Genomic DNA, 57,671 nt, shown 5'->3' on the forward strand with positions numbered 1-57,671 from the left:
GTGCGCCTGTCCCCCGCCCCCGCACGTCCTTACGGCGTGCGCACCACCCCGGCGTCCCCCACCACCGCGCACCCTGAGGGCGTGCGCACCACCCCGGCGTCCCCCACCACCGCGCACCCTGAGGGCGTGCGCACCACCCCCGTGTCTCCGGCGGCGCGTCGCCCGGTGCCTCCTTCCTCACCGGGCCTCGCGCCGCCGGAGGCCACCGCCGGTCCCGGGATTCCCGCCGGCCTGGGACCGGCGGCTCCCCCTGAGCCGCTGAACGGGCGGGCCGTGCCGGACGGCGCCGGCCTGGGCAACGTGATCGGCCTGCGGGTCCCGAGCGGTCTCGACGCCGCCACGTCCCTCGCGGCCGTACCCGAGCCGGAGACGATCCGCGAGATCATCCCGCCCGGCCCGACACACCCGGAGACCGCCGGTCACCCGCAGCACGCGGCCACCGCCGCGGACGGGGAGGATCCGGCCGCCGGGGTCACGACCGGGGGCGGGTCCTCGCTCGCCTGGGTCCCCGCCACCATGCCCCCCGCCGCCGGCGGCACAGTCCCCGAGGGGACCAGGGACACGGCACCCGGGAGCACAGACCTCAAGGACACAGGTCCCGGCGACACGGCCCTCGCGAACGCAGACCTCGGCAGCACAGGCCCCGGGAACGCAGACCTCGGGAACACCAGGAACACGGCCTACGGGAACACAGCCGCCGGGAACCTGGCCGCCGAAGACATGGCCGCCGGAGACACGGCCGCCGATGGTCATGCCGTCGCCTACCCGTACGCGGCGCGCGACGGCCGGCGGGACTGGGTGTCCTGGGTGCTGGAGGAGAGCCTGGCCTCGATACCGCTGGCGCGGCGGCTCGTGCGGGGGCGGCTGACGGACTGGGGGCTGGAGGAGGACGGTGACGTGGCCGAGTTGCTGGTCACCGAGCTGGTCGCCAACGCGTTGCGGCACGCCGTCGGCGCTCCCGTCGTCACGCTGATCGCGGACGGCTCCGTGCTGCGGTGCCAGGTGCGGGACGCCAGCACCGAACGTCCCCATCTCCTGGCCACGGAGATCTACGACGAGACCGGCCGCGGGCTGCACCTGGTGGACCTGCTGGCCCGGCACTGGGGCGTCACCGGCCACCCCGGCGGCAAGTCCGTCTGGTTCGACCTCGCCGCCCACCCCCGGGCTCCGGGCGGCACCTGAGCCCCGCCCCGCCGGGCGGGTTACCGTCCCCCGGAAGTCACCGCTGTCCAAACGGGCTTCCAGGGGCGGTGATGGCCTCCGCGGAGAGCATGGGCTCCGCGGAGGCCATCATGACCCGGCCCGCCCTCAGCGGCCGGAGGGCGCCAGGGCGACGGTGTGGGTGGTGGTGTAGAAGTCCTGCGCGGCCTTGCCCTGCTCGCGGGGGCCGTAGCTGGAGTCCTTGACGCCGCCGAACGGCATGTAGAAGTCGACGCCGCTGGTCGGGCTGTTGACCTTGACCAGGCCGGTGTCGAGGCGGGCGGAGACGTCCAGAGCGCGGTCCAGGTCACCGGTGTACACGGCGGAGACCAGGCCGTAGCGGACGCCGTTGGCCAGGGCCACGGCCTCGTCGACCGTGGAGACGTCCTGGACCAGGCAGATGGGGCCGAAGACCTCCTCGCAGGCCAGCAGGTGGTCGTCCGGTGCGCCGTCCACGAGGGTGGGGGCGGCGAACCAGCCGTCCCGGTCCAGCGCCTCGCCGCCGGTGAGCACCCGGGCGCCCGCGGCGGCCGACACGACGCGGTCGCGGGCGGACTCCTCGATCAGCGGGCCGACGGCGGTGCCGGGGTCGGCCGGGTCGCCGACGCCGAGCTTGGCGACGGCCGCGACGAGGGCCTCGCGGACCTCCTCGGCGTTGCCTACGGTGATGATCCGCTTGGTGGCGGTGCACTTCTGCCCGGCGTAGCCGAACGCCGCGGCGGCGATCTGCGCGGCGGCGGCCTCCAGGTTGGCGTCGGCCAGCACGATGGCGGCGTTCTGCCCCCCCATCTCGGCCTGGACGGTCACGCCGCGCCCGGCGGCGGCGACGGAGACCTTGCGGCCCACGGCGGCCGAGCCGGTGAAGGACACCACGTCGGCGGCGTCCACCAGCGCGCCGCCCTCCTCGGCGTCGCCGGGGACCACGTGGAACAGGCCCTCGGGCAGGCCGAGCAGCTCGGCGAGGCGCAGCGCGGTGGCCGTCGCCTGCGGGGCGGGCTTGAGCACGACGGCGTTGCCGAACGCCAGCGCGGGAGCGGCCTTCCACAGCGGGATGGCCAGCGGGAAGTTCCACGGCGTGATCAGCCCCGCCACGCCGTGCGGACGCTTGCGGGTGTAGGCGAGCCCGGCGCCGGAGGGCTCGTACACGGCTCCCGCCGGGTCGAAGACCTGCTGGGCGTAGTACCGCAGGATCGCGACCGACCGCGCGACCTCGCCCTTGGCCTCGGCGATCGGCTTGCCCACCTCACGGACGACCAGAGCGGCCAGCTCCCCCGCCGCCCCCGCGACCGCGTCGGCCGCGGCCGTCAGCGCCGCCGCCCGCTCGGCCGCGTTCGCCCTGGCCCACCCCGCCTGCGCGCCCCGTGCCCGCTCCACCGCCGCGCTCACCCCCGCCGCCCCGGCGGTCTCGACCCGCGCGACGACGTCCGCGGGATCCTGCGGCGACCGGCTCTCGACAACGCTCATCGTCCGTCTCAACCTCTCCAGCGTCGGCCATTTCGAACTCCCCGCACACCGTACGGCACCATTTCCCCCCGGCCCTCGCGGGGTCCCGCCCCATCGGAAAGGGGCAATGGGGCGTATAGCGGTTGTCCACCGGGTGCGGGGTTCGGGGACGGACCGGCGGGGGCGGCGCCTAGCATGTGTGCCGTGACCGCAGCAGACCAGCAGCAAAAGCCCTCGGTGGAACGGCGTCCGGGCGGGGCCGGTGATCGCCTCCGGGGGTACGGGCGTGATCTGGCGCGTTCGGTGTGGGCACCGACGACGCGGAGTGTGCGGCACTGGGCGCTGGCCAGTGTGGTGGTGAACGTCGGGATCACCGTCACGGGGGCGGCGGTGCGGCTCACCGGGTCGGGGCTGGGGTGTCCCACCTGGCCGCGGTGCACGCCGGGGAGCTTCGTGCCGGCGCCGCACGACGATCACTCGCCGCTCAACATGGCGATCGAGTTCGGCAACCGGCTGCTGGCGTTCCTGGTGCTGGCGGTGGCGGTGGGCTGTGTGGTGGCCGTGGTGCGCATGGCGCCGCGGCGTCGGTCCCTGGTCCGGCTGGCGGCGGTGCAGCCGGCAGGGGTGCTGGTGCAGGCGCTGTGGGGAGGCCTGGTGGTGCGCAGCCTGCTCAACCCGGTCACGGTGAGCGTGCACTTCCTGCTGTCCACCGGCATGATCATGGCGGCGTTCGCCCTGTACGCCCGGTCCGGCGAGGGGGACGCGCCGCCGCGGCGGCTGGTGCACCGCGACATCCGCACCCTGGGGTTCGTGCTGGTCGCCGCGGTGTTCGTGCTGCTGGTCGCGGGCGTGGTGGTCACCGGCACCGGGCCCCACTCAGGCGACGTCGCCGCCTCACGGTTCGACTTCGACATCGAGACCATCGCACGCCTGCACGCCGACATCGTGTGGGTCGTGCTCGGCCTCACCTTCGCCCTGTTGTTCGCCCTGCACGTCACCGACTCCCCCGGCCGTGCCCGGCGCGGCGCCCTGGTGCTGCTGGCCGTCGAGCTGGCGCAGGGCGTGATCGGCTACGTGCAGTACTGGCTGGCCGTCCCCGCGCTGCTGGTGGGCCTGCACGTCTTCGGCTCCACCCTGGTCTGGATCGCCGGCCTGCGCGTGGTCTTCCTGATGCGCTCCCGCGGCCCCCTGGGCGCCGTGGCGCCCGCCCGCGACGAGCGGGACGAGGCCCGCGCCTATAGCTGACTATCTCCTCCCCTCCGGCCGTGGCGCGAAAGTTTCACGCGTGCGCATGACCGAATAGGGGGGTGAGCTGCTGTTTCCCGCCCTGCGGCCCGGCCTGCCGCCGACGGGCTTCGGCCCGTCGTCCCCGAAGGGATAGGGTCCGAGGCGCGCATGGGAGCGCTCCCAAAACTTCCCGTGTTCCGTGGGTTGCCCCAGAGGAGGTGGCGCCTCTCGAACTGTGCCCTGGACATTCGCGTATCACGTCCGACATGGACGCTGCACGCCGTGAGGTGGAAGTGCCTGTCCACCTCACGGCCGCGTCATGTCCGGCCCCCCTCCACGGTCAGCCGCAGGAGATCTCGGTGAACTTGGGGGTGCGGGTCTCGGTGGTGGTGGCCAGGAAGCCGGCGGTGGCGGTGTCGCCGGGCTTCAGACGGGGCTTGGACTCGGGGGCGTGGATCATGCCGACGGGGCCGTTCTGCATGAGGGTGCCGTCCCAGGCGGACTTCATCTTGGCGTCCATCTGCATCATCCACTGGACGTACCACTGGTTCATCACGCCCTTGCCGGTGTTCTTGATGGTCACGGTGGCCTGGAAGCCCCCGCGCCACGTCTTGGTGGTCTTCACCGTGGCCTGGCATGAGATCGGAAGGAATGTGGTGGTCGGGGACGGCGCGGCGCTGACGGACGGGGCGGCGGACGGGGCGCTGAAGATGACGTCGGAGCAGCCGTAGAAGGTCTCGGTGCCGCCGGGGCGGGTCCACACCGAGTAGATGATGTGGCGGCCGGACTTGGGGGGCAGCGCGCCGGTGAAGCCGTAGGCGCCGTCGGCACCGGGCTTGGGGTCGGCGGTGAGGAAGGGCTGGTCCTCGAGGTCCGCCCAGGTCAGCGGCTGCGTGGGGTTGAAGCCGTCCTTGGTGACGTACAGCTTGAGCCCGACCGGCTTGGGCGGGCCGGCGCCGTACACGAAGTCGAACGTCGCGCCGCCCTGCAGCACCGTGGCCGGCCAGTCGGCGCGCGGCGCGTCGTAGGCGGCGTACTCGCCGAGGCCGCCGCTGCACAGCTTGCCGTCCGGGATGAACCCGCGGGTGCGGCCCGCCCCGTCGGCGCGAAGCACGCCGGACCAGTCACGCACCGGGCCGGTGCCCCCGGCCTTGACGGCCGCGGCGCAGGCCGGGTTCTTGGGCCGGATGTCGTCCCCGGTGGTCCTGCCGTCGATGTAGCAGGCGTAGGTCCTGCTGGCGGGTGTCTGCAGGGCTCCGCTCGCTCCCGCCGACCGTTGCACGGCCAGTGTGGTGAGCCCGCCGACCACGACCGCGGCCGCCGCCAGTATCGCCACCTTTGCCTTGGGTGTCACAGTGCATCCTCTTCACGTCGCGGTCGCCACCGGAGATAGGGCGGCGGAAGGGCGTGCTCGTACCGCGTGCCGATCGGGGGCATCCGGGCCCACGGCCCGGCGAGGCTCCGGCGCGGCATCGCACGCCGGACCAGGCCACCCGGAAAGATCGTCGAAAGTGGCCACTGACATCCGCGTACCGCGATTGAAACACGCCCGCACGACACCCGGCAAGGATGCGTGAAAACCCCTGCGCAGGCCCGTACGAGCGCCCCACCGCCCCCGCGGGGCACCCGCGCCATCACCCACCGCGGGGCCCGTACGAGCGCACCGCCGCCCCCGCGCCCCGTGCGGGACCGGCCGGCGCCGTGGCGGCTAAGGGCCGCGTTCCCCCGGTGGACGCGGGGGGGTTCCCTGAGGGGGCGGGTAGGCGGGGCCGGGTGGCGGGCCGGGAGGGCGGGGGTCCGCCGGGCGGGCCTGGGAGGCGCCGGGGACCAGGGGGTCGCGGGGGAAGCCGTCGGGGGGCGGGTACGGGGAGGTGGCGCGCCAGGTGTCGTGGCCGGGGGCGTAGCCGGGTGGGGCCATGCCTCTGGCGATGGAGGACTGGTGGGGACGGGGGACGGGGAACTGCGACTTGGCGGCGCTCATGCAGGCCAGCAGGGCCTCGCGGTGCTGTTCGAAGGTGTCGCGGGTGATCACGCCGCGGACGCCCCGCTCGTGCAGCAGCCCGAGCTCGGTCGCGGCGAGCTGGTAGTCGCGCATGGCGTTGCGCCCGTCCGAGCCGCCGTGCGCGCGGGCCCACTGGCGCGCCTGCCGCCGTCCCTGCAGGGACGACAGCATGAACAGGTCGACGTCGGTGACCAGCCCGAGCCCGCCGTAGGGAGGCAGGTAACGCTGGATGAGCCCGATAATGCGCTTGCGGTCCTTGACGATCACGCCGAGCTCGACGAAGAACAGCACCATCAGCAGCAGGTACGCCAGCGCGAGCCCGGCGAACCCCCCGTAGGAGGTGAAGCCGTTCCAGATGCCGTGCAGCGCCATCGCGCCGAACCAGCCGAGCACCACCACCCCGCGCCGGCTTGGCCCCGAGGCCTGCGCCGCGTACGCCACCGCGATGCCGATCATGGACGTGAACAGCGGATGCGCGAACGGCGACAACACCCCGCGCAGCACCACGGTGACCGCGAGCCCCTGCACGCCGTTCTGGTCCAGCGCCATGATGTAGTAGCTGACGTTCTCGCTCATCGCGAAGCCGAGCCCGACCATGCCGGCGTAGATGATGCCGTCGGTCGGCCCGTCCAGCTCCTGACGCCGCCAGCGCAGCAGCCCGAGCAGCACCAGGCCCTTCATGGTCTCCTCGACGAGCGGCGCGCCGAACGTCGCCACGAGGTTGCGTGCGCTCGCCGGGTCGAGCTGGGTGGCCAGGATGACGTAGCGCAGGTTGAAGCTGTTCAGCAGCCCGGCCACCAGCACCGCGATGCCGGCGCCCCACATGAACGCGAAGATCAGGTTGTTGCGCGGCTCGGGTTCCAGCCGGTCCAGCGCGAGCACGCCGGCCAGCAGCAGGGGCACCGGGGCCAGCGCCAGTATGAGCGCGATCACGAAGTGGACCGGCTCGCCGTTGAAGATGTCGAACGAGAAGGACACCAGCGCGCAGATGCCCGCGAGGACGAGCCCGAGGATCAACCCGAACGAGGGGCGCTCGCGCAGCACCCAGCGGGGATCAAGACTCGTCATGGGCGCGAGCGTATTCGACCTGGCACCTAGTGTTCCCTTCGCCCCCACCGCACCCGCACGGCTCGCTCCCCGTGATCAACGCATCACCCCGCACCGACAGCTCCCGGGCAATCATGTCTTCCCCCGGACCAACATCAACACACCCACCCAGCCAACCAACTTGACGACTTTTCCCCCACTCCGCCCACCGGCTGCGGCATTTAGGATGATATGTCAGCGTGTGACGGCTTTGTTATGACGTACGCCCTTGAGGAGCGGCGCCGCCGGGCTATACAGTCCCACGTCGCCGCCCGACGCGGCGTTCCGCAGTGTCCACCACCTGAGACGATCGGACTGTTCGATGGCGCAACCACCCGGGATCGACGGCGGCGCCGGGGACGACGTCCGGTGAGCGGCGCGACGCACGACGTGCCCACGGCCGCCGGCTACGTCAACGGCGAGATCTCCTACTGGTACCGCGAGATCGGCCTGCCCGCCCGCCGCGCCCCCCTGCCCGGGCCGCGCGACTACGACGTGGCGATCGTCGGCGGCGGCTACACGGGCCTGTGGACCGCGTACTACCTGAAGACGGCCCAGCCGGACCTGCGGATCGCCGTGCTCGAGCGGGAGTTCGCCGGGTTCGGCGCCTCCGGCCGCAACGGCGGCTGGTTGTCGGCCGAGTTCGCCGGGTCCCGGGAGCGGCACGCCGCCGCGCGCGGCCGGCAGGCGATGATCGACCTCCAGCACGCCATGTTCGCCGCGGTGGACGAGGTGATCGACTTCACCCGCGCCGAGGGCGTGGACGCCGACGTCCACAAGGGCGGCCTGCTGCACGTGGCGACCAACCCGGCGCAGGACCGGCGGCTGCGCGCCGAGCTGGAGGACCTGCGCACCTGGGGATTCGCCGAGAAGGACATGCGGCTGCTGGACCCGGCCGAGCGCGAGGAGCGCGTCCGCGTCGCCGGAGCGCTGTCGGCCGGCTACAGCCCGCACTGTGCCCGCATCCAGCCCGCCAAGCTGGCGCTCGGCCTCGCCCGGGTGGTCGCCGGCCTCGGCGTGGACGTCTTCGAGGACACCACGGTCACCGAGATCCTCCCCCGGGGCCACGACGGGCGGGCCGCGGCGGTCACCGATCGCGGCACGGTCACCGCGGAGTTCGTGATCCGCGCCACCGAGGGCTTCACCGCGAGCATCAAGGGCCAGCGGCGGCAGTGGCTGCCGATGAACAGCTCCATGATCGTCACAGAGCCGCTGCCGGACGCGGTGTGGCGGGAGATCGGCTGGGACGGCTACGAGCTGCTCGGCGACGAGGCCCACGCCTACTGCTACGCCCAGCGCACCGCCGACGGCCGGATCGCCATCGGCGGACGCGGCGTGCCGTACCGCTACGGCTCCCGCACCGACGCGCGCGGCGTCACCCAGCCGCAGACCGTGGCCGCGCTGCACACGATCCTCGCCACCCTGTTCCCGGCCGCCGCCGAGGCGAAGGTCCACCACTCGTGGTGCGGCGTGCTCGGCGTGCCCCGCGACTGGTGCTCCACCGTGGACCTGGACCACCGCACCGGCCTCGGGTGGGCCGGGGGGTACGTGGGCAGCGGCGTGACGACCACCAACCTGGCCGGGCGCACCCTGCGCGACCTGGTGCTGCGCAGGGACACCGGGCTGACCGCGCTGCCGTGGGTGGGGCGGCGGGTGCGCCGCTGGGAGCCCGAGCCGCTGCGCTGGATCGGCGTGCACGCGATCTACACGCTGTTCCGCGCCGCCGACCGCGCCGAGAAGGCCGGCCCGCCGCGCACCTCGGCGTACGCGCGCCTCGCCGGCCTCATCTCCGGCCGCTGACACGCGGACGGCCCGGCTCGCCGAGCCGGGCCGCGGGTGGGACGCCGCCGGCCGCGGGAGCCGGCGGGGGCGTCACATCAGGAGCGAGTCGATGGCGACGGTCAGGAAGAGCAGCGCCAGGTAGGCGTTGGACCAGTGGAAGAACCGCATGGGGCGCAGCGCCACGCCGGTCTTGCCCGCGTTGACCCGCCCGAGCAGCCGGTAGACCTCCCACAGGCACACGGCGCCGAGCACCGCGGCCACCACGCCGTACACCGGTGTGGTGCCGGCGACCGGCCACAACAGTAGCGAGCAGAGCACGGTGGCCCAGGTGTAGGCGATGGACTCCAGCACGACGCGGCGCTCGGTGGCGACCACCGGCAGCATCGGCACCGCGGCGGCGGCGTAGTCCTCGCGGTAGCGCATGGCGAGCGTCCAGGTGTGCGGCGGCGTCCAGAAGAACACCACGCCGAACAGCACGACCGGGGCCCAGTCGACGCGCCCGGTGATGCCCGCCCAGCCGATCAGCACCGGCATGCAGCCCGCGATGCCGCCCCAGACGACGTTCTGCGAGGTGCGGCGCTTGAGGAGCATCGAGTACACGAAGACGTAGAACAGGATGGCGCCGAGCGACAGGCCGGCGGCCAGCCAGTTCACCGTGACGCCGAGCCCGAGGGTGGCGAGGACGCCGAGCACGACGCCGAACACCAGCGCGTTGCGCGGCGCGACGGTGGCCATCGCGAGGGGCCGGCGCCGGGTGCGCCGCATGGTGGCGTCGATGTCGCGGTCGACGTAGCAGTTGAGCACGTTGGCGCTGCCCGCCGACAGGGTGCCGAAGACCAGCGTGGCGACGGCCGTCCACAGCGGCGGGAACCCCCGGGCCGCGAGGAACATCACCGGGAGTGTCGTGATCAGCAGCAGCTCGATGATCCGCGGCTTGGTCAGCGCGACGTACGCCCGCACCGTGGCGAGCGGCGAACGGCGCTCACCGGCGAGAACCGTCGGCGGCTTGGTCGTGAGCACCGTCAAGGCGCTTCCAGCGGGTGCGGGGTCAACGCGTAACCTCTGATTAGAGCGGGTCCGTGGGTGCGGGCATGAGCCGGCACCGGGAACTCACTGTAGTGCGGGGGTACGCCGGTCCCGGCATCGGGGGCGAAAGCCGCGCGTGGGGAGGCCGTCACGGGGCCGCGCGTCGGCGCTGGTGAGCGGCTCCGGAAGGCAGGAGCCGCCACGTGCGTTCCATACGTTGCCAGGCGGGCAGGTCTCCTGGACACAAGCAGCACATTCCCCGGTCATCCACAGGACGCACCAGGCTTCTACGGTGAGAGGACCGACCCGTTAAGGTCCGGTGTGGGAGGTAACCCGGACCGGACGCCAGGTGTGCCCGGCCGCCACCGAATACTGAGGAGATCGAGCAGTTGAGCAGCGAACTCGTGCCAGACCTTGAGTGGGGCGACCTCGATCGCCGGACGGTCGACGTCGTACGCGCCCTGGCGATGGACGCGGTGGAGAAGGCGGGCTCGGGCCACCCCGGTACCGCGATGAGCCTGGCGCCCGCCGCCTATCTCCTTTTCCAGCGCGTGCTGCGCCACGACCCGTCCGACCCCTCGTGGGTGGGCCGCGACCGTTTCGTCCTTTCGGCCGGGCACTCCAGCCTCACCCTGTACATCCAGCTCTTCCTGTCGGGCTACGGCCTCAGCCTGGACGACCTGAAGGGTCTGCGCCAGTGGCAGAGCCTCACGCCCGGGCATCCCGAGCACGGCCACACGCTCGGCGTGGAGACCACCACCGGCCCGCTCGGGCAGGGCCTCGGCAACGCGGTCGGCATGGCGATGGCCCAGCGGCGCGAGCGGGGCCTGTTCGACCCGGACGCCGAGCCGGGCACCAGCCCGTTCGACCACCGCACCTGGGTGATCGCCTCCGACGGCGACATCGAGGAGGGCATCAGCCACGAGGTCAGCTCCCTGGCCGGCCACCAGAAGCTCGGCTACCTGAACGTCATCTACGACGCCAACCACATCTCCATCGAGGACGACACCGCGATCGCCCTGTCGGAGGACGTCGCCGCGCGGTACGAGGCGTACGGCTGGCACGTGCAGCACGTCGACTGGACCGAGACCGGCGACTACGTGGAGAACGTCGAGGCGTTGTACGCCGCGATGCGCGCCGCCACGGCAGAGACCGAGCGGCCGTCGTTCATCCGGCTGCGCACGATCATCGGCTGGCCGGCGCCCAACAAGCAGAACACCGGCAAGATCCACGGCTCGGCGCTCGGCGCCGACGAGGTGGCCGCCACCAAGCAGATCCTCGGCATGGACCCCGCCAAGAGCTTCGACGTGCCCGACGAGGTGCTGGAGCACGCCCGCGGGGTCGTGGCGCGCGGCCGGGCGGAGCGGGCCGCGTGGGAGGAGTCCTACGAGAGCTGGCGGGCCGCCGACCCCGAGCGGGCCGCGCTGTTCGACCGCATCAGCGCACGCAAGCTGCCGGCCGGGTGGGAGGAGTCGCTGCCGGCCTTCGAGCCCGGCAAGTCGATGGCCACCCGCAAGGCGTCCGGCACGGTGCTGACCGCGCTCGCCCCGGTGCTGCCCGAGCTGTGGGGCGGCTCGGCGGACCTCGCCGAGTCCAACAACACCACCATGGAGGGCGAGCCGTCCTTCATCCCGGAGGAGTACCAGACCAAGGCGTTCCCGGGGAACTTCTACGGCCGCACGCTCCACTTCGGCATCCGCGAGCACGGCATGGGCTCCATCCTCAACGGCATCGCCCTGCACGGCGGCACCCGCCCGTACGGCGGCACGTTCCTCGTGTTCAGCGACTACATGCGCCCCGCGGTGCGGCTCGCCGCCCTGATGGGCCTGCCGGTCACCTACGTCTGGACGCACGACTCGATCGGCCTCGGCGAGGACGGCCCCACCCACCAGCCGGTGGAGCACCTGTGGGCGCTGCGCGCCATCCCGGGCCTGGACGTCGTGCGGCCGGCCGACGCCAACGAGACGGCCGCGGCGTGGCGTGCCGTGCTCGAGCACACCGACCGCCCGGCGGCGCTCGCCCTGACCCGGCAGAACCTCCCGGTGTACGAGGGCACGGCCGACGCCGAGAAGGTCGCCAAGGGCGGCTACGTGCTGGCGGAGGCCTCAAGCGGGCAGCCGGCCGTCGTCCTCATCGGCACCGGCAGCGAGGTCGAGCTGGCCGTCGGGGCCCGTGACCTGCTGGAGGCCGAGGGCATCCCGACCCGGGTGGTGTCCATGCCGTGCGTGGAGTGGTTCGAGGCTCAGGACGACGCCTACAAGCAGTCCGTGCTGCCCCCGTCGGTGCGCGCCCGCGTCGCGGTGGAGGCGGGAATCGCCCTCGGGTGGTGGCGGTTCGTAGGTGAGGAAGGCGAGGTCGTGAGCCTTGAACACTTCGGCGCGTCGGCACCGTACAAGACGCTGTACGAGCAGTTCGGGCTGACCGCCGAGCGTGTGGCGGCCGCCGCCAAGGGCAGCCTGGCCAAGACCGGGGCCGACAAGGGCCAGACGACCGGAAACTGAGGGACTGAGGAAACAGTCATGAGTGAGAACCTGAAGCGCCTGAGCGAGCAGGGTGTGTCGATCTGGCTCGACGACATCAGCCGTGAGCGGCTGCGCACCGGCAATCTCGAGGCGCTGGTGCGCGACAAGCACGTGGTGGGCGTCACGTCCAACCCCACGATCTTCGCCTCGGCGCTGAGCAAGGGCGACGCCTACGACGGGCAGACGCGTGACCTCGCGACCCGCGGGGTGGACGTCGGCGAGGCGGTGCGCGCGATCACCACCTACGACATCCGCTGGGCGGCCGACGTGCTGCGGCCGGTGTTCGACGTGAGCGGCGGCGTGGACGGGCGGGTGTCCATCGAGGTGGACCCGCGCCTGGCCCTCGACACCGAGAAGACCGTCGCCGAGGCGCGGGCGCTGTGGTGGCTGGTGGACCGGCCCAACGTCTTCATCAAGATCCCCGCGACCGTCGAAGGGCTGCCCGCCATCACCCGGGCGCTGGCGGAGGGCATCAGCGTCAACGTGACGCTGATCTTCTCGCTGGAGCGGTACCGCGCGGTGATGGACGCCTGGCTGGCCGGGCTGGAGCAGGCGAAGGCGAACGGGCTGGACCTGTCGAAGATCGAGTCGGTGGCGTCGTTCTTCGTGAGCCGCTTCGACACCGAGATCGACAAGCGCCTGGAGAAGATCGGCAGCCCCGAGGCCCTCGGCCTGCGCGGCAAGGCCGCCGTCGCCAACGCGCGCCTCGCCTTCGCCGCGTACGAGGAGGTCACCGCCGGGGAGCGCTGGCAGGCACTCAAGGCCGCGGGCGCCCGCCCGCAGCGTCCCCTGTGGGCGTCCACCGGCACCAAGAACCCCGAGTACCCGGACACCCTGTACGTCGACCAGCTCGTCACCTCCGGCACGGTCAACACGATGCCCGAGAAGACCCTCGACGCGGCGGCCGATCATGGCAAGATCGACGGCGACACGGTGCGCCCCTACTACGAGGACGCCTGGAACACCATGGCGGCTCTCAAGCAGGCGGGCATCGACTACGACGACGTGGTGAAGGTCCTGGAGGACGAAGGCGTGGACAAGTTCATCGCCTCCTGGAACGAACTGCTCGGCACGGTCGAGTCGGAACTGCGCAAGGCCGTCTGAACCACCCGGAACACCCGCCCACCCAAACAACCGGCCACAACGCCCCCGCGGCCCTCTGGCCCACAGACCACCGGCGACCCACCTGGCGTCCCGGCCGAACACCGCACCCCGGCCTGGAACCTCCCGGCCCGGGGCACGGCGCCGGCCGGGCACCGGCCCGCCCGGCGCCGGCCCGAAATCCCGGGTAACCGGAACCGGACCGGGTACCGGGGCCATCGGGGCCGGGACGGGTCGGTGGTCTGCCGGGGACGGTGGGCGGGGGCCTTCGGGCTTTCGGGGATACGCGTGAGGATGACTACGTAAGGATGGATATGTCGGTAACGTTCGGTGACGAATCGGTGGGTGCGGTGGCTGCCGAGGGCGCGCGGGGGCTTGTGGACGAGGGGGTGCCGGGGGCGCTTGCCGGTGGGGATCCGACGCTCTGGGGGGCGGAGGCCGAGGCGGAGGCCGCGATCCGGCTGGGCTGGCTGAACCTTCCCACCACCTCGCGTGAGCTTCTGCCGGAGATCGGCAAGCTGGTCGAGCGGGCCCGCGCGGAAGGGCTGGAGCACGTCGTGCTGGCCGGCATGGGCGGGTCCTCGCTGGCGCCGGAGGTCATCTGCGCCTCGGCCGACGTGCCGCTGACCGTGCTCGACACCACCGACCCCGGTCAGGTGCGGCGGGCGCTGGCGGACCGGCTGGACCGCACCATCGTGGTGGTGTCCAGCAAGAGCGGCTCCACGGTGGAGACCGACAGCCACCGGCGCATCTACGAGCAGGCGTTCCGCGACGCCGGCATCGACCCGGCCGGCCGCATCGTCGTGGTCACCGACCCCGGGTCGCCGCTGGAGCAGTCCGCCATCGACGCCGGGTACACCGTGATCCTCGCCGACCCCAACGTCGGCGGCCGCTACAGCGCCCTGACCGCCTTCGGCCTGGTGCCGAGCGCCCTCGCGGGTGCCGACGTCGCCCGGCTGCTCGACCAGGCCGCCGAGGCCCGCGAGCGGCTCGGCGAGGACGGCGAGCCGGGCCTGCTGCTCGGCGCCGCGATCGGCGCCGCCGCCGCGGAGGGCCGCGACAAGCTGCTGCTGGACGACAGCCTCTCCGACATCAACGGCCTGCCCGACTGGATCGAGCAGCTCATCGCCGAGTCCACCGGCAAGCAGGGCCGCGGCATCCTGCCCGTGGCCGGGTCCGAGCCCAACGAGGCCGAGGACGAGCTGCTGGCGGGCATCGACACCGAGGGCGACATCGAGGTCCGGGCCCCGCTCGGCGCGCAGTTCCTGGTCTGGGAGTTCGCCACCGCGGTCGCCGGCCGGCTGCTCGGCATCAACCCCTTCGACCAGCCGAACGTCGCCGAGTCCAAGGAGAACACCACCCGCATCCTCCAGGAGGCGGGCGACGGTCCGCTGCCGACCGGCACCCCCGCCCTGGTGGACGGCCCGGTGGAGGTCTACGGAGACCTGCCCGCCCACGTCAAGGACCTCCCCGGCGTGCTGACCGCGCTGCTGAAGGACATCCCCGACCGCGGCTACCTCGCCATCCTCGCCTTCCTCGACCGCGAGGCGGCGTTCGACGTGCCGGTCCCGCCGGAGGCGTCGTTCGAGGCGATCACCGACATCTGGGCGGCGCACGACCCCGCCTCGCTGCAGGGCCTGCTCGCCATCCGCACCGACCGGCCGGTCACCTTCGGCTGGGGCCCCCGCTACCTCCACTCCACCGGGCAGTACCACAAGGGAGGCCCGCAGAACGGCGTCTTCCTGCAGATCACCGGCGCCGTGTCCGACGATCTGGAGGTCCCCGGAAAGCCCTACACCCTGGGCAGGCTCCAGCTCGCCCAGGCCCTCGGCGACCTCGACGCCTTGCGCAAGCGCGGGCGCCCGGCCGTACGCCTGCACCTGACGGATCGCGAGGCGGGGGTCAGGCACCTGCTCGCCGCCGCACGGGAGGTTTGATGATCGACAGTGAGACGCCGGACCCGGGCCCCGAGCCCGGCACGGCGGCGTCCGCGTCCCCGGGCGCCGGCGGCGGGACCGCCGCGGACGGGGCCGCGGGAGGCGGGCCGGCCACACCGCCTCCACCTCCTGGCCCGGCCCGCGACCCCGGCGCGACCGGCGGGGACGCGCCGCAGGCCCCGGACGAGTCGGTGACCGCCGCACAGGCGGTCGCTGGCACCTCGACGACCCACGCGGTCGCCGCGGCCAACCCGCTGCGCGACCCCGGTGACCGCCGGCTGCCCCGCGTGGCCGGCCCGTGCGTGCTGGTGATCTTCGGGGTCACCGGCGACCTGGCCCGCCGCAAACTGCTGCCCGCCATCTACGACCTCGGCAACCGCGGCCTGCTGCCCCCGGGCTTCTCACTGGTGGGCTTCGCGCGCCGCGACTGGGCGCACCAGGACTTCGCCCAGATCACCCACGACGCCGTCAAGGAACACGCCCGCACGCCGTTCCGCGAGGAGGTCTGGAAGCAGATCTGCGAGGGCCTCCACTTCGTGCCCGGCTCGTTCGACGACGACGGCGCCTTCGACGCGTTGACCATGGCCCTCGCCGAGATCGACGAGACCCGCGGCACCGGCGGCAACTACGCCTTCTACCTGTCCACGCCGCCCAAGGCCTTCCCGACGATCATCGAGCAGCTCAAGCGCACCGGGCTCACCAAGCCGCCCGCGGGCGCGTGGCGCCGCGTCGTGATCGAGAAGCCCTTCGGGCACAACCTGCAGACCGCGCGCGAGCTGAACCAGATCGTCGACTCGGCGTTCAAGCCCGACTCGGTGTTCCGCATCGACCACTACCTGGGCAAGGAGACCGTCCAGAACATCCTGGCGCTGCGGTTCGCCAACACGCTGTTCGAGCCGATCTGGAACCGCGGCTACGTCGACCACGTGCAGATCACCATGGCCGAGGACATCGGGGTGGGCGGCCGGGCCGGCTACTACGACGGCATCGGCGCCGCCAGGGACGTCATCCAGAACCACCTGCTGCAGTTGCTGGCCCTGGTGGCGATGGAGGACCCGACGGCCTTCGGCGCGGCGGCGCTGCGCCGCGAGAAGGAGAAGGTCCTGGAGGCCGTCACCCTGCCCGAGGACCTGGGGCTCGCCACGGCGCGCGGCCAGTACCTCGCCGGGTGGCAGGGCGGCCAGCCGGTCCGGGGCTTCCTCGACGAGGACGGCATCCCGCCGACCTCCACGACAGAGACCTACGCCGCGATCAAGCTGGAGATCGCCAACCGCCGCTGGGCGGGGGTGCCGTTCTACCTGCGCACCGGGAAGCGGCTCGGGCGGCGGATGACCGAGGTGGCCGTGGTGTTCCATCGGGCGCCGCACCTGCCCTTCACCAAGACCGACACCGAGATCCTCGGGCAGAACGCCCTGGTGATCCGCATCCAGCCGGACGAGGGCATCACCGTGCGGTTCGGCTCCAAGGTGCCGGGCACCGCGATGGAGGTCCGGGACGTCAACATGGACTTCGCCTACGGCGAGGCGTTCCTCGAGTCCTCCCCCGAGGCGTACGAGCGCCTGCTGCTCGACGTGCTGATCGGCGACCCGCCGCTGTTCCCCCACCAGCGGGAGGTGGAGCTGTCCTGGCGGATCATGGACCCGATCGAGGACTACTGGGCGAGCCTGCCCGAGCAGCCGGAGGGCTACCCGTCCGGCACCGGCGGTCCGGCCGCGGCCGACGAGATGATGGCCAGGGACGGCCGCGCCTGGAGGCGGTTGTGACCGGCACGCACCACAGGGCGGCGGCCCCGCGCCGCGCGCGGGAGGCGACATGACCAGTTTCCTGATGGGGTCCACCACGGCCTCCGACATCTCCTCCCAGCTCACCCGGCTGCGCCACCAGGTCGGCGCGCCCGCGGTGGGCATGGTGCTGACGCTGGTCGTGGTGTGCGACGAGAGCAGGCAGTACGACGCGGTGCGCGCGGCGTCCGAGGCGTCGCGCGAGCACCCGTCGCGCATCCTCGCGGTGATCCCCCGCGAGCGCGAGGAGCCGACCCGCCTGGACGCCGAGATCCGGGTGGGTGAGCTCACCACCGGCGAGGTGGTGCTGCTGCGCATGTACGGCGAGCTGCGCGACCACGCCGACTCGGTGTTGTCGCCGCTGCTGCTGCCGGACATCCCGGTGGTGGTGTGGTGGCCGGGCGAGGCGCCGCAGTCCCCCGCCAAGGACCCGGTGGGGGCGTACGGGCAGCGCCGCATCACCGACGCCCGTTCCTCGCGTGACTCGGTGGCGGCGGTGAAGAGCCGCATCGACGGGTACAGCCCCGGCGACACCGACCTCGCCTGGACGCGCATCACGCCGTGGCGCAGCCTGCTGGCCGCGGCGTTCGACCTGCCGGTCGGGCGGGTCGCGGACGGTTTCGTGGAGGCCGAGCCTGACCACCCGAGCGCGGCGCTGCTGGCCGCGTGGTTGTCGGAGCGGCTCGACGCCCCGATCGCGGTGCACGAGTCCAAGGGCCCGGGCCTGACCGCGGTGCGGCTGCACACCGCCGACGGCGGCGAGGTCCGCATCGAGCGGCACGACTCCCGCACCGCCACCCTGTCCCGCCCGGGTCAGCCCGACCGCCACGTGGCCCTGGCCCGCCGCCCCACCTCGGACCTGCTGGCCGAGGAGCTCCGCCGCCTCGACCCCGACCAGATCTACGAACGCGCCATCAAGCAGGTCACCACCTGCCACGGCGTCTGACCCGCACCCGGCCACCACGGACCACCGCCCCTCCCCCGCCGGGGAAGCACCTCCCGCCGCCCTCCGGCGTAGGCGCCCCCCGGCACCCGGGCGGCCCGGAGGTCCCGGCCCACCCGGGAAGTGACGTTCCCCCACCGGGGAACGTCACTACGTGACGGCCGCGAACAGGTGAAGTCCGCGGACCGCGCGGCCGGGGAACGTCACTCCGTGAGAACCACGAAGTGCGTGAACCACGCGGCTCGGGGAGTCACTCCGCGACCACCATGACCTACGTGAACCACGGTGACCGGGGACTCACTCCGTGACCACCATGACCTACGTGAACCACGCGGCCAGGGACATCACTCCGTGACAACCGCAAAGTACGTGAACCACGCGGCAAGGAACGTCACTTCGCGATCACCATGACCTACGTGAACCACGCGGCAAGGAACGTCACTTCGTGACCACCATGACCTACGTGAACCACGCGGCAAGGAACGTCACTTCGTGACCACCATGAAGTACGTGAACCACGCGGCCAAGGACGTCGCTCCGTGACCACCATGAACTACGTGAACCACGCGGCCAAGGACGTCGCTCCGTGACCACCATGAACTACGTGAACCGTGCGGTCAGGGACGTCGCTCCTTGAGGGCCGTGAAGTTCGCGGACCGCGCCGGGACGTCGTCTCGCGGAGTCCGTGCAGCCATGAGTACCGTGAAATCCGTGACAATCGTCCGTCATCCGCGACCGAGGGGATCCGAGACCGTGACCACGTACCGCCGTCCGATGCGGGAGACCGTGCTGTGAGCGTTCCCTCGGTCCTGGTTCACCGGGACGCCGGAGTGCTGGCCAAGGCCGTGGCGGCGCGGCTGATCGTCGGGCTGGTGGACGCGCAGGCCGCGAAGGGGTCGGCTCATCTGGTGCTGACCGGTGGCGGGGTGGGGATCGCCACGCTGGCCGAGGTGGCCGCCACGGCGGCGCACGCGGCGGTGGAGTGGCCCCGGCTGGACGTGTGGTGGGGCGACGAGCGGTTCCTGCCGAGCGGGGACCCCGAGCGCAACGAGACCGGCGCCCGCGAGGCACTGCTCGACCAGGTGGACGTGGACCCCGCGCGGGTGCACGTCATGCTGGGGCCGGACTCCGGCCTCAGCGCCGGGGAGTCGGCGGAACGCTACGCCGAGGAGCTGCGCCGCGCGGCCCGGCCCGAGGACCACGGGCCCGTCCCGTCGTTCGACATCATGCTGCTCGGCATCGGGCCCGACGGCCACGTGGCGTCGTTGTTCCCCGAGATGCCCGCCCTGTACGACGACCGCCCCGTGGTCGCCGTCCACGGCGCGCCCAAGCCGCCGCCCACCCGGATCACGATGACTCTGCCCGCCGTCACGGCGGCCCGGCAGATCTGGATCATCGCCGCCGGGGAGGAGAAGGCCGGCGCCGTCCGCCTGGCCCTGCAGGACTCCGGCCCGTTCCAGATCCCCGCCGCGGCGGCCCGGGGCCGTTCACGCACGCTGTTCCTGCTGGACCGCGCCGCCGCCTCGAAGCTCCCGCCGAACCTCGGACGTCCCTCGTCCCCTTGAGTTCCCGGCCGCGGTCCCCCGAGGGACCGCGGCCGCACGTCGTGGTCTACAGGTAGCCCCAGGCCTTGGTGATCTCCAGGAGGGGTTCCGGCACCTCGTCGGGCGTGGGCAGCGGCCGGCCCTGCTGGATCTCACCGGTGCGGATCTTGTCGCGCCAGTCGCCGATGCCCTTCACGAACTCGCCGTGGTTGTGGTCGCCGTACTTGAGCATGCCCGGCTCGAACTCCACGCCGAGGTAGGAGCAGACGCGCCGCAGCTCGCCCTCCGGGTCGTCCACCAGGGCCTCGTAGCGCACGTCGATGCCGTCGTAGCGGCCGCGGGCCTCCTGCAGGTCCCGCATGTACTGGTAGGTGTGCCGGACCGCCTCCGGCATCGGGCGGGCCACCGGGTCCGCCTCGTGCCAGGAGGTGGCGATGGACGCCGGGTGGCGCATCAGGTAGATGAAGCGGGCGTCCGGCCAGCACGTGATGATGCGCCGGTGCGCGAACACGTTGCTCGGCGTCTTGTCCACCAGGATCTCCTTGCCGCTGCGCACCAGCTCGCGGTGCAGCATGCGGTCCCACAGGATGTGCTCGATGTCGCTGGTGCTGTGCCCGAGCGCCTCCATCGCCTGCCGGACCGGGTCGGTCGTCATGGTGACGGCGAGCCGTCGTACGTGCATCTCGTGCGGCGCGTGGATCTGCGAATGGCTGTTCAGGATGACGCGGAACAGGGTCGACCCGGAGCGGACCGGCGAGAGGACGAACACCGGCGCGCGCAGCAGCCGGTCGGCCTTCGGGTCCGCGGGGGGGCGGGGCGCCTCGGGCGGGGGCGGCGGTTCGGGCGCCGGCGGCGGGGGGACCGTCCGTACGCGCGTGATGTTGTACCCCGTGATCCCCTCGAGAGCCGCATTGACCTTGCTCTTCCATGCCATGGCCCTACAGGATAGGAAGGCAGGGTGACGTGTGGGTGAACAGAGCCTGGGGATAACCGAAGAAAGTATGGGACTTACCAGGACGGATCGCCCGCTCGGTACATCACCGGGTGACGCATAGTGGAAGCACAACACCGAGCCGGGCACGCGGGACGTCGCGGCCGGCCGATGCGGATCGTACCGGAGGCCCCGTGTTCGAGCGCTTCACCGACCCCGCCCGGCGCGTGGTCGTCGTCGCCCAGGAAGAGGCCAGGCGCCTGCATCACAGCGTCATCGGCACCGAGCACATCCTGCTGGGACTGCTGGGCGAGCCCAACGGACTGGGGGGCGCGGTGCTGAGGGAGGCCGGGCTGACCCTGGACCAGGTGCGGGCGGACGTGCGCGAGCTCGGCGACGCGCCGGCGGACTCCGAGCCCGCGCCGCACATCCCCTTCGGCGCGCGCGCCAAGAAGGTGCTGGAGCTGTCGCTGCGCGAGGCCATGAACCTGCACCACAACTACATCGGCACCGAGCACATCCTGCTCGGGCTGATGCGCGAGGCGGAGGGCACGGCCGCACGCATCCTGGAGCGCCACGAGATCGACTTCAAGCGCACCCGCGAGGCCCTCGTGGAGGAGTCCGGCACCCGCGGCAGGGTGCGCCGTTTCGGCGGCGCGCTGGAGGAGCCGGCGCTCCTCACGCAGTCGCCCCTCGGCGCCCGCCTGGAGCGCATCATGGAGAGCCTGGAGCGCATCGAACGCCGCCTGGACGCCTTCGGCGTCCCGCCCGCTCCGGAACACCCCGCCCCCGGCGGTCCCGCACCGCAGCAGTGGATAGGGCCCACGCAGGCGAAGCCCGAGGGCGGCACGGGCACGGACGACACCTGACGCACCAGGCGGACCCCTGACCGGAGCAGGGCCGGCGCACCGGACGCGTCCCTGACCGGGAGCACGCCCGGCACACGTGGCGCATCCCGCGGGGAGCGGCCCGGCGCCGGGAAAACCACCGCCGGGGTGGTGCCGCGGGGGCTCAGCCCCGGCGCGGGGACGGCACGATCGCACCCGCCGCGATCCTGGCCTCCACCACACCGGGGTCCTCGGTGTCGCACAGGGTGGCGCCGAGGGAGGCCAGCAGGCGGCGCATGCGCACGTTGTCGACGAGCATGGTGGCCTTGACCTCGGCGAACCCGAGATCGCGCGCCTCGGTGAGCAGCATGCCCACGAGCGCCCTGCCGAGGCCGAGGCCCTGCCAGCGGTCCTCCACCAGCACCGCCATCTCGGCGATGCCGGGGTCGGGGCTGAACGTCAGGCTGGCCAGCGCGACCACCTGGCCGTCGTACCCGGCCACCAGCGAGTGCCCGTGGTCGCGGTCGCACAGCCGGTCGAACATGCGCGGCGGCAGCGCGGGCATGGCGGTGAAGTAGCGGAACCGCCGGGAGTCGGGCGAGCAGCGGTCGTGCAGGTCGCGGACCGCCTCGCGGTACAGCGGGGTGAGCGGGCGCACCTGCACCTCGACCCCGTCCGACAGCACCAGGGGCCGCCGCTCCCCCGTGACGCTCTCGGCCGGCGGCTGCGCGAGCCGCACCAGGGCCGCCGCGCGGGCCGCCTCGGTCAGGGTGAACGGCAGGCCGAGGCGGCGCAGCCTGATGGCGCGGCGCGGGGCCACCGGCACGGTGAGCAGCGTCGGGTCCGGCAGGTCGGACATCTCGGTGCCGTACACCCAGCGGGCGTCGTCGGCGCGCAGCAGGTCGGCCAGCACCTCGGGCAGGCGCCACGGCATGTCGCGCAGCCGGACGGCGAGCAGCAGGGCGCGGGTCGGCTCGTCGGTCAGCTCGTGCGCGGTGGCGGGCACCACCTGGACCCTCCGCCCGCCGGCGGCCTCCAGCGCGTGGCGCACGGACTCCGCCGAGGCCGGGATGTCGGCGACGAATTCGTCCACGGTGCCGTCGGTGTCGGGCTGCACGCTGAGCCCGAGGATGTTGCCGCCCTTGGCGGCCAGAGCGGCGGCGAGGGACGCCAGCCGGCCGGGCCGTTCGTCCACCGTGGTGCGGATCCGCAGGAAACCCATTCCTCACCCTCCTCCATCGCCTTCGTCCCGGACTTCAGGATGCGGTCGTCCTGTTACGGGACTGCTACGCAGCGATGAGACGGGGGTTTCGTTCGGTGGTTTTCCGCTCGACACGTGTTCCATCACGTTTGGCATGAATCACTAAACTCACCAGCGCGGACCGGTCACAGGGGCCACCGCGGATGGAGCAGGATGTCCTCGATGACCGATCTGTTGTTCCGGGGCGGCCCGGTCTTCACCGCCACAGCCCCCTCTCCCCCGCGCCCCGGCGGCCCGGACGCCGTGCTCGTGCGGGACGGCCGCGTCGCCGCCGTCGGCGCCGAGGCCGACGTGGCGCGTCTCGCCCGTCCCGGCCACGACACCGTGGACCTCGCCGGCCGCCTGCTCACCCCCGGCTTCACCGACGCGCACGTCCACCCGGTGCAGGCGGGGCTGGAACGGGCGAAATGCGAGCTCACCGAGGTGTTCGGCCTGCCCGCCTACCTGGAGCGGATCGCCGCGTACGCCGCGGCGCACCCGGACCGGCCCTGGATCGACGGCGGCGGCTGGGACATGGCCGCCTTCCCCGGGGGGCTGCCGCACCGCGCGCAGCTCGACTTCCTCGACCGGCCCGCGTACCTCATCCAGCGCGACCACCACGCCGCCTGGGTGAACACCCGGGCCCTGGAGCTCTCCGGCGTCACCGCCGCCACCCCCGACCCGCCCGACGGGCGCATCGAACGCGACGCGGACGGCACGCCGAGCGGTGTGCTGCACGAGGGCGCCATGGATCTGGTGGGCCCGCTCACCCCCCGGCCCACGCCCGCGGACATCGAGGCGGCGCTGCTGGACGCGCAGGACCACCTGTTCTCGCTGGGCGTCACGGGCTGGCAGGACGCCATCGTGGGCTCGTACGCCGGGTCGGAGGACAACCTGCCCACCTACCTGTCCGCGGCGGCCTCAGGGCGCCTCAGGGCCCGCGTGGTGGGTGCCCTGTGGTGGGACCGCACCCGGGGTGCCGAGCAGATCGAGGAGCTGGTGACGCGCCGCGCCATGGCCCGGGGGCTGTTCTCGGCGGGCAGCGTCAAGATCATGCAGGACGGCATCGCGGAGAACTTCACCGCGGCCGTCATCGAGCCGTACTGCGGCTGCGGGCCGGACCAGCGTGGCCTGTCGTACGTGGACCCGGTCCTGCTGCGCGGCCACGTCGCCGAGCTGGACCGGCTGGGGTTCCAGGTGCACTTCCACGCCATCGGCGAGCGGGCCGTGCGGGAGGCGCTGGACGCCCTGGAGGGCACCTCGCCCGGCAACCGGCACCACATCGCGCACGTGCAGATCATCGAGCCGTCCGACGTGCCGCGCTTCGCCCGGCAGGGCGTCACCGCCAACCTGCAGCCGCTGTGGGCCACCCACCACCTGCAGATGGACGAGCTGTGCATCCCCTTCCTCGGGGAGGAGCGCTCGTCGTGGCAGTACCCGTTCGCCGACCTGGTGCGCACCGGCGCGCGGCTGTGCGCGGGCAGCGACTGGCCGGTGTCCTCCGCCGACCCGCTGCAGGGCATGCACGTCGCGGTCAACCGCACCGAGCCCGGCGGGTCGGTGCACGCCGGCTACCCCACCGCGGGCACGCCGTTCCTGCCCGAGCAGTGCCTCGACCTCGCGACGGTCATGGCGGCGTACACCGCGGGCTCGGCGTGGACCAACCACCACGACGAGGCGGGCGTCATCGCCGAGGGCAGGCGCGCCGACCTGGTGGTGCTCGACCGCGACCCGTTCACGCTGCCGCCCGGGGAGATCTGGACCACCCAGGTGGCGCTGACGTTCGCCGGCGGCGAGGCGGTGTACGAGCGGCGCTGAGCCGGGCCGACGCCGGGACGCGCCGGCCGCACCCCCGAGGCCGTCACCGAAGCGCGAAGGCCCCCCGGGCGTATACCCAGGGAGCCTTCGGTCGGTGTACTACCAGGTGGGCCGGTTGTTGCGCAGCCGCTCCAGGGCCTCCGCGAGGATCGCGGCGCCGTCGGTGTCGCTGCGCCGCTCCTTCACGTAGGCGAGGTGCGTCTTGTACGGCTCGTTGCGCGGCGGGGCGGGCGGAGCCGTCTCGTCCTGACCGGCGGGGAGGCCGCACCGGGGGCAGTCCCAGTACTCGGGGACGGCCGCGTCGCTCGCGAAGCTCGGACGCGTCTCGTGCATGTTGGCGCACCAGAACGAGACCCGCACGCGAGGGGCCGCCTCGCCACGCTCGGCCTCCCCCATCGGACCTGCGCCGACACGGCTACCACGGATCGCGTTGCCACTGCCCACGGATGAACTCCTCGCTAGATCGCCCGCCACCGGCGGGGAAGAACTCTCTCAGCCTGCCCGGCGGAGCACTACGGCTTCAGCAACAGGCCCAGCGCGATGATGCAGACGAACCAGATCACGCCGGTGATGACCGTGAGCCGGTCGAGGTTGCGTTCCACCACCGATGACCCGCCGAAGGACGACGTGAACCCACCGCCGAAAAGATCCGAGAGGCCGCCACCCTTGCCCTTGTGGAGCAGCACGAGCAGCACCATGAGACCGCTCGCCAGGATGAGGGCGATGGAGATTCCGATGACCACCGTTGACCTGTTTCCGTGTAACGCGCGCCGTGGCGCGACCTGACCTGCACGACCACCGTCTGCTGACGATTCAAGGCTTCTCTTTGAGGGTACGTCGTAATGTCACGTCGTACCTCCCAAACACTGCAGCTAGCCTGACATTTCGCCAAATCGACAGATCTTAACGAATTCCGCCGGGTCGAGGCTCGCGCCTCCGACCAGAGCACCGTCGACATCAGGCTGCGCCATGATGCCGGCGATGTTGCCGGACTTGACCGACCCACCGTAAAGGATACGGACGGCGACGGCCACCTCGGAGTCGTACAGCTCGGCGAGTCGCGTCCGGATCGCCCCGCAGACCTCCTGGGCGTCGTCCGGCGTGGCCACCTCTCCGGTGCCGATCGCCCATACCGGCTCATAGGCCACCACGATCGACTTGGCCTGATCGGTCTTCACGCCGTTCAGCGCCGCGTCGAGCTGGGAGAGCGTGTACGCGACGTGCCCACCGGCCTGCCGGACGGGCAGGCCCTCGCCGACGCACAGGATGGGCGTGATCCCGTGCCGGTACGCGGCCTGCACCTTGGCGTTGACGAGCTGGTCGTCCTCGCGGTGGTACTGCCGACGCTCGGAGTGGCCGGCCAGCACGAACGTGCAGCCGAGCTTGGCGAGCATCGCGCCGGCGACCTCGCCGGTGTAGGCGCCGCTGTCGTGCACCGACACGTCCTGCGCGCCGTACACGATGCGGAGCTTGTCGCCGTCCACCAGGGTCTGCACGCTGCGCAGGTCGGTGAACGGCGGCAGCACGGCCACCTCGGTGCGGTCGTAGTCCTTGTCGGTCAGCGTGAACGCCAGCTTCTGGACCAGGGCGATGGCTTCGAGATGATTGAGGTTCATCTTCCAGTTGCCCGCCATCAGGGGGGTACGGCCGGCGCTCATCGCGCACGCTCCGGCCGGGGCGCCCTCACTGTCGTCATGATCGGTCAGTCCTCCAGCGCGGCGAGTCCGGGAAGGGTCTTGCCCTCAAGGTATTCCAGGCTGGCCCCGCCACCGGTCGAGATGTGGGAGAAACCGTCCTCGGGGAGGCCGAGCTTGCGCACGGCGGCCGCCGAGTCGCCGCCGCCGACGACGGTGAAGCCCTCGGAGGCGATGAGCGCCTCGGCCACGGCACGGGTACCGCCGGAGAACGCCTCGAACTCGAACACGCCCATCGGGCCGTTCCAGAAGATGGTCTTGGCGTCGGCCAGCTTCGCCGCGAACAGCTCGCGGGTCCTCGGGCCGATGTCCAGGCCCTCGCGGTCGGCGGGGATCGCCGTGGCCTCGACCACCTCGTGGGGGGCGTCCTCGGCGAAGTGGGTGGCGGCCACGATGTCGACCGGCAGCACGAGCTCCACGCCGCGCTTCTCGGCCTCGGTGATGAAGCCGCTCACCTGGCCGAGCTGGTCCTCCTGCAGCAGGGAGTTGCCGACCTCGTGGCCCTGGGCCTTGAGGAAGGTGTACGCCATGCCGCCGCCGACGACCAGCCGGTCCACCTTGGTGAGCAGGTTGGCGATCACGCCGAGCTTGTCGGAGACCTTGGCGCCGCCGAGCACCACGACGTACGGCCGCTCGGTGTCCTCGGTGAGTTTCTTGAGGACCTCGACCTCGGCCACGACGAGACCGCCCGCCGCGTGCGGGAGGATCTTCGGCACGTCGTAGACGCTGGCGTGCTTGCGGTGCACCGCGCCGAAGCCGTCGCCGACGTACAGCTCGGCGAGACCCGCCAGCTTGTCGGCGAACGCGCCGCGCGCCTCGTCGTCCTTGGACTCCTCGCCCGGCTCGAAGCGGAGGTTCTCCAGCAGGGCGACCTCGCCGTCGCCGAGCGCCGTGACGACCGAGCGGGCGGACTCGCCCACAACATCGTCGGCGAAGCGCACCGGGCGGCCGAGCAGCTCACCGAGGCGTGCGGCGACCGGCGCCAGCGAGAACTCCGGCGAGACCTTGCCCTTGGGGCGGCCGAGGTGGGCGCAGACGATCACCCGCGCGCCCCGCCCGGCCAGGTCGGTGATGGTGGGCACCGACGCGCGGATGCGGCCGTCGTCGGTGATGACGTCCCCGTCGAGGGGGACGTTGAGGTCGGCGCGCACGAGGACGCGCCGGCCCTTGACGTCGAGTGAGTCGATGGTGCGCATCAGAGCCGCGCGCCCACCAGCTCGATGAGGTCGCCGAGGCGGTTGGAGTAACCCCACTCGTTGTCGTACCAGCCGACGACCTTCACCTGGTTGCCGATGACCTTGGTCAGGCCGGCGTCGAAGATGCAGGACGACGGGTCGGTGACGATGTCGGCCGACACGATCTCGTCCTCGGTGTAGGAGAGGTAACCGCGCAGCGGGCCCTCGGCCGCGGCCTTGAGCGCGGCGTTGACCTCCTCGACGGTGACCTCGCGCTTGAGCTCCACGGTGAGGTCGGTGGCGGAGCCGGTGGGGATCGGCACGCGCAGCGCGAAGCCGTCCAGCTTGCCCTTCAGCTCGGGCAGCACCAGGCCGATCGCCTTGGCGGCGCCGGTGGAGGTGGGCACGATGTTGAGCGCGGCGGCCCGGGCGCGGCGCAGGTCCTTGTGCGGGCCGTCCTGGAGGTTCTGGTCCTGGGTGTAGGCGTGGATCGTGGTCATCAGGCCCTTCTCGATGCCGAAGGTGTCGTTGATGACCTTCGCCATGGGGGCCAGGCAGTTGGTGGTGCAGGACGCGTTCGAGATGATCGTGTGCGCCGACGGGTCGTACTTGTCGTGGTTGACGCCCATGACGATGGTGATGTCCTCACCCTTGGCGGGCGCGGAGATGATCACCTTCTTGGCGCCGTTGTCGGCGTGCACGCGGGCCTTGGCGGCGTCGGTGAACAGACCGGTCGACTCGACGACGACGTCCACGCCGAGGTCGCCCCAGGGGAGCTTGGCGGGGTCGCGCTCGGCGAACGCCTTGATGGCCTTGCCGTCGACCGTGATCTCGTCGGCCGTGCTCTTGACCTCGTAGGGCAGGCGGCCGAGGATGCTGTCGTACTTCAGCAGGTGGGCCAGCGTGGCGTTGTCGGTCAGGTCGTTGACCGCGACGACCTCGATGTCCTTGCCGCTCGCGGCCACGGCTCGCCAGAAGTTGCGGCCGATGCGGCCGAAGCCGTTGATGCCTACGCGGATGCTCACGGGACCAGATCTCCTCGAACTTCGTGCGCCGGCTCGTGCCGGCGCCGTGGCGGGCTGAAACCTCACGCAAGCCTACCGGGTGCCGATTGGTGTAGACCACGCGGCTCCACCCCCGGTCGGGACGGGTCAGGGGGCGAGCATGTCGGCCGTCAGATTGGCGTCGGTGGCGGCGATCCCGAGGTCCGAGGCACGCTTGTCGGCCATGGCCAGGAGGCGCCGGATTCGCCCCGCTATGGCGTCTTTTGTCAGGGGTGGGTCGGCGATCTGGCCGAGCTCCTCCAGGGACGCCTGCTTGTGCTCCACCCGCAGGCGGCCCGCGATCACGAGGTGCTCGGGGGCGTCGTCGCCGAGGATCTCCAGCGCCCGCTGCACCCGCGCCCCGGCCGCCACCGCCGCGCGGGCGGACCTGCGCAGGTTGGCGTCGTCGAAGTTGGCCAGCCGGTGGGCCGTGGCGCGCACCTCGCGGCGCATGCGGCGCTCCTCCCAGGCCAGCACGCTGTCATGCGCGCCGAGACGGGTGAGCAGCGCGCTGATCGCGTCGCCGTCCCTGACCACCACACGGTCCACGCCGCGCACCTCGCGGGCCTTGGCGTGGATCTTGAGCCGCCGGGCGGCACCGACCAGCGCCAGCGCCGCCTCCGGGCCCGGGCAGGTGACCTCGAGCGACATCGAGCGGCCCGGCTCGGTCAGCGAACCGTGGGCGAGGAACGCCCCGCGCCACGCGGCCTCGGCGTCACAGGTCGCCCCCGCGACCACCTGCCGGGGCAGCCCGCGCACCGGGCGGCCGTGGTTGTCGATCAAGCCGGTCTGCCGGGCCAGCGCCTCGCCGTCGCGATACACCCGGACGACGTAGCGCGACCCCTTGCGCAGACCCGCGGGGGCCAGCACCATCACCTCGGCCTTGTGACCGAACACCTCGCCGATGTCCTTGATCAGGCGGCGGGCGGTGGCGTTGGTGTCCAGCTCCGCCTCGATGACGATGCGCCCGCCCACCAGGTGCAGCCCGCTCGCGAACCGCAACAGGGTCGACACCTCGGCCTTGCGGCAGCAAGGCTTCAGCACCGCGAGCCGGCTCAGCTCGTCCTTCACCACACCCGTCATGGCCATGTGCGTGTGTCCTCCCCCATACAGACATACCGACCCGTCGTCACGGACGGCGCCGCCGCGCCGTTCCCGGCGGCCGGTGCGTCGCCGACACGTGGCTCCGCAGGCCCCCGGCAAGTCTCTCGCACCCTGTGGGCGCGCTGACCAGGATCAACGCTTCTCACGGAAAATCTCGTCCAGGACCGAGGCAAGGCGTCGTGCATCGTGCCTCGGGGAGCCGTCGGGGGCGGCCACCTCGGCCAGCACGAGTCGCCCGCCGAGCGCCTCCACGGCCTTCTCCAGCTCGCCACGCTCCCCCACGGCGCCCGGGTCGGCGAGCACCACGTCGATGGCGAGGCCAGGGGCGTGCTCGCGCAGCACCTGGAGGTGCTTGCCTGCGGAGAACCCGTCGGTCTCCCCCGGCTGCGGCGCGAGGTTCAGCGCCACCAGGCGGCGCGCGGCGGTGCCGTGCAGCGCGTCGGCGAGCTTCGGGACCATCAGATGCGGCAGCACGCTGGTGAACCAGGACCCCGGCCCGAGCACCACCCAGTCGGCGTCCCGTACCGCCGCCACCGCCTCCGGGCACGCCGGAGGATCGGCCGGCACCAGCGAGATCGACTGCACGTTCCCCGGCGTGACGGCACAGGCGACCTGCCCACGCACCAGGCTGATCACCCCGTCCAGCTCCACCTCGGCCTCGATGTCGATCGGCACCGACGCCATCGGCAGCACCCTGCCGTGCGCCCCGAGAAGCCTGCCCACCCAGTCGAGCCCCGCGACGGGATCGTCCAGCAGCTCCCAGAGCGCCACGATCAGCAGATTCCCGACTGCGTGCCCGTGTAACTCCCCCTCGCTCCGGAACCGGTGCTGAACCACCTCACTCCACGTCCGCCCCCACTCGTCGTCCCCGCAGAGCGCCGCCAGCGCCATCCGGAGATCCCCCGGCGGCAACACCCCGAGCTCCCGCCGCAACCGCCCGCTGGACCCCCCGTCGTCCGCCACGGTGACGACAGCCGTCACCTCCCCCGTGACCCTCCGCAACGCCGAAAGCGACGCGTACAACCCATGCCCCCCACCGAACGCCACCACCCGGGGCCCGCCGTCCCGCCACCCCCGCCCAGCGGCCTCCCGATCCACCCACGACTCCACCCCGGCCTCCCCCTCCACGAACCGCCGTGCGGCCACACCGGACGAGCCGTCACCACCCGCCCTCCCAGAGGGTCGTGCGGGCACGCCCGACGAGCCGTCACCACCCGGCCCCTCAGAAAGCCGTGCGGGCACACCGGACGAGCCGTCACCACCCGGCCCCTCAGAAAGCCGTGCGGGCACACCGGACGAGCCCTCACCACCCGGCCCTGCGGGAGGCCGTGCGGGCACACCGGACGAGCCCGCGTCGCGCGTCACGGGGACGCCGGGACGGGGGTGGCGATCGTCGCCGGGCGAAGGGCGGGAGCCGTCCCCGGTGGGGGCGGCGGGGGCGGACCTCGTCGTCCGGGGTTTCTCCTCGCTCACTCGCGACCTGTGTCCCTGTGGCTCACCTGCACTTCCATGCCCCGATCGCGCAATCGGGCACCTATCTGCTCGGCCATGGCCACGCTGCGGTGCTTCCCGCCCGTGCACCCCACGGCGAGGGTGGCGTAACCCTTGCCCTCACGGACGTAGCCGGCGGCGATGACGCCGACGACCTCCTCATAGGCGTCGAGGAACTCCTTGGCGCCGGGCTGGCTGAGGACGTAATCGCGCACGGGGGCGTCGAGGCCGTTCATGGGACGCAGCTCGGGGACCCAGTGCGGGTTCGGGAGGAAGCGGCAGTCCACCACCAGGTCGGCGTCCACCGGAAGGCCGTACTTGAAGCCGAAGGACAGGACGTTGACCCGCAGACCGGGGCGCCCCTCGCCACCGAAGAACGAAATGATCTTGCCGCGCAGCTCGTGGACGTTGTGGGCGGTCGTGTCGATGACGAGGTCGGCGTTGGCCCGGACGTCGCGCAGCACTCCCCGCTCGCGGGCGATGCCGTCCACCAGACGCCCCTCACCCTGCAACGGGTGCGGCCGCCGCACCCCCTCGAACCTGCGGACCAGCTCCTCGTCACTGGCCTCGAGGAACACCACCCGCACCCCGACACCGCGCCCCTCGAGCTCCTCGATCGCCGTGTTCAGGTCGGTGGTGAACGCCATGCTGCGCACGTCCACCACAGCCGCGACCTTGTCGGTGTCGAGCTGCACCCGCCCGGCCTCCTCGGCCATGGCGAACAACATCCCCGGCGGCAGATTGTCGATCACGAACCAGCCGAGATCCTCCAAAGCCTTGGCCGCCGTACTACGCCCCGCCCCCGACATCCCCGTGATGATCACAAACGCCGGGTCCCCCGCACCCCCCGCCTCGGAGGCCCCCACCACCCCGGTCGCACCCGCAACCCCAGCCCCCTCGGCCGCCTCATTTACAGGAAGCCCGGAGGTGCCGGGAGGCGTGGAGGTGCCGGAAGGCGTGGAGGTGCCGGAAGGCGTGGAGGTGCCGGAAGGCGTGGAGGTGCCGGAAGGCGTGGAGGTGCCCGGATGCGCGGGGGTGCCGGGAGGCGTGGAGGTCCCCGGATGCGCAGGGGTGCCGGGAGGCGTGGAAGTCCCCGGAGGCGTAGAGGTGCCGGAAGCCGTGGAGATCCCCGGATGCGCAGGGGTGCCGGGAGGCGTGGAAGTCCCCGGAGGCGTAGAGGTGCCGGAAGCCGTGGAGATCCCCGGATGCGCAGGGGTGCCGGGAGGCGTGGAGGTGCCGCCGGTGGCCGGTGTGCCGTGGACCTGGCGGGGTGTGGTGGGTGTCTTGTCCGGCCTGTTGTGTTCGGTCACGTGCTTTCCCCCTTCAGCGCCGCGACGATGGCTTCGGCTGTGGAGCGGCCGATGCCCGGGACCTCTTGGATCTCGTCCACGGTGGCCCCCCGCAACCGTTTGACGGATCCGAAACGCTTGAGCAGCGCCTGTTTGCGTGCCGAGCCCAGGCCGCGGATCTCGTCCAGGGCGCTCTCGGTCACCGACTTGGCGCGCTTGGCCCGATGGTAGGCGATGGCGAAGCGGTGGGCCTCGTCGCGCACCCTTTGCAGAAGATAAAGGCCCTCGCTGGACCTCGGCAGGATCACGGGCTGGTCGTCGCCGGGGAGCCAGACCTCCTCCAGGCGCTTGGCCAGGCCGCTCACCGCGACGTCGTCCACGCCGAGCTCGTCGAGCGCCCGCTGGGCGGCCGCCACCTGGGCCGGGCCGCCGTCCACGACGACCAGGTTGGGCGGGTAGGCGAACTTGCGCGGCTTGCCGGTCTCGGGGTCGATCGGCTCGGGGTCCAGCTCACCGCTGGACGACCGTTCCTCCAGGTAGCGCCTGAACCGGCGGCAGATGACCTCGTAGATGGACGCGACGTCGCCCTGCCCGGCCATGCCCCGGATGGCGAACCGGCGGTACTCGGCCTTGCGGGCCAGGCCGTCCTCGAACACCACCATGGAAGCGACCACGTCGTCCCCTTGCAGGTGGGAGACGTCGTAGCACTCGATGCGCAGCGGCGCCTGCTCCAGGCCGAGCGCGTCGGCGATCTCCTGCAGGGCCCTGCCACGGGTGGTGAGGTCGCTGGCCCGGCGCAGCTTGTGCTGGACCAGGGCCTCCTTGGCGTTGCGCTCGACCGTCTCGAGCAGAGTCCGCTTGTCGCCCCGCCGGGGCACCCGCACCTCCACCCGGCCGCCGCGGCGCTCGGCGAGCAACTCGGCCAGCGCGTCGGCCTCCGGCGGCATGGCGGGCACAAGGACCTCGCGGGGCACGGCCTCCGGCGCGGCCTCCGCGTACATCTGCAGCAGGAAGTGCTCCACCAGCTCCCCGGGGCCGGACTCCTCGATCTCGCCGGTCACCCAGCCGCGCTGCCCTCGGATGCGCCCGCCCCGCACGTAGAACACCTGGACGGCCGCCTCCAGAGGGTCCTCCGCGAGGGCGACGACGTCGCAGTCGGTGTCCTCACCGAGCACCACGGCCTGCTTCTCCAGGGCCCGCTGCAGCGCCTGCACGTCGTCACGGAGCCGGGCGGCGCGCTCGAACTCCTCGGCGGCGGCGGCCTCGCGCATCTCGCGCTCCAGCCGTTTGATGAACCGGCTGGTGTTGCCCGCCATGAAGTCGCAGAAGTCGGCGGCGATCTCGCGGTGCTGCTCGGGACTGACCCTGCCGACGCAGGGGGCCGAGCACTTGTCGATGTACCCGAGCAGGCAGGGCCGGCCGATCTGGCCGGCGCGCTTGAACACGCCCGCCGAGCAGGTGCGGATGGGGAACACCCGCAGCAGCAGGTCGACGGTCTCGCGGATCGCCCAGGCGTGGGAGTAGGGGCCGAAGTAGCGGGTGCCCTTGCGCTTGGCGCCGCGCATCACCTGCACCCGGGGGAAGTCCTCCCCCATGGTGACGGCGAGGTAGGGGTAGGACTTGTCGTCGCGGTACTTGACGTTGAAGCGGGGGTCGAACTCCTTGATCCAGGAGTATTCGAGCTGGAGTGCCTCGACCTCGGTGCCGACCACCGTCCAGTCGACGCGGGCGGCGGTGGTGAGCATGGTCTGCGTGCGCGGGTGCAGCCCGGCGAAGTCAGCGAAGTAGGAGTTGAGCCGCTGCCGCAAGCTCTTGGCCTTGCCGACGTAGATCACCCGGCCGTGCGCGTCCCGGAAACGGTAGACACCCGGCGACTCCGGGACCGACCCGGGCTCAGGCCGGTAACTCAGGGGGGTGTTCGCGGGTCTGACCACAACCAAAAGCCTATCCGCCCCCACCGACACTTCACGGCGTCCCGCCACCCTATAAGGGCCCCCCGTTCCCCTTCCCGGCAAGGGACAGGCGATGATCGCGTCGCCCGAGCGGCACCGGGCACCGGCCCACGCCGGGCGCCGGGGACCGCCCCCTCCGCGGGGATCCGGAGCCGCGCACGGGACGTGGCAGGAGACGGCGCGGCGCCCGCCCCGGCCGCGGGCGTGCGAGGCCGCGGAGCTGGAGCGGGCGCCGAGTGACGTACGTCTTCACGGTGCCGGGCGGGTCCTAGGGGGTGCCCCTGTGGGAGCCGGGCCCGGTCCGCGGGTGGTGCGTGGCGCCCGTTCCCGGGGCCGCGGAGGTGAGAGGGCCGCGGGGCAGGTGGGAGGGACGCCGGGGTCGGGCGTTCCACGGCGGTGGCCCTGCGGGGGACGCGGATCCCCTGTGGGGCCGGACGCGTACGACAGGACCGGACGCGTACGACAGAACCGGACGTGTTCGCGGGGCGTGGCGTCGTGGGGTGGAGCGAAGGTCAGGCCAGGGCGATGGTGCCGCCGTCGACCTTGATGGGCTTCTCCTCGAGGCCCTCCTGGGCGGGACCCCCCTGTACGGAACCGTCGACGATGCTGAACTTGCTGTTGTGGCAAGGGCACACGATGCTGCCGTTGGTCACCGAGCCGACCGGGCACTTCTGGTGGGGGCAGATCGCGCTGAACGCCTTGAACTCGCCCTCCGTCGGCTGGGTGATGACCACCTTCTCGGCCTTGAAGATCTTGCCGCCGCCCTTCGGGATGTCCGCGGTGGCGGCCAGGCCCTCCGCCGAGCCCCCGCCCGCGTCGCCGGACGGCGACGCGTTCCCGCCCGGAGGCGCGGGTTCGGCCGGAGGCGCGGGTTCGGCCGGAGGCGCACCGTACCCGCTGCACGCGCTGAGCACCACGGCGAGGCCCGCGCCACCGGCACCGGCCATCACCGCGCGCCGTGTCGTTTCCGTCTCCGTCATCGTTCGCCTTCCTTGAGTGGGTACATCCGGTACGGTCCTCGACCGGATTTGGTTCAGCTTGAGCCACACCCGACTCAGGAAGTATGAACGAATACACATAACGTCCGGCTCAAATCGTTGAATCTTTCATCAGATCAGGTGGCCAGAGCGGTGCAGAAGCGGCGGCCGGGGCCGGCACGCACGTCAGAAGCCACCTGATCCGATGAGCCGGTTGAATCTTCCATCAGTTGGAGGCGCCGGAACCCAGGCTCAGGTCGCCAGGATCTTGCTCAGGAAGCGGCCGGTGTGGCTGTCCTCGACCTGGGACACCTGCTCCGGGGTGCCGGTGGCGAGCACCTGGCCGCCGCGCGAGCCGCCCTCGGGACCCATGTCGATGACCCAGTCGGCGGTCTTGATCACGTCCAGGTTGTGCTCGATGACGATCACGGTGTTCCCGCCGTCCACCAGGCGGCCGAGCACCCCGAGGAGTTTGCGGATGTCCTCGAAGTGGAGGCCGGTGGTCGGCTCGTCCAGCACGTAGACCGTGCGTCCGGTGGACCGGCGCTGCAGCTCGGAGGCGAGCTTGACCCGCTGCGCCTCGCCGCCGGACAGCGTGGTGGCGGGCTGGCCCAGCCGGACGTACCCGAGGCCGACGTCGTTGAGCGTCTTGAGGTGGCGCTTGATCGCCGGGATGGCGTCGAAGAACTCCAGCGCCTCCTCGATCGGCATGTCGAGCACCTCGGAGATGGTCTTGCCCTTGTAGTGGACCTCCAGCGTCTCCCGGTTGTAGCGGGCACCGTGGCAGACCTCGCACGGCACGTAGACGTCCGGCAGGAAGTTCATCTCGATCTTGATGGTGCCGTCGCCCGAGCACGCCTCGCACCGGCCGCCCTTGACGTTGAAGCTGAACCTGCCCGGCTGGTAGCCGCGGATCTTGGCCTCGGTGGTCTGGGCGAACAGCTTGCGCACATGGTCGAACACCCCGGTGTAGGTGGCGGGGTTGGACCGCGGCGTGCGCCCGATGGGGCTCTGGTCGACGTGCACGACCTTGTCGACCAGGTCGGTGCCGGTGACGCGGGAGTGGCGGCCCGGCACGGTCTTGGCGCCGTTCAGCTCCTTGGCGAGGGCCGCGTAGAGGATGTCGTTGACCAGCGTGGACTTGCCCGACCCCGAGACGCCGGTGACCGCGGTGAACACCCCGAGCGGGAACTCGACGTCCACGCCCTTGAGGTTGTGCTCCCTGGCGCCCTTGACCACCAGCTTGCGCTTGGTGTCGCGCTTGCGCCGGGCGGCCGGCACGTCGATGGACCGGCGCCCCGAGAGGTACGCCCCGGTCAGTGAGTGCTCGCTGGCCAGCAACTGCTCGACGGTGCCGGACACCACGACCTGGCCGCCATGCTCGCCGGCGCCCGGCCCGATGTCCACCACCCAGTCGGCCATGGCGATGGTGTCCTCGTCGTGCTCGACGACGATCAGCGTGTTGCCCATGTCGCGCAGCCGGATCAGGGTGTCGAGCAGCCGCTGGTTGTCGCGCTGGTGCAGGCCGATGGACGGCTCGTCCAGCACGTACAGCACGCCGACCAGGCCGGAGCCGATCTGGGTGGCCAGCCGGATGCGCTGGGCCTCGCCGCCGGCCAGGGTGCCCGCCGCGCGGTCCAGCGTGAGGTAGTCGAGCCCGACGTCCAGCAGGAAGCCCAGCCGGGCGTTGATCTCTTTGACGACCCGCTCGGCGATGTGCATGTCACGCTCGGACAGGGCGAGCGACCCGAGGAAGGCCGCGCACTCGCCGATGGACAGCGACGAGACGTCCGCGATGGACCGCTCGCTGACCGTGACGGCCAGGGACACCGGCTTGAGCCTGGCGCCCTTGCAGGACGGGCAGGGGATCTCGCGCATGAACCCCTCGTACCGCTCCCGCGAGGAGTCGCTCTCGGCCTCGGAGTGACGCCGCTGCACCCACGGGATCACGCCCTCGAAGCTCGTGTAGTAGGAGCGCTGCCGGCCGTACCGGTTGCTGTAGCGGACGTGGATCTGCTCGTCGTGGCCGTGCAGCAGGGACCGCTGTGCCTGCTTCGGCAGCCGCTCCCACGGGGTGTCGAGGTCGAAGCCGAGGGTGTGGCCGAGCGCCTCGATCAGCCGGATGAAGTAGTCGCTGGTGTGCCCGCCGGCCCATGGCGCGACGGCGCCGTCGCCGAGGGTGCGCTCGGGGTCGGGCACCACGAGCTCGGGGTCGACCTCCATGCGGGTGCCGAGGCCGGTGCAGTCGGGGCACGCGCCGAACGGCGAGTTGAACGAGAACGACCGCGGCTCCAGCTCCTCGAACGACAGGTCGTCGTAGGGGCAGTAGAGGTGCTCGGAGTAGAACCGCTCCCGCCCGGGGTCGTCCTCCGGCAGGTCGACGAAGTCGAGCGTGATCGTGCCGCCGGAGAGCTGCAGCGCGGTCTCCACCGAGTCGTTGAGACGGCGGCGGGAGCTCTCCTTCACCGACAGCCGGTCGACGATCACCTCGATGTCGTGCTTCTCGTACTTCTTCAGCGTGGGCGGCTCCTCCAGCCGGACCACGGTGCCGTCCACCCGCGCGCGGGCGAAGCCCTTGGTCTGCAGCTCGCGGAACAGCTCGGCGTACTCCCCCTTGCGCCCGCGCACCACCGGGGCGATCACCTGGAAGCGGGTGCCCTCGGGCAGCTCCATGACCCGGTCGACGATCTGCTGGGGCATCTGGCGGGCGATGGGACGGCCGCAGCGCGGGCAGTGCGGCTTGCCGATGCGCGCCCACAACAGGCGCAGGTAGTCGTAGACCTCGGTGATGGTGCCCACGGTGGAGCGGGGGTTGCGGGAGGTCGACTTCTGGTCGATCGACACCGCCGGCGACAGGCCCTCGATGAAGTCGACGTCGGGTTTGTCCATCTGGCCGAGGAACTGCCGGGCGTACGCCGACAACGACTCGACGTACCGGCGCTGGCCCTCGGCGAAGATGGTGTCGAAAGCCAGGCTGGACTTGCCGGAACCGGACAGGCCGGTGAATACGATCAAAGCGTCCCGCGGGAGGTCCAGCGAGACGTCCTTCAAGTTGTGTTCGCGGGCGCCACGAACGATCAAGCGGTCGGCCACGGCAGATCTCTCAGGTAGGGGTTCGGATCCACGGCAGCCGCAAAAGGCCACCTCTGACTAGTCGCGGTCACTCTAACGATGGGGTCCGACAGTTTCGCCGCACCGCGGCGGCCCGGGGACATCGGATCGGGGACACGGATCTCCCGGCCGCGGGACACGGTCGCGCGGTCTGCGATATCTGGCGCAATGATGTCGTGCATGACCGTTCTCGACGACCTCAAGGCCGAACTCACCGCGGCCAACGACCGGCTGCTCGCCACCGTGGCCCGGCTCTCCGACCCGGACGTCGCGGCCCCCTCCCTGCTTCCGGGCTGGACCCGCGGCCACCTGCTCACGCACGTCGCGCGCAACGCCGACAGCCATCTCAATCTGATGACCTGGGCCAGGACGGGTGTGTACACACCACAGTACCCGGACGTGGCGACGCGGGACGCCGAGATAGCAGAAGGCGCGGGGCGGCCGATGAAGGAACAGTACGACGACCTCGCCGAGAGCACCGCGCGCCTCGACCACGCCATAGCCACGCTGCCACCCGAGCGCTGGGCGGCCATGGTGCGCGGCATGCAGCCGCCGGAGCACCCGGCGTGGTACATCATCGCCCGCAGGCTCCGTGAGGTCGAGATCCACCACTCCGACCTCGGGACCGGCTACACCTGGGCCGACTGGCCCGCCGCGTTCGTCCGGCGGGAGCTGCACGACGCCCTGGCCTGCTGGCCGCGCGAGGGCGGGCCGGTGAGCGAGGTGCGCGCCGACGGCCACGTCTGGACCGGTCTCGGCGAGGGCCCCGTCGTGGAGGGCCCGTCCGCGTACGTGCTGGCCTGGGTCACCGGCCGCCTCACCGGGGAGGACGCGGGCCGGGCTGATCGCGCGGACGCCGAGGGGCTTAGGCTGGCGGCGAGACCGCCGGCGGCACCGAAGTGGCCCGCGGCGTCGGCGCCGCCAGGCCTTCCGGCCGCCCCACCCGAGGAGTACCCATGAGCTACACCGGTGACGTGACCGCGAACGGGCCCGCCGACGTGCGCGAGCTCCCCGGCCTGACCATCAGCAAGATCGAAGTGGGCGACTTCGGCAACAACGCCTACCTGCTGCGCTGCACGGAGACCGGCGACGGCCTTCTCATCGACGCCGCCGCCGAGCCGGACAGGCTGCTCGGCCTGATCGGCGGCATGCCCATCAGCACCATCGTGACCACTCATCGCCACCAGGATCACTGGCTGGCCCTGGCCGAGGTCGCGAAAGCCACCGGCGCCGACACCGTGGCGCACCCGCTGGACGCGCCGGAACTGCCGGTGCCGGTGACCCGCACCGTGGAGCACGGCGACCGTGTCACGGTCGGCGTGGTGACGCTGGAGGTCATCCACCTGCGTGGGCACACCCCCGGCTCGATCGCCCTGCTGTACGGCGACGGCCACATCTTCACCGGCGACTCGCTGTTCCCGGGCGGCGTCGGCAACACCGAGCGCGACCCGGCGCGGTTCGAGAGCCTCTACACCGACGTGGTGGAGCGGATCTTCGACCGGCTGCCGGACGAGACGTGGGTGTACCCGGGGCACGGCAAGGACACCACGCTCGGCGCCGAGCGGCCCTCCCTGCCGGAGTGGCGGGCCCGCGGCTGGTGAGCGGGACACGCCGCGGGCCCGGCCCCGCCAGGGACCGGGCCCGCGCCGGACGTCCACTCGCCTCCGTCCGGCCGGCCTGACAACCGGCGGCCGGGAACGGCGTCCCGCCTCAGCGGACGGGGGCCTCGGTCTCCTTGCGCTCCTTGCGCTGCTCGCGCTTGAACATCAGCACGCGCAGCGGGATCGCCGCGACCAGCGCGATCTGCATGGCGGCGCCGATCTGGATCAGCAGGTCGCCACCGGCCAGGTCGGCCGCCCAGATGATCAGGCAGGTCACGTTGATCATGATCCAGGCCAGCACGACCGCCAGCAGGTTGCCCTTCGGCTTGGGGTACTCGATGCGGCTGACCATGAGCCAGGCCACCGCGAACACCCCGGCCACCGTCAGGTACGACGCCTGGAACAGCAGCACGATCGACACCACGGTCATGGCGCCCATGGGGATGGGCAGGCCCATGAAGTCGCCGCTCTTGGTCTTCACGCAGGCGAACCGCGCCAGGCGCACCACGCCCGCGAGCAGCACCGACACCGCGGCGCACAGCGCCACCAGCAGGGGCATGCGGTGGGAGAAGCCCGCCCAGGCCACCACCATGAACGCCGGGGCGAACCCGAAGCTGATCACGTCGGCGAGGTTGTCGAGCTCGGCGCCCATGGCCGAGGCGCGGAACCGCCGCGCCACCATGCCGTCGAACAGGTCGCAGGTCGCGCCGATCAGCAGCAGCACGACGGCGGTGGCGAAGTAGCGGGGGTCCGGCCGGAACTCGCCCTGGGCCTGGAGCTGGCCGATCGCCGACCACGCCAGCACGCAGACGGCGAGGAAGCCGCACATCGCGTTGCCGAGGGAGAGGGAGTCGGCGGCGGACAGGCGGAAGGCCTTGCCCACCGGTCCTCGCGGTTCGTCGTCCGCCGCGACATCGTCCATGGACCAGCCGGCGTCAGCCATGGTCAACGCGAGTCACCCCTGCCGTCATGCGCTGCCCCACGGTCACCGCGGGCGCGATCCCTTCCGGAAGATAGATGTCCACCCGGGACCCGAAGCGGATCAGCCCGATCCGGTCCCCCTGCGCCACCTTGGCGCCCACACCGAGGTACGGCACGATGCGGCGCGCCACGGCGCCGGCGATCTGCACCAGCTCGATGTCGCCGAGCGCGGTGCCGAAGTGCCACACGACCCGCTCGTTCCGGTCGCTGTCCTTGTCGAAGGCGGGCTTGAAGCCGCCGGCGACGTGCGTCACCGAGGTCACCGTGCCGTCCAGCGGGGCACGGTTCACGTGGACGTCCAGGGGGCTCATGAAGATCGCCACCCGGGTCCTGCCGTCCGGCCACGGGTCGATGCTCTGCACGACGCCGTCGGCCGGGCTGAGCACGAGGCCGGTGCCGGGGACCCGGTCGGGGTCCCGGAAGAACCAGAACATCGCGCCGGTCAGCGCGGTCAGCGGGGCCGCCGCGACGGCCCACCGCCGCGAGCGCCGGGTCAGCGCCACCGAGATCGCGGAGGCGGCCACGGCGGGCACCAGCCAGGGGGAGACTCCACGGGCCAGACGCATGCGACGGCGGCCGTGGCTGGGCGAATCAATGGACACAGGGAACCTTTGTGGTGTGCGCGGCCAGAGAATGGTTCGTGACTTTATCGCCGAATGCTACCCATCTCGTACGCCTTGCATAGCGATACGAGACAAGCAAACGCCTCGCACACCAACTCGCTACCCCTGGGACACCTTCGCCGGCGCCGTTGCCGTGCCGGTCTTCCTGTCGCGCCTGGCCTTGATCAGGCTCGCCACAGTGGTGATCACCATCGTGCCGCCGATCACCGACAAGGAGATCTGGATCGGCACCTCGGGCGCCCAGTGGACACCGTTGCTGTGCAAGGCTTCCAGTACGAGCTTAACCCCAATGAACGCCAGGATGAACGACAGACCATAGCTGATGTACACCAAGCGCTGCAGCAGGCCCCCCAGGAGGAAGTAGAGCTGGCGCAGTCCCATCAGGGCGAACGCGTTCGCGGTGAACACGATGAAGGCGTCCTGGGTGAGGCCGAAGATCGCCGGGATCGAGTCGAGGGCGAACAGCAGATCGGTGGTGCCGATGGCCACCATCACGATGAGCATGGGGGTCACCATGCGGCGCCCGTCCACCTTCACGGTGATCTTGGACTCGACGTAGCCGTCGGTGGTGGGGAAGACCCGGCGCACCCAGCGCAGCAGGACGTTCTCCTTGAACTCGTCCTCGTCGTGGCCGCGCAGCATGTTGATCGCGGTGTAGACGAGGAAGGCACCGAACACGTAGAACAGCCAGCTGAACCGCTCCAGCGCGGCGGCGCCGACCGCGATGAAGATGCCTCGCATCACCAGGGCCAGCAGGATGCCGATCAGCAGGACCTTGTGCTGGTACAGGCGAGGGACGGCGAACCTGGCCATGATTATGTAGAAGATGAAGAGGTTGTCGACGCTCAGGCTGTACTCGGTGAGGTACCCGGCGGCGAACTCACCGGCCTTGTCCGCGCCCTCGACGACGAAGATCCCGATGCCGAACAGCACGGCGAGGGTGACGTAGAAGCTCACCCAGAAACCCGCCTGCCGCAGGGAGAACTCCCGCGGCTCACCCCGGTCGACGATCCAGAGGTCCACCGCCAGGACGACGAGCAGCCCGACGATGACCGCCGCCCACACCCACACCGATACGCTCAAGTTCACGACCTCCGGCCCGCGTCAAAGTGCCGGAGGTCTCTCCCGCCCGAGCCAAAGGCGCCGGACCGGCAGCCCCGGGTACGCCATACCGGCGTGACCGTGATGACGAGGCTGTCGCGTAGGGATACTCCCCCCCTCGCCGAGGAGTATAGGCGAGCTTATAAGCCTTACCTAATCAGGCTTTGCACAATGCTCAGCTTTCCCCCCAAACGCTGCCATTCCGCCAGGTCAGCCCTATCACTCCCTGCTACCCCCCAAACCCGCCCCTTTTCCCCGCAAACCCCCGTACGCCGCCCGTACCGCCCGTAGCGCGTCCTGCTCCCCCGGCAACACCCGCGCCGCGGCGGCCTCACCCAGCCTCCGAGCCAGCCCCGGCTCCGTGAGCAGCCGCGATATCTCCCGCCGCAACCCCTCCACGTCCCCCGCGGGCACCAGCACCCCCGCGTCCCCCACCATGCCAGGTATCCCCCCCACCGCCATGCCGACCACAGGCACCCCCGCCCGCAACGCCTCATGCACACTGAGCGGCTGCCCCTCCCAGAGACTGGGCACGACCAACGCCCGAGCCACCAGCAGCAGATCAGCCACATCCCCCCGCTCCCCCAGCAACACCACAGGCAACCCCTCCTCGTCGATCCTGCCTTGCAACCGCTCCCGCAACGGCCCGTCTCCCGCCACCACGAACAACGGCCGCACACCCCCCGCGAACTCCCCCCCGGCCACCGTCAGCAAGGTGTCCAACCCCTTCTGCTGCGCCAACCGCGCCACCGTCAACAACACCGGCCTCTCCCCCAGCCCGGCACCCTCCTCGGGCGCCATGGCCGTCTCGCCCCCCGGCACCGGCCCGGCAACCGCAGCCGTGTCACCACCCGCCCCCGGCCCCCCGGCCGCCGTCGGGCGGGCCGGGGCGGCGGCGGCCAGCAGTGCGTGGACGTCGGCGGCCAGGCGGCTCGGGGGGGCGAGCGGGGGGGCGGGAACCACGGCGGGGGCGACGTGGCGGGCGCCACGGGCGGTCATGCGTTCACCGAGGTCGGGGGCCACGACGAGCACCATGTCGGCCCGGGCGGCGGTGATCCGCTCAAGCACGCCCCAGATCGCGCCGACGACCCCGCCGGCGGTCAGCGCGTTGTGCAGCGTGACCACCAGGCGCGTACGGCGCCCGGTCAGCGCGAGGGCGGCGAGCGCCCCCGCCCGCAGCCCATGGGCGTGCACCACATCCGCACCGGCGGCCAGGGCCCGCAGCCGCAGCACGGCACGCAGGTCGCGCCCCGGACGCGGCCGGTCCGCGACCGGCACCCCGGCGAACCCGGCCACCTCCGAGAACCCGAACGCCTCATCGGTGCTCACCGGCCCCGCCACCACCACCCGATCCCCCTCACGGGCCAGCCCCTCGGCGAGCATCCGGACATGCCGCCCCACCCCCCCGGCACTCGTCCCGAGCACCAGCAAGATCCGCGACGGCTTCCCCAAGCTCACGGCACCCTCCCGTTACGTTCCGAAGATCCACCCGCCCCGTCCGGGGATGGCTCCGCGGACGCCGAGCTTCCCCGCACACGGGACAACGCCACAGCCAGATCCCCCCGCGCCAAGGCGGCCGTGACCGCCACCCCGGCCACCACCGCCACCCCGCCGGCCAGGACCGCGACGGCACCCCCCGCCCACGGCCCCGCGGGAGCGAGCCCCGACGTGACCCAGGACCCGACGAGGAACCCCGCCGCACCGGAGAGGACCGCCGCGAGCACCGCCCGCGGCACCCCGTCCAGCGCACGCCCCCCCTGGGCGCGCAGCACCGGCAGAGCGAGCAGGACACCCGCCGCCGTCATCCCGACGGTGCTGCCGAGCCCGAGCGCGGCGAGCCTCCACCCGTCAGGCAGCACCGTCACCAGGACGGCCTGCGCGGCCATCACCACCCCCCACCCCGCCACCGTGCCGCCCGCGGCCGCCCGCCCCCGCCCCGCCGCGTACAGCACACGGCTGAGGTGGGCCACCAGCCCGTACCCGACCAGCCCGGGCGCGAACAACGCGATGGAGCGCCCCAGCTCCTCGGCCGGGACGGAACTCGCCATCCCGCCGACGAACACCTCGGCCACCGGGAACGCCACCGCCGCGAGCACCCCGGCCGCCAGCCCGCCGACCAGCACCACGGCCCGCGTCGTCCTGGCGGCCAGCGCGGCGAACCCCGCGTCGTCCCCCCGCTCGGCCCGCGCCGACAGCGCGGGAAACGCGCTCGTCGCGATGGGCACCGCGAGCACCGCGTACGGCACCTGGTAGAGCGCCCACGCGTAGGAGTACCCGACGACACCCCCCGCCCCGACCCGGTGGTTGGCGAGCCAGACGACGAACGCGGTCGCCACCTGCTGAGCGACCAGGGCCCCGAGCCCGGCGAGCGCCAGGGCCCGGACACGCCCCGCCACACCGGGCGGGAACCGCAGCGTGGGCCGCAGCGGCAGCCCGAGCCGCGCCGCCGGGCCGAGCACGGTGACCACCAGGGCCAGCACCCCGAGGGTGGTCCCCACGGACAGCACCAGTTCCCCCGCCGGCGGCACCTTCCCCGGCGACACCGCCCCCTGCCCGAACGGGACGTACACGATATAAGCGACGATCACCACAACACTGGACACCAGCGGCGCCACCGCCGGCCCCGCGAACCGCCGATGGGCCTGCAGCACGCCGTACAGCACCACGGCCACCCCGTACAGCGGCACCTGCGGCGCGAACACCACCAGCATGCGTGCCGCCACGGCCGTGAGCTCATCAGGCGCGCACCCCTCGACCGCACCCGCGAACAGCTTCATCAACGGCCCCGCGAACACCGCCGTGAGCACACCGAGCGGCACCAGCACCACCAGCACCCACGTGAGCAGCGCCGAAGCGATCCACCCCACCTGCGCGGCGGCGGGATCGGCCCCCACCTGACGTGCGTCCGCCCCACGAAGGCGCACCCCGCGAGCGCCCGCGCCACCGGCGCCCGGGTCATCGGCACCCGGGTCATCGGCGCCCGGGTCACCGGCGGCCGTGCCGCGAGCACCCTCCGCCCGGCCCGCCGTGCCGTCCCCCGGGGACGGCACTCGCGCGACCGCCCCCGCGACGACCGGCACGACCATGCCGGCCAGAGCCCCGCCCACCACCAGCTCGAAGACGAGGTTCGGCACCTGGTTGGCCGTGAAGTACGCCGTGGCCAGGCAGTTGGTGCCCACCGTGCGCGCGAGGACGACCTGCTTGGCGAACCCCACCACCCGCGCCAGGATGGTGATCCCCCCGATCAGGAGCGCCGCCGCGGCGACCCCCTGCCCTGCTCTGCGGATCATGCGATGCGGCTCACCTCGGACGGCGCCCCAGCATGTCGAGCCGGTTCAGCACGGGGTTGCCCGCGATGACCTTGGTGAAGCTGACCTTCTCCGACGCGGCGGTCAGCCCCGCGACCACGGCCAGCGCGGCCAGCCGGCCACGGCGGCCGAGACCGGCGGCCGCCGCCACCCCGAGCAGGGCGCCGAGCGCGTTGGCCCCGGCGTCGCCGAGCATGGCCCGCTCCCCGAGGTCCTCCCCGAGCAGCGCGGCCCCCGCGCCGAGCGGCACCGCGGCGAGCGCCGCGCCCGCCGGCGCGTCCTTGGCCAGCGCCGCGGCGAGCAGCGGCCCCCCGGCCAGCGCCCCCACCTTGAGCGCCCGCCCGGGACGCAGGTCGAACAGGTTGGCCAGGTTGGCGCTCCCCGCGATCAGCGCCCCGTCCACCAGCACGTCCGCCACGCGGGCCCCGCGCCGCGCCGTACCGGACCGCGGCAGCAGCGCCGCGGCGGCCAGCCCGGCCGCCCCGATGCCGAGGATCTTCACCGCGCCGGTGGTCACCTCACCGCGCGCCAGCGCCGTCAGATGCCCCTTGAACCCCTTGGACGAGGCGGTGCCGCGCAGGTCGTCGTACGCGCCGAGCGCTCCGCCGCCCACCCCGGCGAGCACCGCGGCGGCCCGCGCCCTGGCGGGCAGCCCGGGGGCGAGCACGGCGGCGGCGCCCGCCCCCGCCACGAAGGCCGGGCCCTCCAGCAGAGTGATCGGCTCGCCGCGGTGGTTGGTGCGCGTCCAGGTCTTCTCGTCGCCGACCGGGGGACGCCGGGTGAACGCCGTGTACGCCGCGCGGGCGGCCACGGCGCCGAGGGCGGCGCCGGCCAGGGCGCCGAGCAAGGAGCGATGAGCCACAGCAGATCCCTCTTCGTGGTGGGCGCCCGGCACCTCGGCCGTGGCGCGGACGTCGGGGCGGGGTCAGCCGCCCACGCCCCCGTCCGGGGTGGGCGAGGGCGTCGCCGCCGGCACCGGTTCCGGCTCGGCGGCCGTGGCGTCGGAGCCCAGGCCGTACTGCCCGGCGTCTCCCGCCACCTGCTCCCGCAGAGCGTAGACCACCACGACACGCCCGAAGGCCATATCGATGTTGTCGACGGTGGACACCGCCGCGGACGCCTCACCGGAGGACCGCACCGCGGCGATCATGCCGGCCGCCGTGGACGTCGGGACGGCCCCGGCGACGACGCTGCCCTCGGCCGCGGCGTCCAGCCCGGTGGCCAGGGACACCAGCGCGGCAGTCTGGGCCTCGGCGTCCTGGCCCTCCAGCGGCGCGGCGGGCGCGAGCACGATGGCGAGGGTGGCGGGCTTGGCGGGCTCGCCGTCCAGGGTGACCAGCCCGCCGTCCTCGAACGACTCCAGCACGCCCGCGGAGACGGTGTTCTCCTTGCCCGCCACCGCCCGGTCGTTGGTGACGACGGCGCTCGCCAGCACCGCCGCGGCCTTCTGGTACGGCGTGGAGTCGACCGGGAACACCAGCGTGGGGGGTTTGGCCGTCAGGGCGAGCTGCTCGAGCGCGGGGGCCTGGTCGGTGGCGAGGAAGCGGTCGGTGAGCGCGACCCGGCCGCTGAGGGTGGCGCCGGCGGCGGTGACGGCCTCGAGCAGCGCCTCGCCCTGCCGGCTGTCCGCGCCGGGCGTCTCGACCAGCACGACGCTCTCGCCGGCCAGGGAGCCCTCGACCAGTTGCGGCATCCGTGCGGCGACGAACGCGTCGCCGGCGGCGCCCCGGGTGAGGGCCAGCGCATTCTCGGCCTGGAGCTTGGCGTTGTTGGCGCGCAGCCGCGCCGCGGTGTCCTCGGTGAACTTCACCAGCGGCGCGTACAGCACCGTGCTGCCGAGCACGATGCCGAGCGCAAGCGCCAGGAAGATCGCGACGATGGAGACGAGGTGGTACCGGAAGTCGATCACGAGAACAGCCCCACCAGCCAGAAGATGAAACCGTTCCAGGAGTCCCGCAGGCCGTTCAGCCAGACGTTGCCCATCGGGGAGAAGCGCAGCACCACGCCCACGGTGACCAGGGCGGTGGCGACCAGCAGCAGCAGCGAGCCGACGGAGATGCGGCTGCGGTACAGCCTGCTCACGCCCTTGGCGTCCACCAGTTTGCCGCCCACCCGCAGCCGGGTGAGGAACGTGCTCGCCATGCCGGAGCGTCCCTTGTCCAGGAACTCGACGAGCGTGGCGTGGGTGCCGACCGCGACGATCAGGTCGGCGCCCTTGTCGTCGGCGAGCAACATGGCGATGTCCTCGCTCGTGCCGGTGGCGGGGAACACGACGGCCTCCTGGCCGAGCCGGTGGACCCGCTCCAGCCCGGGGGCGCGGCCGTCGCGGTAGGCGTGCACGACGAGCTCGGCGCCGCAGCACAGGGCGCGCTCCGACACCGAGTCGAAGTCGCCCACGATGACGTCGGGCAGGTACCCGGCCTCCATCAGGGCGTCGGCGCCGCCGTCCACCCCGATCAGCACCGGGCGGTACTCGCGTATGTAGGGCCGCAACGTGGCGATGTCCTCTTTGTAGTGGTAGCCGCGCACCACGACCAGGACGTGCCTGCCCTCCATGGAGGTGCGGATGTCGGGGACGCCCACGCCGTCGATGAGCAGGTCGCGCTCGCGGCGGATGTACTCCATGGTGTTGTTGGCGAAGTCCTCGATCTGCACCGACAGCCCGGCCCGCGCCTCGGTCATCGCGGCGCCGACGCTCTCGGCGGTGGCGACCTCGCCCTTGCCGACGACCTCCTCGTCGAGGAGGACGGCGCCCTCGTGCACACGCACGACGGCGCCCTCGCGCACCCGGTCGAACAACTCGGGGGTCGCGTTGTCGATCAGCGTGACGCCGGCGTCGATGAGGATCTGCGGGCCGAGGTTGGGGTAGCGGCCGCTGATGCTGGAGGCGACGTTCACCACGGCGGACGCGCCGCACGCGACAAGGGCCTCCGCGCTCACACGGTCGAGGTCGACATGGTCGATGACCGCGACCTCCCCGGGCCGCAGGCGCTTGGTCAGCGTCTTGGTCCGCCGGTCGAGTCTCGCGACCGCCGTCACCCCGGGAAGGTCGGCGACCCTCCGTCGGCGGAGGCGAGGAACGTTCATGGCCGGCACCTTCATCACGGACCATCCTGCCAGAGCACGAGGGCCCGGAGGTCTCGGACGACGGCGCGTGTCAGGATCCGGGTGCTTCGCGAACCAGCCCGCCGGGGGCGCCCGGCAGGGGGGAACGGCGCGTCGTCGCGGGTCGGGGCGATCACTTGGTCTTGTCGGCCTCGGCGATCGACAGCAGTTCCTCGGCGTGGGCGCGGCCGAGCTCGGAGTCCTCCAGGCCGGCCAGCATGCGGGACAGCTCGCGGGCCCGGCCCTCGCGGTCCAGGGTGGTGACGCCGCTGCGCACCACACGGCCGTCGCTCGCCTTCTCGACCACCAGGTGCTGGTCGGCGAACGCCGCCACCTGGGGCAGGTGGGTGACCACGATCACCTGGGCGGAGCGGGCGAGACGCGCGAGGCGCCTGCCGATCTCGACGGCGGCCTTGCCGCCCACGCCGGCGTCCACCTCGTCGAACACGAACGTCGGCACCGGGTCGGCACCGGCGAACACCACCTCGATGGCGAGCATGACGCGGCTCAGCTCGCCGCCCGAGGCGCCCTTGTTGAGGGGCAGCGCCGGGGCGCCGGGGTGGGCCATCATGCGCAGCTCGATCTCGTCGGCGCCCTCGGGGCCGAACTGGCCGGTCGGGGTGACCACGACCACCACCCGGGCGTGCGGCATGGCGAGCGCGGCCAGCTCGGCGGTCACCGCCGCGCCGAAACGCTCGGCGGCGGCCGTGCGGACACCGGTGAGCTCGGCGGCCAGCTCGGTGAGCCGGGCGGTGAGCTCCTCGTGCTCGCGGGCCAGCTCGGCCACGCGGTCGTCGTCGCCGTCCAGCTCCAAGACCCGGACGGCCGCGCGCTCGGCGAACGCCAGAACGGCCGCGGAGTCCTCGCCGTACTTCCTGAGCAGGCCGGTCAGCAGGGCGCGGCGCTCCTGGACGGCGGCCAGCCGCGCCGGGTCGGCGTCCACGGACTCGGAGTAGGCGGCCAGCTCGGTGGCGACGTCGGAGACGAGGTAGCCGGCCTCGGCCAGCCGGTCGCCGATGCCCGCCAGCGCCGGGTCGAAGCCCCGCACGGCCTCCACCGCCGCCCTGGCCTGGCCGAGCAGCGACACGGCGTCCTGGACGCCCTGGACCGCGGCCATGGGGTCGCCGAGGAGGGCGGCGTGGGCGGTGACGGCGGCGGTCTTGAGGGCGTCGGCGTGCGCCAGGCGCTCCTCCTCCTGCTTCAGCTCGATCTCTTCGCCGGGTTTGGGGGCGGCCTTCTCGATCTCCTCCAGGGCGAAACGAAGGCTGTCGGCCTCCTGGGCGCGCTCGCGGGCCCTGGCGGTGAGTTCGGTGAGCGTCTCACCGATCTCCTTGTGGCGCCGGTAGGCCTGGGTGTAGGCGCGCATGGGCTTGACGAGCTCCTCGCCCGCGTAGCGGTCCAGGGCGGCGCGCTGACGGCCGGGCTGCAGGAGCCGCTGCTGGTCCATCTGGCCGTGCACGGCCACGAGGTCCTCGGCGAGGTAGGTGAGCGTGCCGACCGGCACGGAACGGCCGCCGAGCCACGCGCGGGACCGGCCCTCGCCGGACACCGACCTGGCGATGATCAGCCGGTCCTCGTCGATGTCGCCGCCGAGGTCGAACACCTGCTGGGCGACCTTGCCGAGCGGCTCCACGACCAGCGTGCCCTCGACCATGGCCCGCTCGGCCCCCGGCCGCACCCGCGCCGGGTCGGCCCGGCCGCCGAACAACAGCCCGAGGCCGGTGACCACCATCGTCTTGCCCGCGCCGGTCTCGCCGGTGACCACGGTCAGTCCCGATGAAAGCTCGAGGACGGCCTCGTCGATCACACCGAGCCCTTTGATCCGGACCTCATCGACCCGTGGCCGCACTGGGTCCCTCCCGCCGTATCGCCGCGCCGCCTCCGACACCTCGCCGGACCATGTGGGGCGTGGCTCGGTCACCTCTTCATGCGGATAGATCCTACGCGCATTTGGCCAACCTTTCCCCTGACCGCCCCACCGTCCCGGGGCCCTGTCCTACCATCCGGGCGCCCCGCCGCGGGTCAGCGGCGGACCCGGCCGCGCCAGCCCTGGACGGGAAGGTCGAACTTGGCGACCAGGCGGTCGGTGAAGGGCGCGCCGGTGGTGTCGACGTCGTGCAGACGTGCCAGGCGGACCGGCAGGGAGGAGCGGCGCACCTCCACACGGGCCCCCGGAGGCAGGTCGAAACGGCGGCGCCCGTCGCACCACAGGACACCGCCGGGGGTGCCGGGCAGGACCTCCAGGGCCACGGCCGACCGGGGGGACACGACCAGGGGACGGGCGAACAGGGCGTGCGCGCTGTTCGGCACCAGCAGCAGGGCCTCCACCTCGGGCCAGACGACCGGGCCGCCCGCCGAGAACGCGTACGCCGTGGAGCCGGTCGGCGTGGCGCAGATCACGCCGTCGCACCCCCAGCGGGACAGGGGGCGGCCGTCGATCTCGGCGACGACCTCCATGATGCGGTCGCGCTTCTCGACGCTGGCCTCGTTCAGCGCCCACGTGGAGGCGAGCGGCTCGCCGTTGGCCCTGACGGTCACGTCGATCGTCATGCGCTCCTCGACGGCGTACCTGCGGGACACCACGCGGTCCACGGCCTCGGCGAGGTCGGACATCTCGGCCTCGGCCAGGAAGCCCACGTGGCCGAGGTTCACCCCGAGCAGGGGCGTGCGGGCCGGCCGCGCCAGCTCGGCCGCGCGCAGCAGCGTGCCGTCGCCGCCGAGCACCATCATCACCTCGGCGTCCTCGGCGGCGGCCTCCCCCATGGGCACCACGTCGACGCCGGCACCGTCGATCTCCTCGGCCTCCGGCTGCATGACCCGCACCGTGAACCCCGCGTCGAGGAACCGCTCGATCACCAGCCGCGCGCTGTCGACCGCCGGCTTGCGGCCGGTGTGCGCCGTGATCAGCACCGTACGTTTCGTGTCAGTCATGCCCTCGCTCCGCCCGCCTGACGGCGATCGTCCATCTCCGACGGCCTGGTCAACCGTACGTCCACCCGGCGCCTATCTGGGCCCTTCCTCGACCGCGCGGCCGATCTCGGCGTCCACGTCCGGCACCGGGGGCGGCCCGTCGCCCTTGCCGAGCCAGATCAGGTACTCCACGTTGCCCGACGGGCCGGGCAACGGGCTGGCCGTGACCCCGCGCACCGCGAGGGACAGCCCGGACGCCGCGGCGGCGACGTCGCGTACCGCGCCCGCCCGCAGCGCCGGGTCGCGGACCACGCCGCCCGCGCCCACCAGAGCCTTTCCCACCTCGAACTGCGGCTTCACCAGCAGCACCAGATCGGCCTGGCCGGCGGCGCACGCGGCCAGGGCGGGGAGCACCAGGCGCAGCGAGATGAACGACAGGTCGCCGACCACCAGCGACGGGGGGTCGCCCACCATGCCGGGGGCCAGGTCGCGGACGTTCACCCGCTCCATCACGGTGACCCGGTCGTCGGTGCGCAGCGACCAGGCGAGCTGGCCGTACCCGACGTCCACCGCCACCACATGGGCGGCGCCGCGGCGCAGCAGCACGTCGGTGAACCCGCCGGTCGAGGCGCCCGCGTCCAGGCAGCGGCGGCCCTCGACGGCCAGCCCGCGGGGCGCGAACGCCTCCAGCGCGCCGAGGAGCTTGTGGGCGCCCCGGGAGACGTAGTCGGGACCGTCGGGCGGCTCGGCCACCAGGATGGGGGACGCGGTCTCCACCTGCGTCGCCGGCTTGGCCGCCGTGCGGCCCGCCACGGTGACCCGGCCGCCGGCGATCAGGTCGGCCGCGTGCTCCCGCGAGCGGGCCAGCCCTCTGCGTACCAGCTCGCTGTCCAGCCGCACCTTGCGGCTCATCCCCGGTGTGTCCTTCGGCGCGCGGCCTTCCAGCGCATACCGGTCACCGGCGGCCGTGCTCGGGGGCGGCGGAGATCTCCTCGACCGAGGCCAGGGTGGCCTCCAGGCCGCCGAGGACCTCCTCGAAGACCGCGACGTGCTCGTGCACCGGGGTGTCGCCGAGGACGGCGAGCCTGGCCAGCGTGGCGGTCACCTGGGCCTCGCCGTTCTCCGCAGTAGCATCGGTCACCGGCCCGCCGTGGCCGTGCGTGCCCGCTCTGTCCACTTCGCCCCGCATCTCCTCGCCGGTCCGTGCGCCGGGCGGCGCCCACCCGACCGTATCCGAAAGGCGACACTGATGCTGGTGTCAGTCCTCGGCGCACCCGCGCGCCGGATTTCGCGTAGTAGTCGAATGAAACGCTACCTTCCGTAGGGCAGGGCAGCTTGGGGCTGATGAGAAAGGGTGTCACATGGCGAGCGTCGACGAGTGCCGGGCGGCGCTGGACAAGCTAGCCGAGCAGTTCGGGGAGCTTGACCAGGAGACACGCTCCAAGCACGTGGTGGACCGCACCCTGAGCTGCCGGATCACCGACCTTGACGTGACCTTCTTCGGCCGCATCCACCAGGACGGCCTCGAGGCCTTCACCGAGACCCCGCCTGTCGACGGCCGGCCCGCCGACGTCCGCATCCGCATCGGCAGCGACGACCTGCTGTCCATGGTCAACGGCGAGCTCGACATGGGCAGGGCGCTCTTCAGCGGGCGTGTGAAGATCGACGCCAGCATCAGCGACATGTTCCGCCTCCGCAAGCTCCTCTGACCCCTGGGGCGGAGGCGGGCGCGGGCATCCGAAATAGTGTGGGCATGGAGTCGGCGCTGATCGATCGTTATGACACGTTGTTGCTCGATCTCGACGGGGTGGTCTACCTCGGGCGCAGGGCGGTGCGCGGGGCCCCGGAGGCGCTCGCCAAGGCCCGGGACGCGGGAGTCCGGCTGGCGTACGTGACCAACAACGCGTCCCGGACGCCCGCCGCCATCGCCGAGCACCTGACGGCGATCGGCGTGCCCGCCGCCCGTGAGGACGTCGTGACCTCGGCCCAGGCGGCGGCCCGGCTGGTGGCCGAGCGGGTACCGGCGGGCGCGCCGGTCCTGGTGGTCGGGGGGATGGGCCTGCGGCAGGCGGCGCGGGAACGCGGCCTGCGTCCTGTGACGACGGCCGCCGATCATCCCGTGGCGGTGCTCCAGGGCATGTGGGCGGACATCTCCTACAGCCTGCTCACCCAGGGGGCCCTGGCCGTACGGCAGGGCGCCTGGTTCGTCGCGGCCAACGCCGACACCACCATGCCGACCGACCGCGGCGTCGTCCCCGGCAACGGCGCCCTGACCCGCGTGATCGCCACCGCCACCGGCACGGAACCGATGGTGGCCGGCAAGCCGGAACCCCCGCTGCACCGCGAGTCGATGCTCCGCACCGCCGCCGACCGCCCCCTGGTGGTGGGCGACCGCCTGGACACCGACATAGAGGCGGCCACCCGAGCCGGCGTGGACAGCCTCCTCGTCCTCACCGGCGTGGACGGCCCCCGCACCCTCCTGACCGCCCCACCCGAACACCGCCCCACCCACGTGGCCGCCGACCTCACCGGCCTCCACACCCCACCCGCCCCGGTCACCGAGACCCACGCCCCCGTGACCTCACCCGTACCGGCGGAAGCCGCCGGGCCGGCACCGGCTCGGCCGGAGCCAACGGAGAAGGCGCCGGAGCCGGCGCGAGCGGCGTGGGAGAGAGAAGGCTGGACCGCTTGGTGGGAGGGCGAACGCCTACGGCTCACCGGCGACGGGGATCCCGTGGACGGCCTCCGTGCGGCGTGCGCCGCCGCTTGGGCACACGCCGGCGACGGCCGCCTCACCGAGGACGCCGTACAGGACGTCCTCGAAGTGCTCGCCGCCCACTCACTGCCCCCCGGACACGCCGCCTGACACCGGCCGCGCCGCGATCAGGACTCCCGGGCGCGGAGCGTCGCCTTGATCAGGACTCCCGGGCGCGGAGGGTGGCTTTCACCTGGCGGAGAGCGGAGACGTAGTCGCCGTGGTCGGGGCGCATGGCCACGGCGATGGTCAGGGGCTCCTGGGCGGCTTCCATGTCGCCGGTGCGCCAGAGGGACATGCCGAGGCCGAAGTAGGCGTAGTCCTCGGTGGGGTTGGCGGAGACGATCCAGCGGAAGCTGTCGGCGGCGTCGGCGTAGCGGCGGGAGTTGAACTGGGCTCTGGCCAGGGCCTCGCGGATGCTGCGGGACTCGGGCTCGGCGTCGGCGGCGCGGGCCAGGAGGGCCGCGGCGGCGGCGGGGCTGCCGTCCTTGAGGAGTTGCACGCCGCGCTGGAACCACTCGTAGACGTCGCCGGCGGGTCCGCCGGACTCCTGGTCGGGGGAGTCGGGGCCGGTGGGGCCGTTCCGTCCCTGCATCATCGTGCGAGGCCTCCTTCAGACGACAGGGTCATCCCGGCTTCCCTGACGAGCCGGGCAGCGCTACGACGTCGGGGCTGTCTCCATACGACTCAGGCCTTTATGGCACCATGCCCGGTATGGCGATTCCTGAACTGCCATCACCTGGCGGGCTGGTGCTGCGCCCGTTTCGTGGGGTGCGCTACGCAGTCGACGATCTGGCCGCGGTCACGTCCCCGCCGTACGACGTCATCGCGCGGGAAGATGTCCAGAGCCTTCTGGACTCCCACCCCAACAACATCGTGCGCCTTATCCTTCCCAGCGACGGACCAGGGCGATACGCCGAGGCCCGGGACACGCTGCGGTCGTGGCTCGACCACGGTGTCCTGACCACCGACGACACGCCCGCGCTCTACCTGTACGAGCAGCGCGGCCCGGACGTGCTGCTGCGCGGCCTCATCGGGAACCTCGGCCTGCGGGCCCCCGAGGAGCGCGTCGTCCTGCCGCACGAGGACGTCATGCCGGGCACGGTCGCCGACCGTCTCGCGCTGATGCGCACCACCGAGAGCAACCTGGAGCCGATCTTCCTGCTGTACGACGGGGCGGAGGCCACCGCGCGCCTGATCGCGCAGGTCGCCGAGACCCGTGCGCCGCTCATCGACGTCCGCACCGGCGAAGGGCTCACCCACCGGCTGTGGGCCCTTACCGACCCGGCCGAGCAGGACACCGTGGCGGACGACCTGTCCGGCCGGCAGGCCCTGATCGCCGACGGGCACCACAGGTACGCCACCTACCTGGCCCTGCAGCGCGCCAGCCACGACGAGGGGCGGGGCGCGGGTCCGTGGGACTACGGGCTCGCCATGCTGGTGGACTCGGTGGCCTACCCGCCCCACCTGAAGCCCATCCACCGCGTGATCCCCGGCCTGTCCCTGGACGAGGCCGCCGCCCGGGCCAAGGGCGCCTGGCAGGTGCACGAGTACGCGCTGGTGGACGACGCCCTGGCCGCCCTGGAAACGGCGCCGCACCCCGCGTTCGTGCTGGCAGGCAACGGCCCCTCCCACCTGCTCACCGACCCCGACCCGGTCCAGATCGCCCACGCGCTGCCCGCCGGGCGTTCGGAACGGTGGAGATCGCTGGTCACGTCGATCCTCTCGGAGTTCCTGCTGCCCAAGGTGTGGGGCATGCACGACGACGAGGAGTCCGTCCGCATCGTGCACCACGACGCCCACGCGGCCGTCCGCATGGCCCGCGCCGAGTCCGGCACCGCCGTCATCCTCCCCGCCTTGGCCGTGGAAGACGTCCTCGCCGTAGCCGCCGCGGGCGAACGCGTGCCCAGAAAATCCACCTCCTTCGGCCCCAAACCCCGCACCGGCCTGATCCTGCGCACCTTCTCGACTCCCTGACAGCCTCCCACCCCGCCTCATCGGACGACGTCCACATCCCGGCCACCACCACGGCGGACCCCGCGCACCGTCACCGTGAGCCTTCACCTTCCTTCTCGGCGACCGGAGGTGGGGCGGTCGGGAGTGGCGTCCGCGGGGGGACCGCTGCGGGTGGGGCGGCGGGGAGTGGCGACTGGTGGGGAGCCGCTGTGGGTGGGGCGGAGTGTGGTGCCCGGAGGGCCTGGGCGTGGTGGACCTCCACCTCGTACGTGCCGGTGGGGCCGGGGGCGCCGGTCCAGAATCGGTGGTGGAGGGCGCCCTCCACGCTGACGACGTCGTTGACGCGCCACCCGGCGACCTGGGCGGCGACCTGCCGGTCGAAGGTGACGCAGATGATGCCGTCGGACTTCTTGTTGCTCGGGTGGCCGGGCGGGCGGCGGACGGCCATGCCCCAGGTCAGGACGCTGTCACCGCTCGGCAGCGCTCTGCTCTTCGGCGGCCTGGACACGCGGCCCACCAGTCTGACCTCGTTACGATGCATCTGACTTCCCCTCTCACTCGCGGGTGACGGGGACATTCTTCGACGCGGCGACGGCGTGAACGGCGACAGAGCGGCGTTCTGTGGATGACCTGACCTACGCTCGTTGCCGAACACGGTCGAAACCGGGACATCAAGGGAGTGGCCTGTGGACAACGTCACACCGCTGGGCGGCGACGTCTACGAGATCGACACGCGGATGGCGGGGTACTCGGGCATCACCGCCGGATACCTGATCCTCGGCGACCGTCCCTGCCTCGTGGAGACGGGCACCTCGACCTCCGCCCCGGTGGTCCGCGACGCCCTGGCCTCGCTCGGCGTCGGCCCCGACGACCTCGCCACCGTCGTCGTCACCCACATCCACCTCGACCACGCCGGCGGGGTCGGCGACATCGCGGGCTTCTACCCCGGCGCCGAGATCGTCGTCCACGAGAAAGGCGCACGGCACCTCGCGGACCCCTCGCGGCTCATGGCGAGCGCCCGCATGGTCTGGGGCGACCAACTGGACGTCCTGTTCGGTGCCCTCTCCCCCACCGAGGCCTCCCGC

The 57,671-nt window shown here is 72.4% G+C and carries 47 protein-coding genes and 1 pseudogene (1 of these 48 running past the window's edge); 17 read left to right on the top strand and 31 right to left on the bottom strand.

Annotated features, from left to right (window positions below; translation table 11 throughout):
- Positions 1-1,182, top strand: a pseudogene (locus ABGB17_RS31785) (hypothetical protein); the annotation flags it as partial.
- Positions 1,183-1,308: 126 nt separating this feature from the next.
- Here ABGB17_RS31785 and ABGB17_RS31790 read toward each other — a convergent pair.
- Positions 1,309-2,664 (bottom strand): aldehyde dehydrogenase family protein, encoded by a 1,356-nt coding sequence (locus tag ABGB17_RS31790; protein WP_347636665.1) that lies wholly within the window; start codon positions 2,662-2,664, stop codon positions 1,309-1,311.
- A 183-nt stretch (positions 2,665-2,847) separates the two neighbouring features.
- Between ABGB17_RS31790 and ABGB17_RS31795 the strand changes: the two genes are divergently transcribed.
- Positions 2,848-3,888 carry a COX15/CtaA family protein gene (locus tag ABGB17_RS31795; protein WP_347636669.1) on the top strand — a complete coding sequence of 347 codons (1,041 nt, stop codon included), beginning with the start codon at positions 2,848-2,850 and terminating at the stop codon, positions 3,886-3,888.
- A 322-nt stretch (positions 3,889-4,210) separates the two neighbouring features.
- Here the strand turns inward: ABGB17_RS31795 and ABGB17_RS31800 are convergent, their stop codons facing one another.
- Positions 4,211-5,224: a lytic polysaccharide monooxygenase gene (locus ABGB17_RS31800; protein ID WP_347636673.1), complete on the bottom strand. Its 1,014-nt coding sequence runs from the start codon at positions 5,222-5,224 to the stop codon at positions 4,211-4,213.
- A 354-nt stretch (positions 5,225-5,578) separates the two neighbouring features.
- Positions 5,579-6,940 (bottom strand): PrsW family intramembrane metalloprotease, encoded by a 1,362-nt coding sequence (locus tag ABGB17_RS31805; RefSeq protein ID WP_347636677.1) that lies wholly within the window; start codon positions 6,938-6,940, stop codon positions 5,579-5,581.
- A 387-nt stretch (positions 6,941-7,327) separates the two neighbouring features.
- Here ABGB17_RS31805 and ABGB17_RS31810 point away from each other — a divergent pair, with 387 nt between their 5' ends.
- Positions 7,328-8,758 (top strand): FAD-binding oxidoreductase, encoded by a 1,431-nt coding sequence (locus ABGB17_RS31810; protein ID WP_347636680.1) that lies wholly within the window; start codon positions 7,328-7,330, stop codon positions 8,756-8,758.
- 72 nt (positions 8,759-8,830) lie between these two features.
- Here ABGB17_RS31810 and ABGB17_RS31815 read toward each other — a convergent pair whose 3' ends face one another.
- A complete protein-coding gene (locus ABGB17_RS31815) occupies positions 8,831-9,760 on the bottom strand; it encodes a heme o synthase (protein ID WP_347636807.1) in 930 nt (309 codons plus the stop codon).
- A 395-nt stretch (positions 9,761-10,155) separates the two neighbouring features.
- Here ABGB17_RS31815 and tkt point away from each other — a divergent pair, with 395 nt between their 5' ends.
- The 6 genes from tkt to pgl all read left to right on the top strand — a co-directional run bounded on the left by tkt (position 10,156) and on the right by pgl (position 19,615).
- Complete coding sequence (gene tkt, locus ABGB17_RS31820) at positions 10,156-12,267, top strand: transketolase (protein ID WP_347636683.1); 2,112 nt, start codon at positions 10,156-10,158, stop codon at positions 12,265-12,267.
- A gap of 18 nt (positions 12,268-12,285) precedes the next feature.
- A complete protein-coding gene (tal, locus tag ABGB17_RS31825; RefSeq protein ID WP_347636686.1) occupies positions 12,286-13,392 on the top strand; it encodes a transaldolase in 1,107 nt (368 codons plus the stop codon).
- Positions 13,393-13,703: 311 nt separating this feature from the next.
- Positions 13,704-15,326, top strand: a complete 1,623-nt coding sequence (locus tag ABGB17_RS31830) for a glucose-6-phosphate isomerase (protein WP_347636690.1) — start codon at positions 13,704-13,706, stop codon at positions 15,324-15,326.
- Positions 15,326-17,089: a glucose-6-phosphate dehydrogenase gene (zwf, locus tag ABGB17_RS31835; protein WP_347636692.1), complete on the top strand. Its 1,764-nt coding sequence runs from the start codon at positions 15,326-15,328 to the stop codon at positions 17,087-17,089. The genes ABGB17_RS31830 and zwf overlap by 1 nt, the downstream gene beginning before the upstream one ends.
- Before the next feature lie 49 nt (positions 17,090-17,138).
- Positions 17,139-18,053, top strand: coding sequence for a glucose-6-phosphate dehydrogenase assembly protein OpcA (locus tag ABGB17_RS31840; RefSeq protein ID WP_347636695.1), 915 nt, complete (start codon positions 17,139-17,141; stop codon positions 18,051-18,053).
- A gap of 788 nt (positions 18,054-18,841) precedes the next feature.
- Positions 18,842-19,615 carry a 6-phosphogluconolactonase gene (gene pgl, locus ABGB17_RS31845; protein WP_347636699.1) on the top strand — a complete coding sequence of 258 codons (774 nt, stop codon included), beginning with the start codon at positions 18,842-18,844 and terminating at the stop codon, positions 19,613-19,615.
- Between the two features lie 46 nt (positions 19,616-19,661).
- Here the strand turns inward: pgl and ABGB17_RS31850 are convergent, their stop codons facing one another.
- Positions 19,662-20,528, bottom strand: coding sequence for a sulfotransferase (locus ABGB17_RS31850; RefSeq protein WP_347636702.1), 867 nt, complete (start codon positions 20,526-20,528; stop codon positions 19,662-19,664).
- A gap of 191 nt (positions 20,529-20,719) precedes the next feature.
- Between ABGB17_RS31850 and ABGB17_RS31855 the strand changes: the two genes are divergently transcribed.
- Positions 20,720-21,394, top strand: a complete 675-nt coding sequence (locus ABGB17_RS31855) for a Clp protease N-terminal domain-containing protein (RefSeq protein ID WP_347636706.1) — start codon at positions 20,720-20,722, stop codon at positions 21,392-21,394.
- Positions 21,395-21,536: 142 nt separating this feature from the next.
- Here ABGB17_RS31855 and ABGB17_RS31860 read toward each other — a convergent pair whose 3' ends face one another.
- Positions 21,537-22,574, bottom strand: coding sequence for a GNAT family N-acetyltransferase (locus ABGB17_RS31860; RefSeq protein ID WP_347636709.1), 1,038 nt, complete (start codon positions 22,572-22,574; stop codon positions 21,537-21,539).
- 201 nt (positions 22,575-22,775) lie between these two features.
- Between ABGB17_RS31860 and ABGB17_RS31865 the strand changes: the two genes are divergently transcribed.
- Positions 22,776-24,410 carry an amidohydrolase gene (locus ABGB17_RS31865; protein ID WP_347636713.1) on the top strand — a complete coding sequence of 545 codons (1,635 nt, stop codon included), beginning with the start codon at positions 22,776-22,778 and terminating at the stop codon, positions 24,408-24,410.
- A 99-nt stretch (positions 24,411-24,509) separates the two neighbouring features.
- Here the strand turns inward: ABGB17_RS31865 and ABGB17_RS31870 are convergent, their stop codons facing one another.
- The 11 genes from ABGB17_RS31870 to uvrA all read right to left on the bottom strand — a co-directional run bounded on the left by ABGB17_RS31870 (position 24,510) and on the right by uvrA (position 38,228).
- Positions 24,510-24,854 (bottom strand): RNA polymerase-binding protein RbpA, encoded by a 345-nt coding sequence (locus tag ABGB17_RS31870; RefSeq protein WP_347636717.1) that lies wholly within the window; start codon positions 24,852-24,854, stop codon positions 24,510-24,512.
- 68 nt (positions 24,855-24,922) lie between these two features.
- The gene (gene secG / locus ABGB17_RS31875) at positions 24,923-25,153 is read right to left on the bottom strand and encodes a preprotein translocase subunit SecG (RefSeq protein WP_347636720.1); all 231 of its coding nucleotides are present in this window, start codon (positions 25,151-25,153) and stop codon (positions 24,923-24,925) included.
- A 129-nt stretch (positions 25,154-25,282) separates the two neighbouring features.
- A complete protein-coding gene (gene tpiA / locus ABGB17_RS31880; RefSeq protein WP_347636724.1) occupies positions 25,283-26,068 on the bottom strand; it encodes a triose-phosphate isomerase in 786 nt (261 codons plus the stop codon).
- Positions 26,069-26,112: 44 nt separating this feature from the next.
- Positions 26,113-27,300, bottom strand: a complete 1,188-nt coding sequence (locus tag ABGB17_RS31885; RefSeq protein WP_347636728.1) for a phosphoglycerate kinase — start codon at positions 27,298-27,300, stop codon at positions 26,113-26,115.
- Positions 27,300-28,304 (bottom strand): type I glyceraldehyde-3-phosphate dehydrogenase, encoded by a 1,005-nt coding sequence (gap, locus tag ABGB17_RS31890; protein ID WP_347636732.1) that lies wholly within the window; start codon positions 28,302-28,304, stop codon positions 27,300-27,302. The genes ABGB17_RS31885 and gap overlap by 1 nt, the downstream gene beginning before the upstream one ends.
- 126 nt (positions 28,305-28,430) lie before the next feature.
- Positions 28,431-29,411: a DNA-binding protein WhiA gene (gene whiA / locus ABGB17_RS31895; RefSeq protein ID WP_347636736.1), complete on the bottom strand. Its 981-nt coding sequence runs from the start codon at positions 29,409-29,411 to the stop codon at positions 28,431-28,433.
- 147 nt (positions 29,412-29,558) lie between these two features.
- Positions 29,559-30,476: a uridine diphosphate-N-acetylglucosamine-binding protein YvcK gene (yvcK, locus tag ABGB17_RS31900; protein WP_347636809.1), complete on the bottom strand. Its 918-nt coding sequence runs from the start codon at positions 30,474-30,476 to the stop codon at positions 29,559-29,561.
- A 419-nt stretch (positions 30,477-30,895) separates the two neighbouring features.
- On the bottom strand, positions 30,896-31,783 hold the full coding sequence (gene rapZ / locus ABGB17_RS31905) for an RNase adapter RapZ (RefSeq protein WP_347636740.1): 888 nt from the start codon (positions 31,781-31,783) through the stop codon (positions 30,896-30,898).
- Positions 31,784-32,223: 440 nt separating this feature from the next.
- Positions 32,224-34,116 (bottom strand): excinuclease ABC subunit UvrC, encoded by a 1,893-nt coding sequence (gene uvrC / locus ABGB17_RS31910; protein ID WP_347636811.1) that lies wholly within the window; start codon positions 34,114-34,116, stop codon positions 32,224-32,226.
- A 554-nt stretch (positions 34,117-34,670) separates the two neighbouring features.
- On the bottom strand, positions 34,671-35,138 hold the full coding sequence (locus ABGB17_RS31915) for a Rieske (2Fe-2S) protein (RefSeq protein ID WP_347636744.1): 468 nt from the start codon (positions 35,136-35,138) through the stop codon (positions 34,671-34,673).
- A gap of 249 nt (positions 35,139-35,387) precedes the next feature.
- Positions 35,388-38,228 carry an excinuclease ABC subunit UvrA gene (uvrA, locus tag ABGB17_RS31920; RefSeq protein ID WP_347636747.1) on the bottom strand — a complete coding sequence of 947 codons (2,841 nt, stop codon included), beginning with the start codon at positions 38,226-38,228 and terminating at the stop codon, positions 35,388-35,390.
- Between the two features lie 198 nt (positions 38,229-38,426).
- On the opposite strand from uvrA, the gene ABGB17_RS31925 reads away from it, so the two are divergent.
- Both ABGB17_RS31925 and ABGB17_RS31930 read left to right on the top strand, forming a co-directional pair.
- Positions 38,427-39,206 (top strand): maleylpyruvate isomerase family mycothiol-dependent enzyme, encoded by a 780-nt coding sequence (locus tag ABGB17_RS31925; RefSeq protein ID WP_347636751.1) that lies wholly within the window; start codon positions 38,427-38,429, stop codon positions 39,204-39,206.
- Positions 39,203-39,847: an MBL fold metallo-hydrolase gene (locus ABGB17_RS31930; RefSeq protein WP_347636755.1), complete on the top strand. Its 645-nt coding sequence runs from the start codon at positions 39,203-39,205 to the stop codon at positions 39,845-39,847. The genes ABGB17_RS31925 and ABGB17_RS31930 overlap by 4 nt, the downstream gene beginning before the upstream one ends.
- 109 nt (positions 39,848-39,956) lie before the next feature.
- Here ABGB17_RS31930 and pssA read toward each other — a convergent pair whose 3' ends face one another.
- The 12 genes from pssA to ABGB17_RS31990 form a co-directional block, all read right to left on the bottom strand.
- Entirely contained in the window at positions 39,957-40,790 is an 834-nt protein-coding gene (gene pssA, locus ABGB17_RS31935; RefSeq protein WP_347636813.1) for a CDP-diacylglycerol--serine O-phosphatidyltransferase, read from the bottom strand.
- The gene (locus tag ABGB17_RS31940) at positions 40,783-41,394 is read right to left on the bottom strand and encodes a phosphatidylserine decarboxylase (RefSeq protein ID WP_347636759.1); all 612 of its coding nucleotides are present in this window, start codon (positions 41,392-41,394) and stop codon (positions 40,783-40,785) included. Before ABGB17_RS31940 ends, pssA begins: the two co-directional genes overlap by 8 nt.
- A gap of 156 nt (positions 41,395-41,550) precedes the next feature.
- Positions 41,551-42,534, bottom strand: coding sequence for a TerC family protein (locus ABGB17_RS31945; protein WP_347636761.1), 984 nt, complete (start codon positions 42,532-42,534; stop codon positions 41,551-41,553).
- Positions 42,535-42,771: 237 nt separating this feature from the next.
- Positions 42,772-44,010 carry a glycosyltransferase family 4 protein gene (locus ABGB17_RS31950; protein WP_347636765.1) on the bottom strand — a complete coding sequence of 413 codons (1,239 nt, stop codon included), beginning with the start codon at positions 44,008-44,010 and terminating at the stop codon, positions 42,772-42,774.
- Positions 44,007-45,842, bottom strand: coding sequence for a lipid II flippase MurJ (locus ABGB17_RS31955; RefSeq protein WP_347636768.1), 1,836 nt, complete (start codon positions 45,840-45,842; stop codon positions 44,007-44,009). The genes ABGB17_RS31950 and ABGB17_RS31955 overlap by 4 nt, the downstream gene beginning before the upstream one ends.
- A gap of 10 nt (positions 45,843-45,852) precedes the next feature.
- Complete coding sequence (locus tag ABGB17_RS31960; RefSeq protein WP_347636772.1) at positions 45,853-46,722, bottom strand: hypothetical protein; 870 nt, start codon at positions 46,720-46,722, stop codon at positions 45,853-45,855.
- A gap of 63 nt (positions 46,723-46,785) precedes the next feature.
- Complete coding sequence (locus ABGB17_RS31965; RefSeq protein WP_347636776.1) at positions 46,786-47,769, bottom strand: copper transporter; 984 nt, start codon at positions 47,767-47,769, stop codon at positions 46,786-46,788.
- On the bottom strand, positions 47,766-48,947 hold the full coding sequence (steA, locus tag ABGB17_RS31970; protein WP_347636781.1) for a putative cytokinetic ring protein SteA: 1,182 nt from the start codon (positions 48,945-48,947) through the stop codon (positions 47,766-47,768). The genes ABGB17_RS31965 and steA overlap by 4 nt, the downstream gene beginning before the upstream one ends.
- 151 nt (positions 48,948-49,098) lie before the next feature.
- On the bottom strand, positions 49,099-50,814 hold the full coding sequence (recN, locus tag ABGB17_RS31975) for a DNA repair protein RecN (protein WP_347636784.1): 1,716 nt from the start codon (positions 50,812-50,814) through the stop codon (positions 49,099-49,101).
- Positions 50,815-50,987: 173 nt separating this feature from the next.
- Positions 50,988-51,896 (bottom strand): NAD kinase, encoded by a 909-nt coding sequence (locus ABGB17_RS31980; protein ID WP_347636786.1) that lies wholly within the window; start codon positions 51,894-51,896, stop codon positions 50,988-50,990.
- Positions 51,897-51,968: 72 nt separating this feature from the next.
- Positions 51,969-52,787 (bottom strand): TlyA family RNA methyltransferase, encoded by an 819-nt coding sequence (locus ABGB17_RS31985; protein ID WP_347636788.1) that lies wholly within the window; start codon positions 52,785-52,787, stop codon positions 51,969-51,971.
- Between the two features lie 43 nt (positions 52,788-52,830).
- Complete coding sequence (locus ABGB17_RS31990) at positions 52,831-53,064, bottom strand: hypothetical protein (RefSeq protein WP_347636790.1); 234 nt, start codon at positions 53,062-53,064, stop codon at positions 52,831-52,833.
- Between the two features lie 172 nt (positions 53,065-53,236).
- Here ABGB17_RS31990 and ABGB17_RS31995 point away from each other — a divergent pair, with 172 nt between their 5' ends.
- Positions 53,237-53,584: an SCP2 sterol-binding domain-containing protein gene (locus ABGB17_RS31995; protein WP_347636792.1), complete on the top strand. Its 348-nt coding sequence runs from the start codon at positions 53,237-53,239 to the stop codon at positions 53,582-53,584.
- A 44-nt stretch (positions 53,585-53,628) separates the two neighbouring features.
- Complete coding sequence (locus tag ABGB17_RS32000) at positions 53,629-54,741, top strand: HAD-IIA family hydrolase (protein WP_347636794.1); 1,113 nt, start codon at positions 53,629-53,631, stop codon at positions 54,739-54,741.
- A gap of 49 nt (positions 54,742-54,790) precedes the next feature.
- Here the strand turns inward: ABGB17_RS32000 and ABGB17_RS32005 are convergent, their stop codons facing one another.
- On the bottom strand, positions 54,791-55,228 hold the full coding sequence (locus ABGB17_RS32005; protein WP_347636796.1) for a tetratricopeptide repeat protein: 438 nt from the start codon (positions 55,226-55,228) through the stop codon (positions 54,791-54,793).
- Positions 55,229-55,344: 116 nt separating this feature from the next.
- On the opposite strand from ABGB17_RS32005, the gene ABGB17_RS32010 reads away from it, so the two are divergent.
- The gene (locus tag ABGB17_RS32010; protein WP_347636798.1) at positions 55,345-56,607 is read left to right on the top strand and encodes a DUF1015 domain-containing protein; all 1,263 of its coding nucleotides are present in this window, start codon (positions 55,345-55,347) and stop codon (positions 56,605-56,607) included.
- 70 nt (positions 56,608-56,677) lie between these two features.
- Here the strand turns inward: ABGB17_RS32010 and ABGB17_RS32015 are convergent, their stop codons facing one another.
- Positions 56,678-57,127 carry a single-stranded DNA-binding protein gene (locus ABGB17_RS32015; protein ID WP_347636800.1) on the bottom strand — a complete coding sequence of 150 codons (450 nt, stop codon included), beginning with the start codon at positions 57,125-57,127 and terminating at the stop codon, positions 56,678-56,680.
- Between the two features lie 145 nt (positions 57,128-57,272).
- Here ABGB17_RS32015 and ABGB17_RS32020 point away from each other — a divergent pair, with 145 nt between their 5' ends.
- Positions 57,273-57,671, top strand: the beginning of a protein-coding gene (locus tag ABGB17_RS32020; RefSeq protein ID WP_347636802.1) for an MBL fold metallo-hydrolase. It continues 537 nt past the right edge of the window; 399 of the gene's 936 nt are visible here — the first part of the coding sequence; the start codon lies at positions 57,273-57,275; the stop codon falls past the right edge of the window.

It is taken from the genome of Sphaerisporangium sp. B11E5, from assembly GCF_039871875.1.
GTDB lineage: Bacteria > Actinomycetota > Actinomycetes > Streptosporangiales > Streptosporangiaceae > Sphaerisporangium.

Bases quoted from the DNA above. Each gene is read 5' to 3' on its own strand.
- ABGB17_RS31790 (WP_347636665.1), bottom strand. From the start codon at position 2,664: ATGAGCGTTGTCGAGAGCCGGTCGCCGCAGGATCCCGCGGACGTCGTC.
- ABGB17_RS31805 (WP_347636677.1), bottom strand. From the start codon at position 6,940: ATGACGAGTCTTGATCCCCGCTGGGTGCTGCGCGAGCGCCCCTCGTTC.
- tal (WP_347636686.1), top strand. From the start codon at position 12,286: ATGAGTGAGAACCTGAAGCGCCTGAGCGAGCAGGGTGTGTCGATCTGG.
- ABGB17_RS31830 (WP_347636690.1), top strand. From the start codon at position 13,704: ATGTCGGTAACGTTCGGTGACGAATCGGTGGGTGCGGTGGCTGCCGAG.
- zwf (WP_347636692.1), top strand. From the start codon at position 15,326: ATGATCGACAGTGAGACGCCGGACCCGGGCCCCGAGCCCGGCACGGCG.
- ABGB17_RS31840 (WP_347636695.1), top strand. From the start codon at position 17,139: ATGACCAGTTTCCTGATGGGGTCCACCACGGCCTCCGACATCTCCTCC.
- ABGB17_RS31850 (WP_347636702.1), bottom strand. From the start codon at position 20,528: ATGGCATGGAAGAGCAAGGTCAATGCGGCTCTCGAGGGGATCACGGGG.
- ABGB17_RS31860 (WP_347636709.1), bottom strand. From the start codon at position 22,574: ATGGGTTTCCTGCGGATCCGCACCACGGTGGACGAACGGCCCGGCCGG.
- ABGB17_RS31865 (WP_347636713.1), top strand. From the start codon at position 22,776: ATGACCGATCTGTTGTTCCGGGGCGGCCCGGTCTTCACCGCCACAGCC.
- tpiA (WP_347636724.1), bottom strand. From the start codon at position 26,068: ATGAGCGCCGGCCGTACCCCCCTGATGGCGGGCAACTGGAAGATGAAC.
- ABGB17_RS31885 (WP_347636728.1), bottom strand. From the start codon at position 27,300: ATGCGCACCATCGACTCACTCGACGTCAAGGGCCGGCGCGTCCTCGTG.
- whiA (WP_347636736.1), bottom strand. From the start codon at position 29,411: ATGGCCATGACGGGTGTGGTGAAGGACGAGCTGAGCCGGCTCGCGGTG.
- ABGB17_RS31915 (WP_347636744.1), bottom strand. From the start codon at position 35,138: ATGACGGAGACGGAAACGACACGGCGCGCGGTGATGGCCGGTGCCGGT.
- ABGB17_RS31925 (WP_347636751.1), top strand. From the start codon at position 38,427: ATGACCGTTCTCGACGACCTCAAGGCCGAACTCACCGCGGCCAACGAC.
- ABGB17_RS31930 (WP_347636755.1), top strand. From the start codon at position 39,203: ATGAGCTACACCGGTGACGTGACCGCGAACGGGCCCGCCGACGTGCGC.
- pssA (WP_347636813.1), bottom strand. From the start codon at position 40,790: ATGGCTGACGCCGGCTGGTCCATGGACGATGTCGCGGCGGACGACGAA.
- ABGB17_RS31940 (WP_347636759.1), bottom strand. From the start codon at position 41,394: ATGCGTCTGGCCCGTGGAGTCTCCCCCTGGCTGGTGCCCGCCGTGGCC.
- ABGB17_RS31955 (WP_347636768.1), bottom strand. From the start codon at position 45,842: ATGATCCGCAGAGCAGGGCAGGGGGTCGCCGCGGCGGCGCTCCTGATC.
- steA (WP_347636781.1), bottom strand. From the start codon at position 48,947: ATGAACGTTCCTCGCCTCCGCCGACGGAGGGTCGCCGACCTTCCCGGG.
- ABGB17_RS31980 (WP_347636786.1), bottom strand. From the start codon at position 51,896: ATGACTGACACGAAACGTACGGTGCTGATCACGGCGCACACCGGCCGC.
- ABGB17_RS31985 (WP_347636788.1), bottom strand. From the start codon at position 52,787: ATGAGCCGCAAGGTGCGGCTGGACAGCGAGCTGGTACGCAGAGGGCTG.
- ABGB17_RS31990 (WP_347636790.1), bottom strand. From the start codon at position 53,064: ATGCGGGGCGAAGTGGACAGAGCGGGCACGCACGGCCACGGCGGGCCG.
- ABGB17_RS31995 (WP_347636792.1), top strand. From the start codon at position 53,237: ATGGCGAGCGTCGACGAGTGCCGGGCGGCGCTGGACAAGCTAGCCGAG.
- ABGB17_RS32000 (WP_347636794.1), top strand. From the start codon at position 53,629: ATGGAGTCGGCGCTGATCGATCGTTATGACACGTTGTTGCTCGATCTC.
- ABGB17_RS32005 (WP_347636796.1), bottom strand. From the start codon at position 55,228: ATGATGCAGGGACGGAACGGCCCCACCGGCCCCGACTCCCCCGACCAG.
- ABGB17_RS32010 (WP_347636798.1), top strand. From the start codon at position 55,345: ATGGCGATTCCTGAACTGCCATCACCTGGCGGGCTGGTGCTGCGCCCG.
- ABGB17_RS32015 (WP_347636800.1), bottom strand. From the start codon at position 57,127: ATGCATCGTAACGAGGTCAGACTGGTGGGCCGCGTGTCCAGGCCGCCG.